The organism is Stenotrophomonas sp. Ste96, from assembly GCF_024519495.1.
Taxonomy (GTDB): Bacteria; Pseudomonadota; Gammaproteobacteria; order Xanthomonadales; family Xanthomonadaceae; genus Stenotrophomonas; species Stenotrophomonas bentonitica_A.
The window spans coordinates 283,904-341,574 of record NZ_JALJRX010000002.1 but is presented as its reverse complement, the minus strand read 5'-3'; the positions used below and the strand labels follow the sequence as shown (position 1 = coordinate 341,574).

The window sequence follows — 57,671 nt, the reverse complement described above, 5'->3', positions numbered from 1 at the left end:
AGCTGCTGACCGGCCACAGCGTGCTCGGCCTGGCCGACAACGGCCAGCTGCGCGTGCGTGACAAGGACGGTAACGAAATCGCGCTGGACGCCGACCAGATCCTGGTCGCGGTCGGCCGTCGCCCGAAGACCGACGGCTTCAATCTCGAATCACTGCAGCTGGATCTGACCGGCAAGGCGATCAAGATCGACGACCAGTGCAAGACCTCGATGCGCAACGTGTGGGCCATCGGCGATGTCGCCGGTGAGCCGATGCTCGCGCACCGTGCGATGGCACAGGGCGAACTGGTGGCCGAGATCGTGAGCGGCAAGAAGCGCCACTTCGTGCCGGCCGCGATTCCGGCGGTGTGCTTCACTGACCCGGAAATCGTGGTGGTCGGGCTGTCACCGGACGAAGCCAAGGCACAGGGCATCGAGACCAATGTCGCGCTGTTCCCGTTCGCCGCCAATGGCCGCGCGATGTCGCTGGAATCCACCGATGGCTTCGTGCGCGTCGTCGCGCGCAGCAGCGACCACCGCATCCTCGGCTGGCAGGCCGTGGGCGTGCAGGTCTCGGAGCTGTCCATCGCCTTCGTGCAGTCGATTGAGATGGGCGCCACGCTGGAAGACATCGCCGGGACGATCCATCCGCACCCGACGCTGGGTGAGGCGGTGCAGGAAGCGGCGCTGCGTGCGTTGGGGCATGCGTTGCATATCTGAGGTGGTCTGCAGGTCCGAGCCATGCTCGGACGCTTTACAGGCACCAAAACAAACGGCCCGCATTGCGGGCCGTTTGTTTGTTGGCGTAAAACGATGCGGCACGCGCATGTGCCGATCTATGCCACATGGCGCGATGACCGGCCGCCAGACCCCCTACTTCTGGATGCTGCTGGAATCCAGCGCCGAGTCCTTTTCGATCCTCAGCCGCTCAACCAACCGCTGTCCCACCTCCAACGCCGAAGCCGGGTTCTGCCCGGTGATCAGCTCACGATCCACCACCACGTGGACGGTCCACGGCGTGGTGTTGCTGCTGAAGCGCGCACCCGCCCGCTCCAACCCCGTCTGCGGGTAGAACCTCATCTCACCGCCGCCAAGCATCGGCTTGGCCTGCTCTTCTTCCTGGTTGCTGATCACCGTCATCTGATAGCCACTGTAGATCCACTTCGGTGTGGTGGGCTTGGCTCCCGCTTCCAGCTTCGCTACGAAACCGTCGGCATCCGGCAGCGTGGACAGCAACGCGATCGGCCCGTGGCAAACCAGCGCGGTGGTCTTGTTGCGCTGGTGGAAGTCGGCCAGCAGCCGGCCCAGCGCCGAGCTCTTCAGCAGATCCTGCATCGGCGCGTGGCCACCGGGAATGTAGACCGCGTCGAAGTGTGCGTAGCCCTGCTGCTCGACGCGCGCCAGGCTGACCACCGGCGAGGCCGTCGGCGAGGTCAGCGCCAGCTTCTCCAGCAGGTCCTTGTGCAGCTTCAGCTGCGCGGCATCGTTGCCGAAGTACGCCGCCGTCACCGAGGACGCATCCACCGTCGGCGCCCGCCCCTGCGGCGTGGCGAAGGTTACCTCGTGACCCGCGTCCAGCAGCAGCTTGACCGGCTGCATCAACTCGTTGAGATAAAAGCCGGTGGACAGCACCTTGCCGTCCTTCAGGTCCAGGTGGCTTTCGTCGGACAGCACCACCAGCACGTTGGCGGCATGCGCGCCGCTGGTGCCCAGGGTCAGGGCCAGCGCTGCGGCCAGCCGGGTCATCAGGTTCATGGAAAGCTCCTATCGGGGAATGGCCGCCACTTTATTCATCGCCCCAGCGGCGATAAATTGGCCACATCGCAAAACATCTGTTCCCTGGAGAGCCAAATGAGCCGCAAGTTCGACTACCTGGGCGATGTGGAAGTGTTCATGGCGGTAGTCGAGCACGGCTCGTTCACCGCCGGCGCGGTGGCGCTGTCTACCACGCCCTCGGTGCTGAGCCGCGCGGTTACCCGGCTGGAAGCGCGGCTGGGCCGGCAGCTGCTGCAGCGGACCACCCGCCGCGTGGGCCTCACCGACGCCGGGCGGCTCTACCGGGAACAGGTGCGCACCGCCTTCGGCCTGCTGGACGACGCCGCGCGCGACGTGCAGGGCCAGGACGGCGCGCTGGCCGGCCGCGTGCGCCTGAGCGTGCCCACCACCTATGGCCACTGCCGGCTGCCGCCCGTGCTGGCGCGCTTTGCGCAGCAGTATCCGCAGGTGCAGGTGGAACTGAACATCACCAACCGCAACGTGGACCTGGTGGCTGAAGGCTTCGACCTGGCCATCCGCTTGGGCCAGCTGCCGGACAGTGGGCTGGTGGCGCGCAAGTTGGAAGACGCCCCACTGCTGCTGGTGGCCGCGCCGGACTACCTGCAACGCCGTGGCACGCCGCAGACGCTGGACGATCTGCAGCAGCACCTGTGCCTGCCCTTCGTGATGCCGCGCACCGGGCGGCTGGCGCCTTGGATCTTCCGCGATGGCGGGCGCGACGTGGACTGGCTGCCGCGTTCGTCCATCGAGACCTCCGACGATGTGCTGGGCGTGGTGTCACTGGCCGAACAGGGGATCGGCATCTGCCAGAGCTATGCGTTCATCGTGCGCGAGCGGTTGCAGCGCGGGCAGCTGGTGGAAGTGCTGCCGCAGCTGCGGGGGAGATCGCGGCCGTTCTCGGTGATCTATGCGCCGCACCGGCGGCAGTCGGCGGCGGCGCGGGCGATGATTGAGCTGTTGGTAGGGTATGCGTCGGCGGTTGAGGAAGGCGTCGGCTAAGAATGCGATGCCTAATTGCGGTGTCGGGTTTGAACCGATTTTCGGACCACGCGGCAGATCAGGCGGCGTGGCCACCCGATGCAGACTAAGAACTGTTGCAAAGAAGGCCATCGCACTATTCGCTTGCGGCATCGGCGATTGCGCCACTTTGATTCGCAATCAACATAGCGGCTGCGCGAATGCGTCTCGTGGCGTCGCGTGCTGCACGAATGGCGCGTGCAACAATAGGTCTTCGCTCTCGAATCGCGCGATTTCTTCGCGAATTTCAATTTGCATTCGAAGCGGCAGCGTAAACACCATGGCGCGCCACCGACAACGGGTGGCATCGGGTCTGCAAACCCGTGATGAGCAACGACTGTTGTTTACGCTTGCCCGTCGGCACCGTCCTTAACCGGTGCCGGCGGGCAATCCGTCGGCCTCTATGGCGGGCGGTGCGTGGGAGTCTTCGGACTCACCGGATTATTCGTTGCTTCATCCCGGTTTGCAGCCACGCATCGTCCGCCACCCCGCTCACGCGGTGGCGCTGTTAAGCACAGCCAAGGAAACCGACGCCATGAGCGAATCCGACACCTTCTCTTCGTACGCCGCAGTTGAGCCCATCAACGACGACACTCCACTGCCGGACCTGAGCACCTTCTTGGGCATTCTCAAGCGCATGCGCGCATGCGCGGATGCGAGGGGGCTGACGGGCTGCCCTGGCCGGAGAATGACGTGTCACCCGGCCGCCGCGTGAGCCTGGCAAGAACCGAGCGCGCGTTGGTGGGGTTGCTGACGGTGCTGGAAGTGCTGCACTCGGCAGATCGCTGCCGGGTGGCAGCGGAGCCGGAGCGGCATTTGGATGAGGGTGTTGTTGATGGGCTGTTTCTGGCTTGTCGTGGGCTGGCTGAGTGGGCTTGTCGGGAAATCAGGCCAGAGTGACGCCCAATTGTCCGGACACAAATGCCATAACGCAACCGAGGTGCCGCCGCGTGTCGACGGGCCCTGCGCTGCGACGCTCGCTCAGGGTCCGTCAACGAGAGAACCAGAGGTCAGGAAGTAACCCTCTGGGCGTAGCGCAGATCCCAACCATTTTCACGGCCCAAAGCCTCTAGCTGCCCCAGCCTGCGTAAGCCTTCACGATGAGGAGCTAGGACTATCAAGGACATCAAAGCCAGAGATATCAGCTTCCAGATCTCCTTATCCCCAGCGACCGAATACCCTCGCATAACGCATATTGGTTGCAAGTCGCTTTGGCTAATCCAGGTCCACATGCAACATGCGTCACCCGTTCAACCAAATGGCTACTCACCTAAACCAGTAGAGCATTCTTACAGCCAGCCCGATTATGCTAGCAAGGCCTCATTCGAAGACACCTGTAAACATTAGTAGTACTGCTTTATATAGCTATAGGCCTTGTCGAAGAGCTCTTCATCCGCGTGCAACTTATACTTGAAGAGAGCCTTTCGTAGCGCTTTCTTGACCTCACGCTCGCCTGCTTGCGTGCTTTGCCAGCCCGGAAAGCGAACAAGCCGCACGATCTCGTCAATATCCGAGACAACGCGTTCGACGATGATGGGCGTCTCAGGAGTCTTGATCTCGTTAAAAAGCTCGGTAAGCGCGGCCTTACCACGAACTTCGTCCTCTTCGGGCCCGATATCCTTCTCGGCTTGCAACGTCTCCTTGGCGATTTCCAGCAACTGCTTCAGAAACTCGACGCTGCTGATCTGACCGGACTCGAAGCGGTCTTTCAGCGCATCAAGCCGCTCCGATAGTTGCTTGAACTTGGGATTGCCGCCATGCCCGCGCAGCCGACGCTTGAGCTTGATCTCGAGTTCCTCGGCTTTCTTCGGGTCGGGATTCGACAGCACGGCCTCCAGCAGATCAGCGTCCAGCACCAGGGTGTCGAGATCATCCCGCACGGCGTCCACATGCACGTTCTGGTGGATCAGCTCGATGGTCTTGGCACCCAGCGAATGCCAGATCAGCTTGCCGTGACCACTGGACGGTTGTACCGACTGGTACACCTGCGACAACCACTTATAGTCCTTTTCGAAGCGGCCCAGTACGGCGTCCGGTGACAGCGCCTCCCAGATCTTGCTGAGCACGCTGTACTCGGCGGCAAAGCTGTCTCGCGCCTCATTGCTGGGCAGGCACTGCTGCGCGGCAATCAGGCCCTCATAACCCTGCAGGGTGCGGTCGCAGCCGGCGAAGAACGCCAGGCATTTCTGCATCGCCCCAGGCAGCTCGTTCCTCAACTCCTGGATGTTGCTGACCACCTGCTTGACGCTCTGGTCGTCGAACTCCAACGCTGCTGCCACATCATCGAAGATGCCGAGGTAGTCCACGATCAGGCCGTGGGTCTTCTGCTGGGAGTAAGTGCGGTTCACCCGGCAGATGGCCTGCAACAGTGTGTGGTCGCGCAGCGGCTTGTCCAGGTACATCGCCTGCAGAATGGGCGCATCGAAGCCCGTCAGCAGTTTGGCCGTGACGATGATCAGCTTCAGCGGATCTGCCGGATCGCGGAAGCGATCAAGCAGCCGCTCTTCCTCATCGCGTGAACGGTCATAGGCCGCGTACTCTGGATGCTCCTTCTTGTCTGATGCCTGCACCGACATCACGATGTCCGTGGCCTCGGGCGGCAGCAGCTTGTTCAGCTCAGTCTTAAATAGCAGGCAGGACTCGCGGTCGAACGTGACGATCTGGCCCTTGAAGCCGTTGGGCTCCACCTTGGTCTGGAAATGCTCGACGATGTCCTCGCACACCTTGCGGATACGTTCGGGCGTCTTTACCAGCACGGCCATCTTGGCGGCGGTCTTCGCGAGGTTGTCCTTGTCGAGATCCGACAGGCCGCCGGTCAGGTCTTTGTAGGCAGCGTCCAGCGCGGCCTTGTCGATGCGCAGATCGATTAAGCGGGGCTCGAAGTGCAGTTTCAGCGTGGCACCGTCGCGGATCGACTCCTCGAAGCCATACCGGCTCATGTAGCCTTTCTCGTCCTCGTCGGCGCCAAAGGCGTAGAAGGTGTTGCGATCGGCACGATTGATCGGCGTACCGGTCAGGCCGAACAGGAAAGCGTTGGGCAGCGCCTCGCGCATCTTTCGGCCCAAGTCACCTTCCTGAGTGCGATGCGCCTCGTCCACCAGGGCGATGATGTTGCTGCGGTCGTTCAGGCTGCCTGTGGCCTCGCCGAACTTGAAGATCGTCGTAATGATGATCTTGCGCACATCCTGCGCCAGCAGTTGCTGCAGCTTCTCGCGGCTGTCCGCCTTTTCCAGGTTGGGAATGTCCGCTCCGGTGAATGTGCCGGTGATCTGGCTATCGAGATCGATCCGATCCACCACGATCAATACGGTCGGGTTCTTCAGGCCGGCATGCATGCGTAACTTCTGCGCGGCGAACACCATCAGCAGTGACTTGCCCGAGCCTTGGAAGTGCCAGATCAGTCCTTTCTTGGGGTAACCTGCCAACACGCGCTCGACGAGCTTATTTGCCGCTTCAAACTGCTGGTAGCGGCAAATGATCTTAATGCGTTGCTTCTTCTTGTTATTGGCGAACAAGGTAAAGCTGCCGAGGATGTCCAGCACCACATGTGGGCGCAACATGCTCTCAGCGGCCAGCTTGAGCGACTTCATCGGGTGGTACTGACCATCCTCCCCATTGCGATCCAGATGCCACGGCCCCCAATCCTTGACTGGCAGGCCGATTGAGCCGTAGTGGTAGGCCTTGCCCTCAGTGGCCACCGAGAACACATTGCAAACGAAAAGCTCAGGCACGACCTTCTCGTAGTCGTCGTGCACCTGCACCGCGCCATCGACCCAGCTGATGCACTTCTTGACTGGCGTCTTGGCCTCTATCAGCACCAGCGGCAGACCGTTTACCAACAACACCAGATCGGCACGACGCTCAGTTGGGCCTGCGCGGTAGATGAACTGCTGGGTGACGATGTACTGGTTCTGCGCCAGATCATCCAAGTCAATCAACCGTACCGGCACATGCTCGTTGTTGGCGCCGAAGGGCATCGATCGCTCGCCACGCATCCAGGCGGTCATTTCCTCGTTGGCGCGGATCAAGCCATCCGAGCGCACCGACAACACGATGGCGCGCAGCTTGTAGAGCACTTCATCGGCTCGGTCGGGCTGAGCGGCAATCTCCGGGTTCAGACGGATCAGCGCCTCGCGCAACCAGGTCTCGACCAGCACTTCCTGAATCTGGCGCGGTACCTCAGCCAAGGCGGCGTAGCGCCAGCCGATACCTTTGGGACTGGGGCCGTAGCTGGCTTGAGGTTCCTGGACGGAGTTGGCTGGGACTGCCTTGACCTGGCCGGCGAGCAGATCACGGACGTAGGCTTCGACGGTGTTGGCCTCGTTAAACATTTCTTTGCCATCCAGCCAACGCTGCCGCAGAAATTTGTGTAACGAGCGAGCGGGTTGCAACCAGTCGTCCGCGCTGCAGGAGCACGGTTGCCCTTAGGCGATGTAGCTGCTCAAGTGCAGCACGCTGAGCATCAAGACTCGGAAGCCTAATGGGCATTTTCAGCAAATTGGCACGATTGATCTTCTTCATGCTCGCACTTGTTCCTGCCGCAATTCGCATCAGAAACTCGCGGGCGGAAGTCGTCTGAAGAACGGCCTCTAAGTAAATCGGATCAATCACGGCCGGCCTCGGTCTCAACCGCATCATCGTGTCTGGAAACGATACATCATCTCGTTCGTCATCGAAAATTCCGACATAGCCAACCCTGTCCGGTGTGTTGGAACGCGAAATGAGCAAATCACCTTTTGACAGTTTTGCTGAAAGCATTTTTCTGGTCGGCTCCACAGGTTTGAAGTCGCCCGTCACGTAACCATGCCGCGATAGCGCAGCAAGTCCCAGGACGAAATAACCTGTGTCTGCGTCTCTCGGCGGAGCACTGCAACCGCTATCAGGGGACCCCAGTAGTATATCTCCAAGAAGGACATCTTCGGCTACGCCCACAGCATTATTTCCAATCGCTTCGTTCTTGAACGACTGGAGTAACCCCTCCGCTGCTTTTATACTGCTTTCTTGAGTTTGAGCGGCATCCGTCGCAGTGCGCAGTAGCCTTACAAGTGACTCTTGCTCATCCTGCGGCGGTAGGGCGAACTCGAAATCAGCCAAACTTGCCCAGTTAGTCCGGGGGCTCAAGGAGCCTGCCGACGTACCCACGGCGTGATCGAAGAAGGCGTCGGTCTGGCAGATGAACGGCACCAGCGCAGGCAGCAAGACCTGCGCATCCTTGGTTTCCAATACATAGATATCACCGGAGCACACACCGGAGAAATCCGCCACAGCCACCTTCCGCTGGTAAGCACGTCGCTTACCGAACAGCACCTGCCCCGGTTGAAACACGCTGGTGAAGGTCACGCCGTCAGCGACGTTGCCCCAACTGCGGATGCGCAAGTCCCCTGGTTCGAGATGTTCCAGACCGACATAGCATTCAATGCCATCCGCCAACGGATCTTGACTGCGGGCTTTCGAGAGGCGCACCACGTCGCCGAATTTCACCCGACGCCAGCCGGGTTTCAAGAATTCATTCTTCATTTTCTGCACTCACAAACGGCGTGACGTAATCGAAGAACTCCTTGTGCGCATTTCGTTTTTCCTGCCAGCGATGTGGTTTGGAGGGCGGGGCTTCCCGTAGCTTGCTCATGGTGACAACCAGCCGCCGCTTCGCTCGCGAAACTCCTACGAAGAAACCACAGCGTTCTTCGTCAGGCTTGCCCCAAAACGTCTGATTCTCAACACCGAGGATGATGACCGAATCGAACTCCAGGCCTTTGCTCTTGTGGATTGTCAGAATGCGCACCGCCTTTTCATCCACAAAACGCTCAAGCGCCCTGGGCAATTCCGGCACAATTTCAAGCAGTTCTTCGATACGCACCTTGGTATCGCGTACGACCGCTTTGAGCCGATCTTGCGACTCGTAGTCGGGCGAGAGTGCTACCAATGTTTCATGCGGAATACTATTCAAAAACCCTCTCGCCGACTCCCACCAACCTGAGTAGGGCTCATCAATCAATTCCAGAAGTGATGCGCTCTTGCGCTGCGCCTTGATTAGACGATCAAAGTCCCGGCGGATACTGGTCTGGATTTCGTCATCGGCAAAAGGCACCAGCAAGTTCATCAGCCGCACCCATGCCTTGGGCTCACGCTTGCCGTAGATGCACGACAGGTAATCGACGACCAAGCGCGCTGCGGGTTCGGTGGCGATATCTTGCAGCTGTTGTTCGTTGCGGTAGGGAATACCTTTGGCGTCTAGCGCCGCAATCAGATGGTTGGCGTAGAGATCCGGTTGCTTTGAGATCAGCACAGCGATCTCCGAGTGTGGGACGAGTTCGTGATCAATCCACTCGCCGATCCGATCTGCTAGGTATTCAGCCTCTTGTCGGCTGTCTTCGAAGCCCCAAGCGAGGACCACTCCTCCATCCCCGGAAATTTTCTCTTCCGGCATGACCGATGTGGGGTCAAGCACGCGAATGATTTCGTTCTGCAAGCGCAACAGTCGCGGTTTCGAGCGAAAGTTGCGGTACATATTGAGCGGAGTCGCCGAAAAATCGGTTGCAAAGGTCTGGAAGATGCCATCGAGTGCACCGGCCCAGCCCATGATCTTCTGCTTAGTATCGCCGACAGCTGTCAGCCGTATGTTCGTACCCTGAAAGGCAAGCTTCACGAGTTCGTATTGCTGGCCAGTGCAGTCTTGGAATTCATCAAGGAAAACGTCGCTGTAGGTCTGACGAATAGCATTCCGCGGAAGCTTCGATGTTTTGAGTATCTGAATGGCGAGAGGCACCAGATCATCAAAGTCGATTTTCTTATGAGCCTCCTTGGGTTTCCCTAGCGTGTAGCCAGGCTCGAGAGCATTCTCGCCAGTCAGCACGGGGCGAAAACGATCAATGATGCGTTTGGCGAAAGCATGAAAGGTGTGACTGTCAAAGCGGGAAGCGAGCTCAGAGCCACAACGGCGCTGCACACGTTCCTTCAGATTTTTACTGGCATCCACCTTGAACGAAATCGCCAAAATTCGCTTGGGATATCTGCACGTGCCTGTGCGCAGGAGAAAATCCGCTCGCTGCGCCAGCATCTCGGTTTTCCCTGCGCCTGGCCCAGCCGTGAGTGCCAAGCAACGCTCCTGCTCTATAGCGGCAAGCAGTGCATTCGGCTCGAGCGTCAGCCCATCTGCAGGCTGCCAAGCGTCAATAGAAATCACTCGGGCAGCTCTGCCAGCTTGGCGCTAACGGCATCAGCCAGCCTGCTCAGTGATGCGGGCATGTCCTCCAGCAGCCCTGCATTCGTCAGTTGGGCCAGTGCCTCGATGTGGGCTGCCGGTTTGCTGCCGAGTTTGAACCGCTGGTGATAGGTACTGAACATTTTTAGTTCGTCTTCACTGTACTGGCTCGCGTCATTATAGCTTTTCCCAAGCACAGCCTTGATCGTTGATTCATCCGGCTCATCCGCTTCGACGCCGTAGGCATCGGGGAATGAAAGCAGCATAGCGAAGTCGAGGTCCATGGGATACGAGAAGTACACACCTCTTTCCTCAAGCTCCTCAAGATAGCCATCGTAATCCCGGACCATGTATTTTTTTGAATCCCACTTCGGGATCCCGTGGTTTTTGGGCAGCTTCTGTTCCGGCCGAAACTTTCCAAGTTGATCATTAACGTACTTGATCCGCCCCCAGCCAGCGGCGTAACGAGCCACATCCAGATCAAGCAGTGTCAGATATGGGATTTGCAAAGCCGAGAGCAGGCGCCAGAAGTGATTGACGTGCCTGCCCCCCAGAGGCGCAATCGTGACTGCTGATTCATCAACTGGCGCACCTTTGACCTGCAGCAGGCGTGGCAACACGATCTCTTCGCTATCGCCTTCGCCCAATACGACTAAACGCGAGAAATAGATCTCCGGAAATGCTTGGACGGCTTCCCGCACGAATTTGTGCGCTTCGTCAGTGCATTCGGGCAACTGAATGTCTGTGACGCGTGATTGCCGTGCTTCGGTCAGCCGCAGATAGCGGATGTACTCTGGCGCGACTCGTCGCAGCATTGACGGTGCATGCGTGGCGATGAGTGCTTGCGCGTCCGGGTGTTGAACCATGGTGTTCAAGGAACTAACGATGCGTCCCAGGTAGTGCGGGGAGAGGCTGTTCTCAGGCTCTTCAACAGCTACTAGCGTGAAGATAGGAGGGCGCAATTTATCTGGGTCAAACGATGTGTCTTGCCCGGCGAGCACGGCACGCCCAATGGCTTGAGACGATAGTGCGAGAGAGAGGTAAAGCATCGACTTCTGACCATCGCTCAGCCTGGAAAAATCGACCAGACTCTCATCGTGTCCAGGGGAAAATGAGACTGACATGTGGCGAAGCAAGGCTTCGATCTCAGAGGCCACAAAGGTGATCTTCGGATCGGCAAAGAACTTGCCTTTGTGCAGCGCGGCCCAAGTCGTTTTCAGGCTCTCGCTCAGTGTATTGACCGACGGATTTGCCGCCAAGCTGTCACTGATCTGATCGGTCAGCGCTTTAATCGCGTCGCGCTCGGCATCCCATTTCACTGCGCGAAGCATCCTTCCTAGAAGGGCGTTGGCGCCGTATGCGATGTGGCTGGCAGGATCACGCTGTGCCGGAAGATAGTGAACGTGGATATGGTTACGCTCGGCGCGCGGGACTTGCGCAGTACTGAGTGGCTCACCGTCAGCATCCAGGTCCAGTACATACGCCATGGATTCTTCGATATCGCCATCTGCTCCCAGGGTTGCACTGAGACGGTAACGAACGCGCGGAATACCGTCGGGCTCGTCCAGTCGCATGTGCGCAAAGTTTGGGGCAACGGTCGTGTTGTCTGCATCTTCTGCCAGCTCAGGAAAAAGGAAGTCGGCCTCGATCCAGAGGTGTCGTTCGTCTGGCGCTTCTTCTTCACTGCTGGGCACATGGAAATCTGAACGCAGAATCCTGCGCAGCGACGGGTCGAAGGCGAAGAGTCGGCACAAGGCCTGCAGTGCAGCCGTTTTACCTGAGCCATTCGGGCCAATCAGGTAGGTGATGTCTTCGAGCGTGATTTCAGTGGGATCTTCACCGAATGACCGGAAGTTCGACAGCCGAATTGTTTGGAGCTTCATTGGGTGTCCTCAGCCTTGGAAAGGCTATCCAGCGTTTCCACCAGCGCGTCCATCTGTTGCCAGAAGATGCGACCATCGGTTTGCCATTGATCCCAGGCTGAACGCGGCGAAACCGCGTCGCCATTGCTGTCGGTGGCAACGATGGCGGCAGCGCGCTTCACGTACAGTGGAATCGAGAGATTGCCCGCATTGGCGCCGATTTCGGTCAGGGTGGCGACCTTGGCGAATCCAGGCGCATCTTCAAAGGTCTTGTAGGCGGTCAGGATGCGCTGTTGATGCTCGGGCTTCAGAAAGCTCTGCGCCCGCTCCCGGCTGACCTCGCTCACCGCGTCGATGAAGATCACCTTGCCCTTGCAATCGGCGGCCTTCTTGCGGTTGCAGATGACGATGCACGACTCCATCGGGGAGTTGTAGAACAGGTTGGGACCCAGGCCGATGACCGCTTCCACCCAGTCTTGCTCGACCATCTTGGCGCGCATGGCCTGTTCTTCGTTACGGAACAGCACGCCGTGCGGCCAGAGCACAGCACTACGCCCCTTGGCGGTGAGGCTGGTCAGGATGTGCTGCTGGAAGGCGTAATCGGCGCGACCTTGCGGCGGCGTGCCAAGCGAGTTGCGGCCCCACCTGTCACTGCTCCAGGCCTCGCGATTCCACTGCTTGATGGAGTATGGCGGGTTGGCCAGGATCACATCGAACTGACGCAAGCGGTCGCCTTCGATGTGCTTGGGTTCGGCCAGGGTGTCGCCCCGGATGATTTCGAAGTCCTCCACGCCGTGCAGGAACAGGTTCATGCGGGCGATGGATGAGGTGATGAGATTGCGCTCTTGCCCGTAAAGCTTGAGCGTGCGGTATTCGCCACCCGAGCGCTTCACTTCGTCCAGCGCCGAGATCAGCATGCCGCCGGTACCGCAAGTGGGGTCGTAGATCGACTCGCCCGCCTGAGGCGCCAGGAGTTGCGTCATCAGGTGCACGACGGTGCGATTCGTGTAGAACTCGGCAGCCGTATGGCCGGAATCGTCCGCGAACTTCTTGATCAGGTACTCGTAGGCGTTGCCCAACTCGTCCTCGGGGACGTTGGCCACGGATAGTGTCTGGGTCGAAAAGTGCTCGATCAGATTTTTCAGCGTTTCATCAGGCAGGCGCTCGCGATTGGTCCAGGCCGCATCGCCGAAGATGCCGTCGAGCAGGTCCGGGTTGGCCGTTTCGATGACGCGCATGGCTTTCTGGATGGCTGCGCCCACGTTCTTCGGCGTCTGACGCACATCGGTCCAGTGAGCGCCTTGGGGGATCTGGAAGCGGTGGTTCTCGGCGAACTGTGCATACGAGAGGTCGCCCTTCGAGCTGGCTAGAGCCGCCTGGTATTCCTCCTCCCACACATCCGACACGCGCTTGTAGAACAGCAACGGGAAGATGAACTGCTTGTAGTCGCCGGCGTCGATGAGGCCGCGAAGCAGCACGGCTGCGCCCCAGAGATAGCTTTCGAGTTCTTGATGGCTGATGCGTTTGGTGCTGCAAGCTTTCTCTTGTTCCATCTGGGCAAACTTTTCCTTCAATCGAGAGCGCGCAGCATTAGCTAATTCTTCAGTAAATATCCTGTTGTCTTTGAATGGGCGGTCCGAACTCACTTCAGCCATCCCCCTTCAGTCATGACCTGCGCGAGCCGCTCTTCGGCTTCACGGCAGCGGGTGAGCGCGTCCTTGAATGTCGCGATAGCATCAGGCAGCGGTGGGATGTTTTCGTGCAATGGCGGCAAGACATAGCGCGGGATGTTCAGCGTCCAGTCTTCGGCCTTGATCTCGTCGAGACTGACTAAGCGGACTGCGTCCTGCACGTCAACAAAGCCGCGATACCAGCCGAGGATCTCGGCGGCGTGCTCAGGTTCCAGATAGTTCTGCGCCCGCCCACGACGGAACAGGCGCGACGCATCAGCGATCAGCACCTTCTTCTTGTGTTTGGTCGGCTTGCGCTTGCGCAAGACCAGGATGCACGCAGCTAGGCCGGTGCCGTAGAACAGGTTGGGCGCCAACCCGATCACCGCCTCAACCAGATCCATTTCCAGCAGCTTCTGGCGAATGCTGCCTTCCACACCTTTGCGAAACAGGGCGCCTTGGGGCAGTACCACGGCCATCCGGCCGCTGACGTCAGCCATTGACTTGACCATGTGCTGCACCCACGCGAAGTCACCGCTGGATGCCGGCGGCAGGCCAGCGAAGTTGCGCCCGTAGGGATCGTTGATCCAGAGTTCCTCGCCCCACTTCTCAAGCGAGAACGGCGGATTGGCAATCACACAGTCAAAGGTGGCCAGACGGTCACCTTCGAAGAAGGCCGGGCTGCGCAGAGTGTCACCACGCATCACATGGAAATCCTCGATGCCGTGCAGGAACAGGTTCATGCGAGCGATAGAGGAGGTAGTCAGGTTCTTTTCCTGGCCATAGAGCTTGCCCCATAGCCGCTTGACGTCACCATGCTGCTCCTTCACGTGCTGCACGGCAGCCAGCAGCATGCCCCCGGTACCACAAGCAGGGTCGTAGATGGTCTCGGCCTCCTTGGGATCTAGCATGTCGATCATCAGCCGCACGACGCTGCGTGGGGTATAGAACTCGCCAGCCTTCTTGTTGGTGGCGTCGGCGAATTTCTTGATCAAATATTCGTACGCATCGCCTAGCAGGTCCGAATTGACGTTAGTGTTGCCGAACGGCAGCTTGGAGAAATGCTCGATCAAGTCCTTGAGCAAGGCATCGGACAGCCGCTCCTTGTTTGACCACTGGGCATCGCCGAATACGCCGTACAGGGTTTCGGGATTGGCCTTCTCAATTTCGCGCATCGCACGCTGTAGGGCCGTCCCGACATTGCTGGCCTTAGTGCGAACGTCGTTCCAGTGGCTGTCTTCCGGGATCTGGAAGCGATGCGACTCCGGGAACCAGGCCAGTTGCTCGTCGCCAGTCTCGTCCACGATGTCTTGGTACTCCTCGTCCCAGACATCACAGATGCGCTTGAAGAACAGCAGCGGGAAGATGTAGGTCTTGAAGTCAGCCGCATCCACCGGGCCGCGCAGGATGTTGGCGGACTCCCAGAGGTGGCCCTCGAGCTGATTGAGGGTGAATTTCTGTTCGCTCACAATGCGCCTTTCTTATGACGTTCATATCAGCTTGATTGCTGATTTAAAACAGTGATGCGCTTGAAGCTCTCCTCGGGAGTACGCAGTCAGACAGGAGGCCAAGGAACTCCTCCAATCACACCCCAGCTACTGGAGCAACTGGATTCCAGCGCGCTGAATACTCACTTCCCAAAGAGAAGCGGAGCAAATTAATGTGGCCAGACGAACCATCTATGCCCTTACGATGGGCCCAATTCAGTCGGCCACTTCCCCTCCTGCTTCAATCGCCGCGAATACCAAGCCGCCCGTGCGCTGGAACACGCGAATCTCGAGTTCAGGGAGGTTTACCCCTTATTCTAGGCCAGTGAGACAGGCCCTGGGACACCTTAGGATGGCAAATGCCATCCTACAAATGAAAACGGCCTCAGCTCACCCTCTCCAACAAGGGCGCCTTTCGGCGCCCTCGTTCTTTCAACTCATTCCCACTCAATAGTAGCCGGCGGCTTCCCCGAGATGTCATAAACCACCCTCGACACCCCCCGCAACTCATTGATGATCCGGTTGCTCACCGTACCCAGGAAGTCATACGGCAGGTGCGCCCAATGCGCGGTCATGAAATCGATGGTCTCCACCGCACGCAGCGCAATCACCCACTCATACGCGCGCGCATCGCCCACCACGCCCACCGACTTCACTGGCAGGAACACGGCAAACGCCTGGCTGGTCTTGTCGTACAGGTCGGCCTTGCGCAGCTCATCGATGAAGATGGCATCGGCCTTGGCCAGCAGTTCGGCGTATTCGCGCTTCACTTCGCCCAGGATACGCACACCCAGGCCCGGGCCCGGGAACGGGTGGCGGTAGACCATGCTGCGTGGCAGGCCGAGTTCGACGCCGAGACGACGCACTTCGTCCTTGAACAACTCGCGCAGCGGCTCCACGAGACCCAGCTTCATGTGCTCCGGCAGGCCGCCCACGTTGTGGTGGCTCTTGATCACATGCGCCTTGCCGGTCTTGCTGCCGGCCGACTCGATCACGTCCGGGTAGATGGTGCCCTGTGCCAGCCACTTGGCGTTCTTCAGCTTGGTGGATTCTTCATCGAAGATGTCCACGAACAGGTTGCCGATGATCTTGCGCTTGGCTTCCGGATCGCTCACGCCTTCCAGCTTGGCGAAGTAGCGGTCGGCGGCGTTGACGCGGATCACCTTGACGCCCATGTGCTCGGCGAACATCGCCATCACCTGGTCGCCTTCCTGCCAGCGCAGCAGGCCGGTGTCGACGAACACGCAGGTCAGCTTGTCGCCGATCGCCTTGTGCAGCAGCGCGGCCACGACGGACGAATCGACGCCGCCGGACAGGCCCAGGATCACTTCGTCATCGCCCACCTGTTCGCGCACGCGGGCGATCTGGTCGTCGATGATGTTGGCGGCGGTCCACAGGGTTTCGCAGCCGCACACGTCCACCACGAAGCGGCGCAGCAGCGCCTGGCCCTGCAGGGTGTGGGTCACTTCCGGGTGGAACTGCACGCCGTACCAGCGCTTCTCTTCGTTGGCCATCGCGGCTACCGGGATGCGATCGGTAACGGCCGTCACGGTGAAGCCCGGGGGCGCGACGGAGACGTGGTCGCCGTGGCTCATCCAGACGTTCAACTTCGGCTCGCCGCCGTGGTCGCTCAGGCCCTTGAACAGCGCATCCGGGGCGACGACGTTGACTTCGGCATGGCCGAACTCACGCTGGTCGGCCGCTTCGGTGGCGCCACCGAGCTGGGCGGCCAGGGTCTGCATGCCGTAGCAGATGCCGAAGATCGGCAGGCCGCTGTCGAACACTTCCTGCGGCGCGGCAGGCGCGCCCGGCAGCGTGGTCGATTCCGGGCCACCGGACAGGATGATGCCCTTGGCGCCGAACGCGGCGATGTCGGCCGGGTTGTGGTCCCATGCCCAGATCTCGCAGTACACGCCGAGCTCGCGGATGCGGCGCGCGATCAGCTGGGTGTACTGGGCGCCGAAATCGAGGATGAGGATCTTGTCGTTATGGATGTTGGTCATGGTGCCCGGGCAATGCAGGAGTAAATACGGGAAACACAGCGTCGTTACCGGCGGCCGATAGAGAAAGAGGAACGGGAATCAGCTTCCTCGTTCCTCTTTGCTCACGCCGCATCAGGCGCGGTAGTTCGGCGGCTCTTTGGTGATCTGCACGTCGTGGACGTGGCTCTCACGTTGGCCGGCGCCGCTGATCTTGACGAACTTCGGCTTGGTGCGCATGTCATCGACAGTGCCGCAGCCCACGTAGCCCATGGTGGCGCGCAGGCCGCCCATCAGCTGGTGGATGATGCCGCCGACCGGGCCGCGATACGGCACGCGGCCTTCGATGCCTTCGGGCACCAGCTTGTCGGCGCTGGAGGCGTCCTGGAAGTAGCGGTCCTTGGACCCCTTCTCCATCGCGGCCAGCGAGCCCATGCCGCGGTAGCTCTTGTAGGAGCGGCCCTGGAACAGCTCGGTCTCGCCGGGCGATTCCTCGGTACCGGCCAGCAGGCCACCGATCATGATGGTGGAGGCACCGGCGGCGAGCGCCTTGCCGATGTCGCCCGAGTAACGGATGCCACCGTCGGCGATCAGCGGGATGCGATCCTGCAGCGCCTCGGCGACCAGGTCGATCGCGGTGATCTGCGGCACGCCGACACCGGCGACGACGCGCGTGGTGCAGATCGAGCCCGGGCCGATGCCGACCTTGACCGCGTCCGCACCGCTGTCCAGCAGCGCCAGTGCGGCTTCACCGGTGCAGATGTTGCCACCGACGACCTGCACCTGCGGGAAGTGCTTCTTGACCCAGCTGACGCGGTCCAGCACGCCCTGCGAGTGGCCGTGCGCGGTGTCCACCACCAGCACGTCCACCCCGGCGGCGACCAGCGCCTCGACCCGGCGGTCGGTATCGCCACCGACGCCGACGGCCGCGCCGACCAGCAGGCGGGTGGCGGTGTCCTTGGCGGCGTTCGGGTAATCGGTGTTCTTCTGGATGTCCTTGACGGTGATCAGGCCGCGCAGGGCGAAATCATCGTTGACGACCAGGATCTTCTCGATGCGGTTGCGGTGCAGCAGCTGCAGCACTTCATCGGAGGCCGCGCCTTCCTTGACCGTGATCAGGCGATCCTTCTTGGTCATGATGTGGCGGACCGGATCGTCCAGCTCGGTCTCGAAGCGCATGTCACGGTGGGTGACGATGCCGACCAGCTGGCCGCCGCCGTCCACCACCGGCACACCGGAGATGTTGCGCGCCTGGGTCAGGGCCAGCACGTCGCGGATGGTGGTTTCCGGGCCGACGGTGATCGGGTCGCGGATGACGCCGGCCTCGAACTTCTTGACCTTGGCGACTTCGGCAGCCTGCTGCTCGACGCTCAGATTCTTGTGGATGATGCCCATGCCGCCGAGCTGGGCCATGGCGATGGCCAGGCGGGCTTCGGTGACGGTATCCATGGCAGCCGAGAGGATCGGAAGCTTCAGCCGCAGGTCGCGCGTCAGGCGCGTTTCCAGACTGACATCCTTGGGCAGGATGATGGAATGAGCGGGGACGAGGGAGACGTCGTCGTAGGTGAGAGCTTCAGCCTGGATGCGCAGCATCGGCATACCCGAGATGTGGGGAAGCGCGACATTTTACCCTGATTCGGGCGTCTTTGGCAGGGGTCAGATGCGACGCTGTGTCGCGCCGACGGGCGGGGGGTAGAGCCGACCGTTGGTCGGCTGCCTCCGCCGGCACCGCCTGAACACGGTAGAGCCGACCGTTGGTCGGCTGCCTCTCGATCGACCTGCCACCGCGCCAAGAGCAGCCGACCAACGGTCGGCTCTACCAGGGGCAGCAGGCCAGGACCGCAGGGGCGGCAGGTGTCGGTGGGCCCGGGATCGCGGCCACAGCCTGCGCCGGCCAGCGGCCGGCACTACCCGGGTCAGAACGCCTCGGCCGCCTCGATCGTGTTCTGCATCAGGGTCGCCACGGTCATCGGCCCTACCCCGCCCGGGACCGGGGTGATCCAGCTGGCGCGCTGGGCGGCAGCCTCGAAGCCGACGTCGCCGACCAGGCGGCCATCATCCAGGCGGTTGATGCCCACGTCGATCACCACGGCGCCCGGCTTGACCCATTCACCCGGGACGATGCCCGGGCGGCCCACCGCAACCACCAGGATGTCGGCGTTGCGCACCGACTGCTCCAGCACGTCCTTGGGGGTGAATTTGTGGCAACTGGTGACGGTGCAGCCGGCAATCAGCAGCTCCAGCCCCATCGGGCGGCCGACATGGTTGCTGACACCGACGATGGTTGCGTTGCGGCCGCGCACCGGCTGGTCGGTGTGGCCCAGCAGGGTCACGATGCCGCGCGGGGTGCACGGGCGCAGGCCGAACTCACGCAGGGCCAGATGGCCGACGTTTTCCGGGTGGAAGCCGTCCACGTCCTTGCGCGGGTCGATCCGGTGGATCAGGCGGTTGGCGTCCGGGATGCCCGGCAGCGGCAGCTGGACCAGGATGCCGTGGATCTTGGGATCGGCGTTGAGCTGGTCGATCAGGGTCAGCAGTTCGGCCTCGGTGGTGCCGGCCGGCAGGTCGTAATCGAAGGCTTCGATGCCCACTTTCTCGGCCGCGCGGCGCTTGTTGCGCACGTACACGGTCGAAGCCGGATCGCCACCGACCAGCACCACGGCCAGGCCCGGACGGCTGCCACCGGCAGACAGGCGGGCATCGACCCGGACCTTGAGGCTGTCCAGCAGGTCTTCGGCGATGCGGCGGCCGTCGAGAATGCGGGCGGAAGAAGCGGTGTCGGAAGTCGGTGAGCTCATCGAGGGCAGCAGGCGTGGGGGCGACGGTCGTCTATTGTCCCCGATTCGGCCCGCCCCGCCCACCGGTAGTGCCGGCCGCTGGCCGGCAGCCACGCTCGCCCGGACAGCGCCACCTGGGTACCGGCCAGCGGCCGGCACTACCATCCTCATTCTTCTTCGGGTACCTGGTCCGCATTGAGCGTGCGCGCCTTGCGCTTGGGTGCAGTGAACGGCGTGGGCGTCGGCACGCCCGGCAACGCGCTGCCGAACACCATGTGCGCGCCTGCGCGCAGGCTGCCACCGGCCATTTCCAGCTCGAAACGCTCGGCATCCCGCTCGCGGATCTGCTCGGCGATCTCGCGCGCATCATCCGGATCCGCGCCCAGCTCCATCAGCGCGGCCTGGCCGAACTGCAGGGCCGATTCGAAGGTCTCGCGGATCTGGAAGTCCACGCCGGCATGGATCAGGCGCAGCGAATGTTCGCGATCGAACGAGCGCACCAGCAGCTTGGCCTGGGGGAACTCGTGGGTGACCAGTTCGACGATGCGATCGGCATCCTGGTCGTTGTTGACGCACACCGCGATCGCACGCGCGGACCCCGCGCCAGACGCATGCAGCACATCCAGGCGGGTGCCGTCGCCGTAGTAGATCTTGAACCCGAAACGCTCGGCGTTATGGATCATGTCCACGTCGTTGTCGATGATGGTCACATCCACATCGCGCGCCAGCAGCGACTGGCTCGCCACCTGGCCGAAGCGACCGAAGCCGATCAGCAGCACGCTGCCGGACAGGCCGTCGGCTTCTTCAACGCCATCGAGCGAGACTTCACGATCCGGCATGAGCTTGTCGTGCAGCAAAACGAACAGTGGCGTCAGCGCCATCGAAAGCACAACGATCGCGGTGAGGTTGGCGTTGACCTGCACGTCGATCACGCCGGCCACTGCCGCGGCGGAGAACAGCACGAACGCGAACTCACCACCCTGCGCCATCACCACGCCGCGGTCCAGCGCCTGGCGATGATCGCTGCCGAGAATCCGCGCGACCACGTAGATGCAGACCGCCTTGGCCAGCATCAGCGCGAACACACCGGAGACGATCAGCGGCCAGTTGTTGGCGACCACGGTGAGGTCCAGCGCCATGCCGACGCTGAGGAAGAACAGGCCGAGCAGGATGCCGCGGAACGGCTCGATATCCGCTTCGATCTGATGGCGGAAGGTGGATTCGCTGAGCAGCACGCCCGCAAGGAACGCGCCCATCGCCATCGACAAGCCACCCAGCTGCATCAGCAGCGCGGCGCCGAGCACGACCAGCAGCGCGGCCGCCGTCATCACTTCGCGAGCCTTGGCGGCAGCAAGGATGCGGAACAGCGGATTGAGCAGGAAGCGGCCGACCAGCACCAGGCCGACGATCGCACCGGCGGCGATACCCACGGTGACCCAGCGCGAGCTCTCGCCCGCATCGCTGTGCACCGGCGCCATGAAGGCGACCACGGCCAGCAACGGCACGATCAGCAGGTCTTCGAACAGCAGGATCGAGACGATCTTCTGGCCGGTGGGCAGCGCGATGTCGCCGCGCTCGGCGAGCAACTGCATCACCACCGCGGTGGAGGTCAACACGAAACCGGCCGCGCCGATGAAGGCCACCGGCAACGGGAAACCGAGCAGCATGCACACGCCGGTCAGCACCGTGCCGCAGACCACGATCTGCAGTGTGCCCAGACCGAAGATCTCGTTGCGCAGGCTCCACAGATGCGAGGGCCGCATCTCCAGGCCGATCACGAACAGGAACATCACCACGCCGAGCTCGGCGGTATGCAGGATGGCCTGCGGATCGGAGAACCACCCGAACCCGAACGGGCCGATGGCCAGCCCGGCGGCGAAATAACCCAGCACCGAGCCCAGCCCAAGCCGGCGGAACAGCGGCACCATGACCACGGCCGCACCCAGCAGCGCCACTACTTTCACCAGTTCACTGGCACCTGCTTCCACCGCCATGCGGTTGCTTCCCCGGACTACACAAGATGGGTCAACGATAGGGCAAAGCGCGGAAGGGCAATAGCGCGGATGATGCGTTTAATCGTACTGAATTCAGAACGATATCGAACCTGGATGCCAGATCGTCCCGAAATCGCGACCGAACCCAGGGGTAGAGCCACGCCATGCGTGGCTGCGCTGACCTGGCGGCCCCTCGCCAACGCATCCACGCAGGGCGTGGATCTACGTGGACCCTGGCGAACCGCATCCACGCAGGGCGTGGATCTACGCGGCCCCTCAGGCGCTGCAGAACGCCGCGTAATCGATGTACCCGGGGAAGTCGCGCCCAGGCGCGCACAACGGGCAACCCGGGTCGGGCCGCAGCCGCGTCTCGCGGAAGCGCATGCCCAGCGCGTCAAAGGTGAGCAGGCGGCCGATCAGCGGCTCGCCGATGCCGAGCAGCAGCTTGAGCACTTCGGTGGCCTGCAGCAGGCCGACCATGCCCGGCAACACGCCGAGCACGCCCGCCTCCGAGCAGTTGGGCGCAAACTCCGGCGGCGGCGGCTCGGGGAACAGGCAGCGGTAGCACGGCGCGGTGCCGCGCTGGCGGCCGGCATCGAACACGCTGACCTGGCCGGTGAAGCGCTCCACCGCGCCATACACCAGCGGGATGCGGTGCTGGAGGCAGGCATCATTGAGCAGGTAGCGCAGCGGGAAATTGTCCGAACCATCCAGGACCACGTCGACACCCTCCAGCAGCGCATCGATGTTGTCCGAGGTGACCCGCGCCTGCACGGCCTCCACGTCCAGCGAGGGATTGAGCGCGAGCAGGCGTGCGCGCGCCGAGCGCACCTTGGGCTCGCCGACGCTGGCATCGGTGTGGATGATCTGCCGATGCAGGTTGCTGCGGTCCACCACGTCGTCATCGGCGATGCGCAGGTGCCCTACCCCGGCCGCGGCCAGGTAGAAGCTCGCCGGTGCACCCAGGCCGCCCGCGCCGAGCACCAGCACGCGCGAAGCGAGCAGCGTCTTCTGGCCTTCGATACCGACCTGCGGCAACAGCAGATGACGCGAGTAACGCTCGTTGAAGTCGCGCTCGGCATCGCTCTGCATCGGCTGCACCAGGGGCAGGCCGTCACCGCGCCAGGCGGTGGTGCCGCCGTGGACGGAGGCGACATTCGTGTAGCCCAGGTCCGACAGGAAAACCGCGGCCTCCATCGAACGCCTGCCGCTCTGACAGATCAGGACGACCTCGCGGTCGGCTGCCGGCAGGTGGGCGTCTGGCTCGGCCTGGAGATCGCCCTTGGCGATGCCGAGCGCGCCTTCGGCCATGCCGGTGGCGCGTTCGTGCGCCTCGCGGATGTCGATCAGCAGCGCGCCATGGGCGAGGCGTTCGCGGGCCTGCGCCGGAGTGAGTTCGGGGATCGTGCTCATGCGGGGATTATCGCGCACGGGCGCTCCGGCAGCCCAAATGAGAAGAGCCGGCTTGCGCCGGCTCTTTTCTGCATCACTTGCCCTTGACGTGCTTGATCAAGCGCCGCTTGCGCTTGAGCTGACGTTCGGTGAGCACGTTCTTCTTGCCTTCGTACGGGTTCACACCCTCGCGGAAGATGAACTGCACGGGCGTGCCGACCAGCTTGAAGCGCTTGCGGAAGAAGTTCTCCAGATAGCGCTTGTACGACTCCGGCAGGTCTTTCAGACGGGTGCCGTGGACGATGAAGGTCGGCGGGTTGGAACCGCCCGGATGCACGTAGCGCAGCTTGGACACGTGACCCCGGATCGCCGGCGGCGGGTTGGTCTCGTAAGCCGTTTCCAGCGCCTTGTTGACTTCGCTGGTGCTGAATTCGTGCGTCGCCGAGGCGTGCGCAGCATGGATGCAGCGGAACAGCTCACGCAGCCCCGAGCCGTGCTTGGCCGAGATGCGCACCACTTCCGCCCACGGCACGAAGCCGAGCTTGCGCGACACCAGGGCTTCAGCTTGCTCGCGCTGGTAATCGGTCAGGCCATCCCACTTGTTGATCGCCACCACCAGCGCACGGCCGGCATCAAGCACCGCGCCGAGCACGCTGGCGTCCTGATCGGTCACGCCTTCGGAGGCATCCAGCATCAGCACCGCGACCTGGCACTGCTCGATGGCCTGCAGCGTCTTGATGACGCTGAACTTCTCGACCACTTCCTCGACACGCGCCTTGCGACGCAGTCCGGCGGTATCGATCAAGCGGTACTCACGCCCGTCGCGCTCCATGTCCACCGCGATCGAATCACGGGTGGTACCGGGCACTTCGGAGGCGATCATGCGCTCCTCGCCGAGCAGACGATTGACCAGCGTCGACTTGCCCACGTTGGGGCGCCCGACGAAGGCGATGCGAATGCGGTTCGGATCGGTGTCCAGGGTCTCGGTGGTGCCCTCTTCCGGCAACCGCTCCACGACCTCGTCTAGCAGATCATCCAGGCCCTGACGGTGCGCGGCCGAAACGGTCAGCATTTCGCCGAAGCCGTAACGGGCAAATTCCGAACGCACGGTGTCTTCGTTCATGCCGTCGATCTTGTTGATCAGCAGCAGGGTCGGACGGGCCAGCTTGCGCAGCCAGGACAGGATCTCGTCGTCCATCGGGCCCTCACGGGCATCGACCACGAACAGGATCAGGTCCGCCTCGGCGGCGGCGGCGCGGGCCTGGCGGGCGGTAGCGCCGGCCAGACCTTCTTCTTCACCGGCGATACCGCCGGTATCGACCACCAGGAACGGGTGGTCTTCATCAAGACGACAAACACCGTAATTACGGTCCCGGGTCACGCCGGGCTGGTCATGGACCAGCGCGTCGCGCGTACGGGTAAACGCATTGAACAGCGTGGACTTGCCGACATTCGGCCGTCCAACCAGGGCGACCAAGGGCAGCATCGCGGTAACTCCTTATTGTGCCAACCGGAACGCGGTCAGCTTTCCATCAACGTTCTGCACCAGCAGAATCCCATCGGCGGCTACCGGCTGGGCCAGGAGGGCGTCGCCGCCACTCTTGGCGCGCGCCGCGAACTCACCGTTATCGGTCCGCAACCAGTGCAGATACCCCTTGTAATCACCGACCACAACGTAATCGCCGTGGATGACCGGACCGGTCAGCGAACGACGGGCCAGGCCCGTCTGCGACCACATGGCCGAACCGCTGGCCTTGTCCAGGCCGAACACGCCGCCCTTGTTGTCGGTGACGAACACATTGCCCGAGGTCAGGGCCACGCCACCGGCGCCGCCATGATCACGTGCCCACAGCGGACGGCCGGTCGGGCCTTCGATCGCCATGGTCTGGTTCTTGAAACTGCTGACGAACAGCGTATTGCCTTCCAGCACCGGGGCGCCGTCGATATCGGCCATGCGCTCCAGCTCGGTACGGCCTTCGCCGGTGCCGACCATCTGGTCCCACAGCGTGCGGCCGTCCTGCATGGCCAGCGCGGCGATGGAGCCGTCGTCGTTGCCGATGAACAGCACGCCCGGGCCGGTGACGACCGGCGCGTTGCCACGCACGGTCAGCGCCGGCAGCTCGCGCGGGTTGAACCAGCGCTGGGTGCCGTTCTCGGCATCCAGACCGGTCACGCGACCGTCGTTGCTGCGCACGAAGACCAAGCCCTGGCCCACGGCCGGGGCGGAGATGACTTCACCCGGCACCTTGGCACGCCACTTCTCAGTGCCGTCGGCCGCGTTCAACGCGATGACTTCACCATCCAGGGTGCCGATGACGACCAGGCCGTCACCCACGCCCGGGCCACCGGACAGACGCAGCTTGGGCTGCTTCTTGACCTTGGCCGGTTCGTAGGTCCAGATCTTCTTGCCGGTCTGCAGGTCGATGGCATGCACGCCACCGTAGATGGCGGCCGCGTAGACGCGACCATCGGCGACCACCGGGCCCTGACGGACGCCGATGCGCTTCTCACCCTTGCCGACGTTGGCCGTCCAGATCCTGTCGACCTTCGCGGTGGCATCGAACTTCACCAGCTCGGCCGGTTCCAGTGCCTTCTTGGCCGCGGCATCTTTGCCGGCGAACCAGCCCTTCATCGTGCTGCAGCCGGTCAGGGCCATGCCCAACAGGGCAACCGTGGCAACGCGCTTGATCATGACCATCTGATTCATTACACCGACTCCGCAGGATCGGTGACGGTGCCACCGGCATCCGTCAACTTGGTTTCCAGCAGGCGCCGCTGGGGCGCTGCCACGTCCAGCGTCTTGAGCGCCTTCTCATACTGCTCGCGGGCGGCATCACGCTTGCCCTGCGCCATCAGTGCATCGCCATGGATTTCCAGGCTGGCGCTGTCGGTCGCGGTACCGAGCTGCTTGATCGCATCTTCGGTCTTGCCGGTGGCCACCAGCAGGCGCGCAACGCGCTGCTCGATCACCGGCTTGAATTCGGGGTCGGCCTTGATCGCGCGCAGGGTCGCCAGCGCGTCTTCGTTCTTGCCGGCATCAACCTGGGCCTTGGCCAGCTGCAGGGCAGCCAGATCGGCGTAGATGTTGGCCTTGCCGCTTTCCAGGTCCTTCACACCCTTGGCGGCCTGCTCCAGATCCTTTTCCTCCAGGCGCTTGAGGACGATCTGGTACTGGACGTTGGCGCCGGCCAGGCTGTTGCTGTGCCGGGTCTGCCACTCTTTCCAGCCCCAGATGCCACCGATCGCGATGGCTACGCCAGCGAGGATGCTGACACCGTTCTTCCGCAGCCAGCCGCGGACGCGTTCACTTTGTTCGTGCTCGTCGAGCAGGTCGTCGATCGCCATGCGTACTCTCGCCCCGCCCATGAGGAGGAGCTATTTGAATTGGATTGGGGAAACGCGGCTCAGTGCGAAACTGGGACCACGGAGCCGTCAGAGGATACCGTAAAGCGTGCCACGTTGGCTCGCTGGTACGGCGAAAGGTCGACGATAGTGCCGGCCTGCTGAACCTCGACCGCCGATGCATTGCCCAGCACCATGCGGGCTACCTGGCCTGGCGCGAAGCTGCGGGTCTCGCCCGACTTGATCAGGGCCTTTTCGACGGTGGTGCCGTCGGGCCCGGAAATATCCACCCAGCTGTCGCCTTTGAACTGCAGGCTCAGGGCGCCAGCCGGCGCTGCCGGCGCGGCGGCCGGACGCGGGACCGGGGTCAGCGACGCCAGGTACGGCGACGCCGGGGCCGATGGCTTGGCCGTCTCGGCCGTGGCCGGTGCAGCCGCCTGCGGGGCGTCACCGCCGGCCACCGGGACCGCCGCCGGAATCACATCCAGCGACGCGGTGTTCGGGGTGGTGGCGGTGCCATCGAAATGACCCCGGGTGGCGAACCAGACCGGCACAGCCAGCACCGCGGTGATGCCGACATACAGGACGCGACGGCCCAGGCTCTCGGCAATGCGGCGGGCGCGCGGGGTATGGGTATGGCTGACCAGCTGTGGCGGCACGATCGGCCCGATATGGGCCTGCTCGAGGATGTCGTCGATGTCCACCTTCAGCAGGCGGGCATAACTGCGCAGCTGGCCACGGACGAAGACCGGCGCGCCAAGGCGCTGCCACTGCTCTTCTTCAAGGGACTTCACTACCTGGACCGGCATGCGCAGCTGCTGCCCCACGGCCTCCAGGGTCAGTCCGGCCGCTTCCCGGGCCTGGCGAAGACGAGCTCCGCAACCGGCCGCAGTATCAAAAGCGTTCACAGTCTGGTCATCAATCACAATGCTTCAACCCCGGGGATTAGGTGCCGCATCCTGCGGAAATTCGTCATGAATTCGCTGCAGATAGCGACCGGATGCCACGCTGTCGCCAAGCCGCGCCTCGATTTGAGAGGCAAGTTGTAACACGGAACGTGTGGCCGGTGCAGCCGTCAAACGCCGTTGCGAAAAGGCGCGGGCCTCGAAATAACGCCCTTCGGCGTACTCATTGCGGGCCATCGACTCCAGCGCGTAGGCATTGACGGGATCTATCTCAAGCGCCCGCCGGAGGTCCCGGACCGCCCGCGCGGGCTGGCCTGCGTCCAGTGCACAGCCGCCGGCATTGGCCAGGGCGGAGGCCGGGGTGGTATAGCCCGGGGCCTGCAGCGCCCGGTCGAACCAGGCCAGCGACTCGGCCGGCTGGCCATGAGCACATAGCCAGGCACCATAATTGTTGAGGACGTCGCCGCGTTCGGGTCCCAGCTCGGCCGCCTTGCCGTACAGGCGCCCGGCCTCGACCTCGTTGCCGCGCTGGGTGGCGATGGCCGCCAGCAGCATGTAGGCCTCGGGGCGGCGTGCATCGATCTTCATCGCGGCCCGCACCCGCTTCTCGGCGGCATCCGGGGCGCCCGCACGCAGCGATTCGCCAGCCAGGACCATCTGGTCCTGGTAGTTCACCCGCTTGCGGATCTCGGGGTTGTCGCGGGCCTCGTAGGTCGGCGCGACCTCGAGTGGACCGGACGGCGGCTTGATCCCCTGCTGTTTGCCACAGCCGGCCAATGCCAGCGCGAAGAAAACAACGGCTGGCAATCGGCGATCAGGCAGCGGCATCCCGGTTTTTCCCGTCCTGCAGCGTTTTGTTGAACTCGGCCTGGCGGCGCGTACGGTCCATCACCTGGCCCTTGAGCTGGCCACAGGCGGCATCGATATCGTCGCCACGGGTACGCCGCACCATGGTCAACACCTGCGAATCGAGCAGGATCTTCTGGAAGGCACGGATTTCGGTTTCGCCGGAACGCTCGTAACGCGTGCCCGGGAACGGATTGAAGGGGATCAGGTTGACCTTGCCCGAGTTCGAGGCCTGCACGGCGTTGTCGAACTGGCGCATCAACCGCGCCAGCTGGCGGGCGTGCTCGGGCTGGTCATTGATGCCCTTCATCAGGGTGTATTCGAAGGTGACCGATTCGCGGCGCTTGTTGGCGCGCAGGTAACGTGCGCACGAGGCCATCAGCTCGACGATCGGGTACTTCTTGTTGAGCGGGACCAGGGTCTCGCGCAGTGCGTCGTTGGGCGCATGCAGCGACACCGCCAGCGACACGTCGCTCTCGGTGGACAGGCGGTCGATCTGCGGCACCAGGCCGGAGGTGGACAGCGTCACCCGCTTGTTGGCCAGGCCGTAGCCCAGATCGTCGCGCATCACGCTCATGGCGCGCACGACGTTGTCGAAATTCATCAACGGCTCGCCCATGCCCATCATCACCACGTTGGTGAGACGACGCTGCTTGTGCGGGATGTTGCCCAGATGGCGCGCCGCGACCCATACCTGGCCGATGATCTCGGCGGTGGAGAGGTTGCGGTTGAAGCCCTGGGTAGCGGTCGAACAGAACGTGCAGTTCAGCGCGCAGCCGACCTGCGAAGACACGCACAGCGTGCCGCGGTTCTTGTCCGGGATGTAGACGGCCTCGATGGCGTTCTTGCCATCGGTGCCCATCGCCAGCAGCCACTTGTGGGTGCCGTCGGCGGAGGGCTTGTCGAACACGATGTTCGGAACCAGCACCTCGGCATGCTGCTTGAGCTTGGCACGCAGCGCCTTGCCGAGGTCGGTCATTTCATCGAAATCGGTGACGTAGTGATGGTGGATCCACTTCATCACCTGATGGGCACGGTAGCGCGCTTCGCCGAGTGTCTCGGCGAAGAAGCGCTCCAGACCCTCGCGATCGAGGTCGAGCAGGTTCTGCTTGGCCACAGCCGGGCCCGGAACGAGCACGGATGGGATGGCGGTTGGCTGTACGACCTCGTTCACGGCATCACTCTCAGCGCGAGACGACTTCAGTCGCGGCGAAGAAATAAGCGATTTCGATCGCGGCATTCTCAACCGAGTCCGAGCCGTGGGCGGCATTGGCATCGATGGATTCAGCGAAGTCGGCGCGGATGGTGCCTGCGGCGGCTTCCTTCGGGTTGGTGGCGCCCAGCAGGTCGCGGTGGGCCAGCACGGCGTTCTCGCCTTCCAGCGCCTGGATCATCACCGGGCCGGAGATCATGAACTCGACCAGCGCGTTGAAGAACGGACGCTCGCGGTGCACGGCGTAGAAGCCTTCGGCTTCACGGCGCGACAGCTGCTTGTACTTGGCGGCGACGACCTTCAGGCCGGCCTTTTCGAAGCGGGCGTAGATTTCACCGATGACGTTCTTGGCGACGGCGTCCGGCTTGATGATGGAAAGGGTGCGCTCCAGCGCCATGGGAATACTCCGTTGGGCGGGCCACTTGATCGGCCCGAGGTTAACATGAAAAAAACCCGCGTCAAAACGCGGGCTTAGCCTGATATACGTGCGCCAATTCTAACGTGTCCTCCCCATCTCCGGTAGTGCCACGCCATGCGTGGCAAGACTGCACCCACTGGGGTAGCTCCCCCCCCCGTTCAGGCAATGACGACGTTGCCAGCCATGGACAGGCACGGCAACGCGCAGATGAACGAATGCCCCTTCCTGCTGCGCCGCACAATGCAGCTGCGCAGCCACGGGTCTAATATCAAACAATCGTTTGATTGAACTGCCCTGCCCCATGGCCAAACCTGCCCACTTCTCCACCAAGGACCGCATTCTCGGCGCCGCCGAGGAACTGTTCGCCCTGCACGGGTTCGCGGGCACCTCGCTGCGCCAGGTCACCAGCCAGGCCGATGTGAACATCGCCGCGGTCAACTATCACTTCGGGTCCAAGGAGAACTTGGTCAACGAGGTGTTCCGCCGCCGCATGGATGAAATGACCTCGGCCCGGCTGAGCCAGCTGGAGAGCGCCCGCCGCGAGCACCCCGGTGAACTGCGCCCGGTGCTGGCCGCCTTCGTGGAGCCGGCCTTGGCCATGGCCCAGGACCGCCAGACCGGCGGCGCCTTCGTGCGCGTCATCGCCCGCGCTTACGCGGAGAAGAACGACAACCTGCGCAAGTTCCTTTCCGACCACTACGGCCACGTCCTGCGCGACTTCGGCAGGGCGATCTCCGCCTGCGTGCCGGAGCTCAGCAAGGAGGAGCTGTACTGGCGCCTGGATTTCCTCGCCGGCTCGCTGACCTATGCCATGGCCGACTTCGGCCTGATCAAGCGACCCGCCGGTGTCACCGAAGCGGCGCATCGTGCCCATGCCGCCCAGGAACTGATTCATTTCGCCGAAGCCGGATTCCGCGCCAGCGCGGCCTCGAGCGCTTCGACGTCCTCCCTTTCCACCCCGTAGAGCCGGGCGCTGACCGGCTTCCAGACAACAAAGGCTTATCGACATGTCCAATTCCCTGCTAGTCCGCCGTGCCGCCGTGCTGGGTGCCGGTGTCATGGGCGCCCAGATCGCCGCCCACCTGACCAACGCCGGCGTCGACACGGTGCTGTTCGACCTGCCCGCCAAGGAAGGTCCGGCCGATGGCATCGTGCTCAAGGCGATTGCCAACCTGGGCAAGCTCAGCCCTGCCCCGCTTGCCAGCAAGTCCTACGCCGAGGCGATCACGCCGGCCAACTATGAGACCGGCCTGGAGCAGTTGAAGGACTGCGACCTGATCATCGAAGCCATCGCCGAACGGATGGACTGGAAGCAGGACCTGTACAAGAAGATCGCCCCGTTCGTGGCCGATCACGCGGTGCTGGCCTCCAACACCTCCGGCCTGGGTATCAACAAGCTGGCCGACGTGCTGCCCGAGCAGCTGCGCCACCGCTTCTGCGGCGTGCATTTCTTCAACCCGCCGCGCTACATGCACCTGGCCGAGCTGATCCCGGCCACCACCACCGACGCGGCCGTGCTGGCAGGCCTGGAAGCGTTCCTGGTCACCACCCTGGGCAAGGGCGTGGTGTATGCCAAGGACACCCCGAACTTCATCGGCAACCGCATCGGCGTGTTCTCGATCCTGTCCACCATCCACCACACGCAGGAATTCGGCCTGGGCTTCGATGAAGTGGACGGCCTGACCGGCCCGCTGGTCGGCCGCCCGAAGTCGGCAACCTACCGCACCTCCGACGTGGTCGGCCTGGACACCATGGCGCACGTGATCAAGACCATGGGCGACACCCTGCCCAACGATCCGTGGCATGAATTCTTCAAGTCGCCGAAGTGGCTGGACGCGCTGATCGCCAAGGGCGCGCTCGGCCAGAAGACTGGTGCCGGCATCTTCCGCAAGGTCGGCAAGGACATCGTGGTGCTGGATCTGGAGAAGCAGGACTACCGTCCGGCCGACCGCACCGCCGCACCGGAAGTGGTCGAGATCCTGAAGATCAAGAACCCGGCCGAGAAGTTCGCCAAGCTGCGCGAGAGCCAGCACCCGCAGGCGCAGTTCCTGTGGGCGACCTTCCGCGACCTGTTCCACTACAGCGCCTACCACCTGGCCGACATCGCCGAGACCGCGCGCGACGTCGACCTGGCCATCCGCTGGGGCTACGGCTGGTCGCTGGGCCCGTTCGAAACCTGGCAGGCCGCCGGCTGGAAGCAGGTCGCAAAGTGGATCGCCGATGACATCGTCGCCGGCAAGAGCATGAGCAATGCGCCGCTGCCGGATTGGGTGTTCGATGGCCGCGATGGCGTGCACGCCGCCGAGGGCAGCTACAGCCCGTCGCGCAATGCCAAGCTGCCGCGCTCGGCGCTGCCGGTGTACCAGCGCCAGCGCTTCCCGGATCCGCTGCTGGGCGAGAACTTCAGCCCGGGCGAAACCGTGTTTGAAAACGACGGCGTGCGCATGTGGCACGACGGTGACGGCATCGCGGTGGTCAGCTTCAAGACCAAGATGAACACCGTGTCCGACCACGTGCTCAACGGCCTGCAGGAAGCGATCAAGCGCGCCGAGCAGGACTACAAGGGCCTGGTGATCTGGCAGCAGAAGGAACCCTTCTCCGCCGGTGCCGATCTGGCCGGCGCGCTCGGCCTGCTGCAGGCCGGCAAGGTCGACCAGTTCGAAGAGATGGTGCACAACTTCCAGCGCACCAGCCAGGCGATCAAGTATTCGCTGGTGCCGGTGGTGACCGCGGTGCGCGGCCTGGCCCTGGGCGGTGGCTGCGAGTTCCAGATGCACAGCGCCAAGAGCGTGGCCGCGCTGGAAAGCTATATCGGCCTGGTCGAGGCTGGCGTCGGCCTGCTGCCGGCCGGCGGTGGCCTGAAGGAGCTGGCCGTGCGCGCCTCGCAGGCGGCCGGTCCGGGCGGTGACGTGTTCGCGGAGCTGAAGAAGACCTTCGAAACCGTCGCGATGGCCAAGGTCTCCAACTCCGCGGTCAACGCCAAGGAACTGGGCCTGATGCGCGCGACCGACAAGGTGGTGTTCAACAGCTTCGAGACGTTGCACATCGCCAAGGCCGAAGTGCTGGCGCTGGCCGAAGGTGGCTACCGCCCGCCGATGCCGGCCCGCCGCATCCAGGTCGCCGGCGACGTGGGCATCGCTACGTTCAAGATGATGCTGGTCAACATGCTGGAAGGCCGCTTCATCAGCCCGTACGACTACGAGATCGCCGTGCGCATCGCCACCGTGCTGTGCGGTGGCGAAGTGGATCGCGGCACGCTGGTGGACGAAGAGTGGCTGCTGACGCTGGAGCGCAAGCACTTCGTCGAACTGGCCCAGCAGGAAAAGACCCAGGCCCGCATCGCGCACATGCTCAAGACCGGCAAGCCGCTGCGTAATTGATGGCGCGCCGGGCGCGACGGCCCCCGTCCGCTCCCGGTCGGTGCCGACCGTTGGTCGGCACACCTGTCCCCACATTCAAGAGATCACTGCAATGACCAAGCAAATCCAGGACGCCTACATCGTCGCCGCCACCCGCACCCCGGTGGGCAAGGCGCCCAAGGGCGTGTTCCGCAATACCCGCCCCGACGACATGCTCGCCCACGTGCTCCGCTCCGTGGTCGCGCAGGCGCCGGGCGTGGACGTCAACCGCATCGATGACGCGATCATTGGCTGCGCGATGCCCGAAGCCGAGCAGGGCATGAACGTGGCACGCATCGGCGTGCTGCTGGCCGGCCTGCCGGACACCATCGCCGCACAGACCGTCAACCGCTTCTGCTCCTCGGGCCTGCAGGCCGTGGCCATGGCTGCCGACCAGATCCGCCTGGGCAATGCCGACCTGATGCTGGCCGGTGGTACCGAGTCGATGTCGATGGTGCCGATGATGGGCAACAAGATCGCGATGGCCCCGAGCGTGTTCGACAATGACCACGTCGCCATCGCCTACGGCATGGGCATCACCGCCGAGAAGGTCGCCGAAGAATGGAAGGTCTCGCGTGAGGACCAGGACGCCTTTGCGCTGGCCTCGCACCAGAAGGCCATCGCCGCGATCCAGAACGGCGAGTTCAAGGACGAGATCAGCCCTTACGACGTGCGCACCCGCCAGCCGGACCTGGCCGACGGCCGCCGCATCATCACCCGCGACAAGATCGTGGATACCGACGAAGGCCCGCGCCTGGATTCGTCCGCCGAAGGCCTGGCCAAGCTGCGCCCGGTGTTCCGCAACGGCCAGTTCGGCGGCACGGTCACCGCCGGCAACTCCTCGCAGATGAGCGACGGCGCCGGCGCGGTGCTGCTGGCCTCCGAGCAGGCGATCAAGGACTACGGCCTGACCCCGCTGGCCCGCTTCGTCAGTTTCTCGGTGGCCGGCGTGCGGCCGGAAGTGATGGGCATCGGCCCGATCGCCGCGATCCCCAAGGCGCTCAAGCAGGCAGGCCTGACCCAGGACCAGCTGGACTGGATCGAGCTCAACGAAGCCTTTGCGGCGCAGTCGCTGGCGGTCATCCGCGATTGTGGCCTGGACCCGTCCAAGGTCAACCCGCTGGGCGGCGCGATCGCCCTGGGCCATCCGCTGGGCGCGACCGGCGCGATCCGTACCGCCACCCTGCTGCACGGCCTGCGCCGTCGCCAGCAGAAGTACGGCATGGTGACCATGTGCATCGGCACCGGCATGGGTGCGGCGGGCATCTTCGAATCGCTGTAAGGATTGATCGGTGCCGGCCTGCGGGTCGGCACCGATGCAACGGGTATGACCGGCGTGAGCGGTGGCAACTGCAACGGGCGGAAAACGAAAAGGGCAGCCTCGCGGCTGCCCTTTTCTGTTGCGTCGGGAGCCGGCCAGCGGCCGGCACTACCGTTGCAGCTTGAGAGTCGGCCAACGGCCGGCACTACCGTTGCTGCTTGAGAGCCGGCCAGCGGCCGGCACTACCACCGCTGCATCGCGCGGGGCAGCTCGTTCTCAGCCCTCAGCCAGCATCTTCTGCAGCACTTCGCGTGCCGGGCCGGCCAGCTTCTCGTTGTCGAGGGCGAAGCGGATCGTGGCCTCGACCAGACCCAGGTGGGTACCGCAGTCGAAGCGGCGGCCCTCGAAGCGGTATGCGTCGACGCGCTCGCTCTTGAGCAGTTCGGCAATGGCGTCGGTCAGCTGGATCTCGCCACCTGCACCGGTCCCGGTCGCTTCGAGCAGCTCGAAGATCTTCGGGCTCAGCACGTAACGGCCGACCACGGCCAGGTCGCTCGGGGCGTCCTCGGGCTTGGGCTTTTCAACGATGGCGCTGATCTTGCCCTGGCGGCCGTCGAAGGCCTCGGTGGCCACGATGCCGTAGCTGCCGGTCTTGTCATGCGGCACGTCTTCAACGGCAATGATGCTGGCGCCGCTGGCTTCGTTGGCGTCGGCCATCTGCTTGAGCGCACCGTTGCCACGGTTCCAGATCAGATCGTCGGGCAGCAGCACCGCGAACGGCTCGTCGCCCACGATCGCCTTGGCACACAGCACCGCATGGCCCAGGCCCAGCGCTTCGGCCTGGGTCACGAACACGGCGCGCACGCCATTGGGCAGCACATGGCGAACCAGTTCGAGCTGTTCCTGCTTGCCGGCGCGCTCGAGTTTCTGCTCCAGCTCGTAGGCCTTGTCGAAATAATCCGCGACCGCGTGCTTGTAACGGTTGGTGATGAAGATCAGCGTGTCACAGCCCGCCTCGATCGCCTCATCCACGGCATATTGGATCAACGGCCGATCAATGATCGGCAGCATTTCCTTCGGAACGGTTTTGGTGGCCGGCAGGAATCGCGTTCCCAACCCTGCGACAGGAAATACCGCCTTACGAATACGCTTGCTCATCAGAACCTAGTGGCCTCACGCGCCGGAAAGGCGAGCACTTTAGCAGAGCTGACGTGATCGTCCTGTTGCAAAGGAGAAAATTCGGGCATGGTCGCAAACAGAATGCTGTTGATCGCATCAGTATCGTAGCTGGCAATCGCCTCGCGCAGTTTCGGCACATTGGCCAATACCTGCTCACGCGCGAACGTGCGCACGCCTGCCTCGAGAATCTTCGGATGCGCAGTCGGACGATAATCTTCGTCGGAATAGAACAGCGTTTCGTGCAGTTTCTCGCCCGGCCGCAGGCCCGTATAGACGATGGCGATGTCCTTGTAGGGCTGCTTGCCGGCCAGGCGGATCATCTGCTCGGCCAGCACGCGGATCGGCACCGGCTCGCCCATGTCCAGCGTATAGATCGCCCCGTGCGAGGCCGACGCGGCCGCCTGCAGGATCAGCTGGCAGGCCTCGGGAATGGTCATGAAGTAACGGGTGACTTCCGGGTCGGTCACGGTGACCGGACCGACCTTGAGGATCTGCTCGCGGAACACCGGCACCACGCTGCCGGCCGAGGCCAGCACGTTGCCGAAGCGCACGGTCACGAAACGGGTGTGGCTGGTCTTCTGGTCCAGGCTCTGGCAGATCATCTCCGCGTAGCGCTTGCTGGCACCCAGCGCGTTGACCGGATCGACCGCCTTGTCGGTGGAGATGAAGACGAAATGCTCGATGCGCGCTTCGACGCAGGCGCGCGCCACCGTTTCGGTGGAGAGGATGTTGTTGCGCACCGCTTCGCGCAGCTGGCGCTCCAGCACCGGCACCTGCTTGTAGGCGGCGGCATGGAAGACCGAGTCCACCCGCGACAGCGACAGCGCATGGCGGATCACCGCGGGGTCACCGCAGTCGCCCAGCACCGCTTCCACCACCAGATCCGGGAAGCTGCGCTGCAGCTCGGCTTCGATGGTCAGCAGAAGCAGTTCACTCATCTCCACCAGGACGATGCGCCCTGCCCCGTGGCGCGCGCACTGGCGGCACAGCTCTGAACCGATCGAGCCGCCCGCGCCGGTGACCAGCACAGTGCGCCCACCCAGCCAGCCGCGGATCAGCGCCCAGTCCGGCAGGATCGGCTTGCGGCCGAGCAGGTCCTCGATCGCCACTTCCTTGAGCTCACCCGGCAAGGAATGGCCCAGCAGGATGTCGTTGAGCTTGGGCACCATCCGGAACGGCACGCCGGTGCTTTCGCAGATGGCCACCACCCGCTGCATGCCCACGGCATCCAGCGACGGGATGGCGATCACCAGCAGCTTGGCGGCGGTCTCGCGGACCACGGCCGGGGCATCTTCCAGGGTGCCCAGGATCGGCAGGCCCTGCAGCTTGGCGCCCTGCAGATGCGGGGCGTCGTCGAGCAGGCCGACCGGCTCGAAATCACCGGAGCGGCGCAGGTCGCGGACCAGGGCCTCGGCCGCCTGGCCGGCACCCAGGATCAGCACACGGCGCGCGGTGACGTCGGACTGCAGCGCCTGATAGTCCTTCCATGCGCGGTACAGCAGGCGGGGCGCGCCCAGCAGCGCCGACAGCGCGAACGGGTAGATGACCAGCACGGACATCGGCACGCCTTCAAAGCGCTTGTACGCCAGGGCGACCACGATGGCGAGCAGGCCGATGAAGCTGGCTTTGAAAATGTTGAGCAGATCGGCAACGCTGGCAAAGCGCCACAGGCCGCGGTACAGACCCACCCGCCAGAACACCACTGCCTGGATGACCAGCACCAGCGAGGTGTCGATGTTCCAGAGCGGCAACGCCGGCGCGTCGGCCAGCATCGAGTAGCGTCCGGCATGCAGCAGCTGCCAGCACGCCCAGACCATGAACAGGTCGTGGGCCACGATGGCCGCGCGCGGCATCAAGCCGGTAAGTCGGTCCTGCCAAGGCGTCATAAACAACGTATTCCTTCTAGTTGCGCATTCCCTTGCGCAGGAGCAGCCAAAGGCCGTACGCGAAGATCAACCACGCGATGGCCACGGCAGCCTCCCACCTCGGCTGCAAATTCGTGCATGCATTAAACACTGCCGCACTGAATATTCCAAAAACAAGATACACCCCGGTGACGAAAGTGTGGCTTGCACCACTTTTCACCGCGCGCTGATAGAGATGCTGCGTGTGGGGTTCCATCCAGCGCTGTCCGGACAGGATGCGCGAAAGCAATGTGAAGCCTGCGTCCACAAGAAAGGCCGAAAGCGGCACCAGCAACAGCAACCAATGGATATCGGTGTGCACACTGGCCAGGCAGACCAGCGCCGCGATGGCATAGCCCAGCGCCCCGCTGCCGACATCCCCCATGAAGATGCGTGCCCGTGGGTAGTTGAACGGCAGGAACCCCAGGCAGGCCAGCCCCAGCACCACACCGGCCAGGCCGTAGGGCGGCGGCAGCACCAGCGCAAAGGCAAGACCGGCCAGGATCGCCTGGGTGGTGGCGATGCCGTTGATCCCATCCATGAAGTTCCAGATGTTGATCAGCGAGGTCGCGAACAACAGGGCCAGCAGCGCCTGCCAGGGATTGCCACTGGCATGCCAGACCAGCCCAGCCAGCAGCGCGGAGGCCAGCACATGGACCAGCAGGCGGCGGACCGCCGGCAGCGGCCGATGGTCGTCCCACCAGCCGATCCCGGCCACCAGTACCAGGCCGAGCGCGAACACCGCCAGCGAGATTCCGGCCTTGGGCCAGATCACGGCGGCGACCGCGCAGGCCAGCAGCAGGGTCAGGACGATCGCGATACCACCGCCGCGAGGCGTCGCCACCCCATGGCTGCGGCGCTCGCCCGGCTGATCCAACAGGTTGCGACGGAGCGCGTACGCACGTGCGGCCCAGGTCAGGCCCGCCGAGACCGCCAGCACCGCCAGCAGCCCTGCCATCCAGCCCACCATCATGGTTCAGAGCACCGCGTAGTTGAGCAGCGGCTTGACGGTGCCCCATTCCTTGCAGCTCGGGCACTGCCAGTGATGCGTGCGCGCGCCGAAGCCACAGCGGGTGCAGCGGTAGGCCGGGTTGCGGACCAGCAACTGGTCGGTGATGTGCTTGAGATCGTGCAGGGTGGCGGTGGAATCCGCGCCCTCGGCCAGGGTCAGGTCGATCAGCGCCGACTCGCCACGCACCGAGGGGCGGTCCTTGAGCTGGCGGCCGAGATAGGCGCGCGCGGGGGCGACACCCTCCTGCTCTTCCATCAGCTGGGTCAGCGCCAGCACCGGGGCGATGCCGCGATAGTGCTCGGTCATCTCCGACAGGAACGCACGGGCACCACCGAGGTCACCGACCTTGCGGTAGTTCTGCATCAGCGCCTGCAGCACTTCGGGCAGATACTCCGGATCATTGCGGGCGGCACGCTCGAAGGCGCGCACGGCGGCTTCGGCATTGCCCGCATCGTTCTCCAGGCGCCCTTCGATGATGCCGGCACGGACCGACATCGCATCGGCCTGGTAGGCGCGTGCGATCGCAGCGCGCGCTTCGTCGATCTTGCCGGCACCACGGTAGCGCTCGGCCAGTTCGCATTCGAACTGCCCGATCAGCTTGCCCATCGGCTCGCCGGTGACTTCTTCGAAACGGCTGGCGTTGTCGATCGCCTTTTCCCAGTCGCGTTCGGCCTGGTAGATGCCGATCAGGTGCTTGAGTGCCTGTGGGGCGCGCTGGTCGATCTGGGCCAGTTCGGTGAACACCGTTTCAGCACGATCGAGCAGGCCGGACTTCATGTAGTCCTCGCCCAGGGCCAGCAAGGCTTGCACGCGCTGCTGATCGCTGAGATCGGCGCGGTTCACCAGGCCCTGGTGCAGGCGGATCGCACGATCGACCTCGCCACGGCGGCGGAACAGATGGCCCAGCGCGACCTGGGTCTCGAAGGTTTCCTTGTCCAGCTCGGCGATGTGCAGGAACAGCTCGATCGCCTTGTCCGGCTGCTCGTTGAGCAGATAGTTCAGGCCGCGGAAGTACGTGCTGGACAGATGGCTGACCTGATTGTCGCCATGGCGCTGACCGCCACGACGCCCGATCACCCAGCCCGACAACGCGGCCAGGGGCAGGAACAGGAAAAACCAGAACCACTCGGAGACAAATTCCATCGGCGCTCAGCGTCCGTCGAATGTAGAAGAAGAAGGGGGTGCCACGACCACGGCAGGCGCGGCCTTCTGCGCACGGCGCAGTTTGGCGTACAGCGGGATCACCATGCTGGCGAGCACGAGGCCGCCGCCGATGAGGGCACCGGACAGCAGGGCGATGATGATCGCCACGCCGGTGGTGGAATTGATCTGGGTAAAGCCCAGGCTGATGATGATCGGCTGCGAGTTGAGCGCACCGATGATGAGACCCACCACCAGAACCGCCAGCAGGATCAGCAGACGTACGACGTTCATGCAGCAGCTCCAGTTCCGTAGGGCTCAAGAGTAGCGGACTAACACTCCGCTCTACCAGCCGACTCCATGGAAATCATGCATCCGCCCCGTGGCGGATGACCCGTCAGGCAGGATCGCTTTCCAGCGGCACCACGGCGCTGACGCGCTCACGCAGTTCCTTGCCCGGCTTGAAGTGCGGGACATGCTTGCCCGGCAATGCGACCGATTCCCCGGTCTTGGGATTGCGCCCCAGCCGTGCCGGCCGGTAGTGCAACGAAAAACTGCCGAACCCGCGGATCTCGATGCGATCCCCGCCGGCCAGCGCCCCACCCATCATTTCCAGCAACGACTTCACCGCCAGATCGACATCGTCCGACTTCAAATGCGCCTGTCGGCGCGCCAGGATTTCGATCAGCTCGGATTTGGTCATTACGGGCTCTTGGGGAGGAACTCAGACCCTGAAACGGCCCGGACTGATGTCCGGGCCGTCCAGGAAACTACGACAGCGACAGACCGATTACTCGGACTTGTTGCCGTTCAGCTGTGCACGCAGCAGCGCGCCGAGCTGGGTGGTGCCGCTGGAAGCCGAAGAGGACTGGTATTCCTCCAGCACTTCGCGCATTTCCGCGTCGTCCTTGGCCTTGATCGACAGCTGCAGGGTACGACCCTTGCGATCCATGCCCACGAACTTGGCTTCCACCTTGTCGCCGACCTTCAGGAACTGGGTCGCGTCGTCCACGCGCTCGTTCGCAACATCGCGAGCGGCCACGTAGCCTTCGATGCCGTCAGCCAGTTCGATGGTAGCGCCCTTGGCGTCCACTTCCTTGACCACGCCTTCGACCTTGGAACCCTTCGGGTTGGCAGCCATGTACTGGCCGAACGGATCCTGCTCCAGCTGCTTGACGCCCAGGCTGATGCGCTCGCGCTCCGGATCGACGGCCAGGACGACGGCGTCCAGGTTGTCGCCCTTCTTGAAGTTGCGGACCACGTCTTCGCCGGTGGTGTTCCAGCTGATGTCGGACAGGTGCACCAGGCCATCGATACCGCCGTCCAGGCCGATGAAGATGCCGAAGTCGGTGATCGACTTGATCTGGCCCGACACCTTGTCGCCCTTCTTGTGGATGGCAGCGAAGGTTTCCCACGGATTGGCGGCAACCTGCTTCATGCCCAGCGAGATGCGGCGACGCTCCTCGTCGACGTCCAGGACCATGACTTCAACTTCGTCACCGACCTGCACAACCTTGGACGGGTTGACGTTCTTGTTGGTCCAATCCATTTCGGACACGTGCACCAGACCTTCGACGCCCGGCTCGATCTCGACGAATGCGCCGTAATCGGTGACGTTGGAGACCTTGCCGAAGACGCGGCTGTTGGCCGGGTAACGACGGGCGATGTTGTCCCACGGATCCTCGCCCAGCTGCTTCAGACCCAGCGAAACGCGGTTGCGCTCGCGGTCGAACTTCAGCACGCGCACGTCCAGCTCGTCGCCGACGTTCACGACTTCGGACGGATGGCGCACGCGCTTCCAGGCCATGTCGGTGATGTGCAGCAGGCCGTCGATACCGCCCAGGTCCACGAACGCGCCGTAATCGGTCAGGTTCTTGACGACACCCTTCAGGATCGCGCCTTCCTGCAGCTTGTCCATCAGCTGCTCGCGCTCTTCCGAATGCTCGCTTTCGACGACTGCACGACGGGACACAACGACGTTGTTACGCTTGCGGTCCAGCTTGATGAGCTTGAATTCCAGCTCCTTGCCTTCCAGGTAGGCCGGGTCGCGCACGGGGCGCACATCCACCAGCGAACCGGGCAGGAACGCGCGGACATCCTTGATGTCCACGGTGAAACCACCCTTGACCTTGCCGCTGATGCGGCCGGTGATGGTTTCGTTCTTTTCCAACGCTTCTTCCAGCTCGTCCCACACCATCGCGCGCTTGGCTTTCTCACGCGACAGAACGGTTTCACCGAAGCCGTTCTCGATGGAATCGAGGGCAACCTTGACGACGTCGCCTTCAGCGACATCGATCTCGCCAGCGTCGTTACGGAACTGTTCGATCGGCACGATGCCTTCGGACTTCAGGCCGGCGTTGATCACCACGACATCGCCGCGGACTTCAACAACGACACCGCTGACGATCGAGCCCGGCTTCAGCTTGGCCAGATTGGCCTGACTGGCTTCGAACAGCTCTGCAAATGATTCGGTCATTAGATTTACTCTGTTGGACACATGGGCATTGGCCCCCGAAGGGAACCGCTTGATGCCCGCCTGTTGGTCGACCCCGGTAACGCAGGTCGTGTGTTAAGTAGGAAAACCGCCACGCATCATTGCGGGACGGAGCTTTTGTTGCCTTGCGATGGTGCGACACCGTCGATGGACTGACGGCCCTCCTTTACAACGGATCAGGCACCCGAAACCGGAAGCAGATCCAATACCTTGGCAACGACGGCGTCGATGCCAATACCACTGGTGTCGATGACGACGGCATCGTCTGCCGGCTTCAGGGGCGCCACTGTGCGCTGTGCATCACGGGCGTCGCGGGCCATGATCTCGCGCAGGAGGTCGTCAAAGTTAACCGAAACACCCTTGTCTTTCAACTGCTTATGCCGCCGCTCGGCCCGTTCTTCGGCGCTGGCGGTCAAAAACACCTTGAATGGGGCGTCCGGGAAGATGACCGTGCCCATGTCCCGACCGTCGGCCACCAGCCCCGGCTCCATCCTGAATGCGCGCTGGCGCTCTTTCAGCGCCGCCCGGACCTCCGGGATGGCCGCGATGGCCGAGGCCAGGGCGCCGGTGGTCTCCAGGCGCAGCTCGTCGGTGGCGTCGGTCTCGTTGACCAGCACCCGCAGCCCGCCGTCGGCCGATTCCACGAAGCGCACGTGGGTGTCGAAGGTGCAGCGGACCAGCGCCGAGGCGTCGGAGGTGTCGATATCAGCCCAGCTGGCGGCCACGCCCACCGCCCGGTACAGGGCGCCCGAATCCAGGTAATGCCAGCCCAACCGGCGTGCGACAATGCGGCTGACAGTCCCTTTGCCGGCCCCCGAGGGACCGTCGATGGTGAGCACGGAAGGAAGCTGATTCATGGGTTTCCCTGTAAAATTGACCGCCCATTCTAGCCCCTGCCCGGGGCCTCCCGAGACCTTTTTGGTGCAACCACTTGAAAGGATGGAAAAAAGCCCGGTAGAATGGCGGGCTTGAACGGGCGTCACCTGCCGATTGTCATCTGCATATCGCGGCCGCGCTCCAACCGAATCCAACGTTTACGCCGAGGTATGCAATGAAAGTCCTTTCTTCCCTGAAGTCGGCCAAGTCCCGTCACCGCGACTGCAAGGTCGTCCGTCGCCGTGGCAAGATCTTCGTGATCTGCAAGTCGAACCCGCGTTTCAAGGCTCGCCAGCGCTGAGCCGGCTGGCCTCACGGCCGCCACCGGTCCCTCACCGGGCCGGGTGATGAACAAAAAGCCGCCTCCGGGCGGCTTTTTGCTGCCATTTTTGTTGTAATCGCCGGGTAGCCACGGCCGCCGGTGTCAGACCTGTCGCCGCGGGACCTTCCACCTTCTTGACCACTGGGGAGTAGATCGAGATGAAGCGTTACCTGACCACCCTGCCGTTGCTGGCCCTGCTGGCCATCTCCAGCGCCCACGCCGACACCCTGCTGATCGACCGCAGCCGTGAAAAGCCCGCCATCGCCCTGCCCGTCCGCGGCCAGAGCATGCAGCAGGTCCAGGCGCAATTCGGCGACCCGGGCGAGCGCCTGGAACCGCGCGGCGGACAGAAGCGCCAGTGGCCGACGATCAACCGTTGGGTCTACCCGCAGTTCACCGTCTATTTCGAGAAGCAGAAGGTGATCGACGTGGTCGCCAACCGCGCCGACGCCAACGAGATCGGGCCGAAACCGCCGATCCGCTGACCCCTTTCCCTTTGCCCGCCAGCCGGCGGGCCATCGCATCGAGATCATGAACGACACGCTCCGCTTTCCGGCCGAATGGGAATCCCAGTCCGCCATCCTGATCGCCTGGCCCCACGCCGACACCGACTGGGCCGACCGCCTGGGTGACGTCGAGGACACCTACATCGCGCTCGTCGCGGCCATCACCCGCTTCCAGCCGGTGGTGATCATCGTTGCCGACGACGACCTGGAGGCGTACGCCGATGCGCGCCTGCGCTCGAACCGGATCGATACCGACCGCGTGCGGTTCGTCACCGCCCAGTACGACGACACCTGGCTGCGCGATTCCGGCCCGATCACGCTCAAGCGCGCCGATGGCGGCTTCCGCCTGCTGGACTTCCGCTTCACCGGCTGGGGCGGCAAGTTCGACGCCAGCCTGGATGACCAGCTGGTCGGCGTGCTGCATGCCGCGGGCCTGTTCAACAATGCCGAGCTGCAGAGCATTCCGTTCGCCCTGGAAGGCGGCGGCATCGAGACCGACGGCGCCGGCACCCTGCTGACCACCTGGCAGTGCCTGCACGAGCGTCATCCCGAGCGCAGCCGCGAATCGCTCAGCGCCGACCTGGCCACCTGGCTGGCCCAGGAGCGTGTGCTGTGGCTGGACCATGGCTATCTGGAAGGCGACGACACCGACGCCCACATCGATACCCTGGCGCGCTTCGCCTCGACCGACAGCATCGTCTACCAGGCCTGCGATGACGCCAGCGATTCGCACTACGTCGAACTGCAGGCGATGGGCGCTGAACTGGCGGCGCTGCGTACCGCCGACGGCCAGCCGTATCGCCTGTTCCCGCTGCCGTGGGCGCAGCCGGTGATCGATGAAGGTCGCCGCCTGGCGGCGTCCTACGCGAACTATCTGATCCTCAATGGCGCGGTGTTGATGCCGGCCTACGGGGATGTTGCCGACGAGGCCGCGCGTGCGGTGCTGGCCCAGGCCTATCCGGACCGCGAGATCGTGCCGGTGCCGTGCCGCTCGCTGATCTGGCAGAACGGCAGCCTGCACTGCATCACGATGCAGCTGCCGGCGGGGTTGCTGGCTTAAGCGCCACGACCAACGGTCGTGGGCTACCGCTGTTTGCCAGACCACCGACGCACGGTCGAAGGGATGGCGGGTGTGGAGGTGCGGGACCGTCAGGGCGCCATGGATGGCGCCCACGAGCCCCCAGGGAAGGGTTTGCGGCGCGGTCCCGCACCTCCGCACCCGCCAGCCCAGCCGCCGCAGCCACGCGCTTGGGCTTGTCTCGATACTGCTGCGGAGCCGGCCAGCGGCCGGCACTACCCGACGCGTGGGTGTCAGCCATTTAGCAGCCAGCACGCTGCGTGCACCCATCCGCGATAAACTGCGTTTTTCCCCTTGCAGGACCGTCTCCGGATGAGCTCACGCCACACCCTTTCCGTCGCCCTGATCCAGGAGCGCAACCACGGCGATGCCGAGGCCAATCTGGCCGTCATCGAAGCGCGCGTGGCTGAAGCGGCCGCGCAGGGTGCCAAGCTGATCCTGCTGCAGGAACTGCACAACGGTGCCTATTTCTGCCAGCACGAGTCGGTCGATGAATTCGATCTGGCCGAGCCGATTCCGGGCCCGAGCACCGAGCGCCTGGGCGCGCTGGCCAGGAAGCACGGCGTGGTGATCGTCGGCTCGCTGTTCGAGCGCCGCGCGGCCGGGCTGTATCACAACACCGCCGTGGTCTTTGAAAAAGACGGCACGCTGCTGGGCAAGTACCGCAAGATGCACATCCCGGATGATCCGGGCTTCTACGAGAAGTTCTACTTCACCCCGGGCGATCTGGGCTTCACCCCGATCGACACGTCGGTGGGTCGCCTGGGCGTGCTCGTGTGCTGGGACCAGTGGTATCCGGAAGCGGCGCGCCTGATGGCGCTGGCCGGTGCCGAGCTGCTGCTCTACCCCACCGCGATCGGCTGGGACCCGGATGATCAGCTCGACGAACAGGGCCGCCAGCGCGATGCGTGGGTGCTCAGTCACCGCGGCCATGCCGTGGCCAACGGCGTGCCGGTGCTGAGCTGCAACCGCGTCGGCCATGAAGCGTCGCCGCTGGGCGCGTCGGGCATCCAGTTCTGGGGCAACAGCCATGTGCTCGGCCCGCAGGGTGAGTTCATCGCCGAAGCCGGTGGCGAGCCGACCGTACTGGTCTGCGATGTGGACCTGCAGCGCAGCGAACACGTCCGCCGCATCTGGCCGTTCCTGCGTGATCGCCGCATCGATGCCTACGGCGATCTGCTCAAGCGCTACATCGACTGACCGACCAGGACACCCCACCGTGACCGTGCAGCTGCGCGACGCCACCGATGCCGATATCGCGGCCATCACCGCGATCTATGCGGTGGAAGTGACCGATTTCGTCAACACCTACGAGTACGAGATTCCGGAGGCGGCGGAAATGCGCCGCCGGATGCAGGACATCGTCGGCCGCGGTTTTCCCTACATCGTGGCCGAGGTCGATGGCCAGGTGGCCGGTTATGCCTACGCCAATACCTACCGCGGCCGGATCGCCTACCAGTGGACCGTGGAGAACTCGGTCTACGTGGATGCGGCCTTCCAGGGCCGCGGTGTCGGCACCGCGCTGATGCAGGGCCTGATCGATGCCTGCGTCGCACGCGGTTACCGGCAGATGGTGGCCGTGATCGGCGAGCCGACCAACACCGCCTCCATCAAACTGCACGAGCGTTTCGGTTTCCATACCGTCGGCGTTTTCCGCGGCCTCGGCCGCAAGCATGGCCGCTGGCTGGATACCGTCCAGATGCAGCGCGCGCTCGGCGATGGTGCCGACAGCGCCCCTTCGAATGAATGATGCAATGACAGATACCCTGATCGAGGCCGGCGACACCCTGTTCGCCGGTCAACCCGTGCGCGTGGTCGAGCGCGATGGCGTGCGCTACACCCTGCTGGGCACCGCGCACGTCTCGCAGGCCAGCGTGGAAGCGGTGGAACGTGCGATCGAAAGTGGCCGCTTCGATGCGGTCGCGGTCGAACTGGACGCGCAGCGCCTGCAGGCCCTGACCAACCCGGACGCCCTGGCCAAGCTGGACCTGGTCGAGGTGATCCGCAAGGGGCGCGTCGCCCTGTTCGCGGCCAACCTCGCCCTGGCCGCCTACCAGCGCCGCCTGGCCGAGCAGCTGGAGATCGAGCCCGGTGCCGAACTCAAGCGCGCGGTAGTGATGGCCAACGAACGCAACCTGCCGGTGCACCTGATCGACCGCGAGGTCGGCCTGACCTTCAAGCGCGCCTCGCAGCGGCTGGGCTTCTTCGGCAAGATCAAGCTGGTGATGGGCCTGGGCGCCGGCCTGTTCGCCTCCGAGGAAGTCGGCGAAGACGAGATCGAGAAGCTCAAGCAGGGCGACATGCTCGAAGCAAGCTTCGGTGAGTTCGCCAGCGAGAGCCCGGCCCTGTACGAAACCATCATCGGCGAGCGCGACCGCTACATGGCCACGCGCCTGCGCGAAGTGCATGACCCGGCCCAGCGCGAAGTGCTGGCGGTGGTCGGCGCCGGTCATCTGGCCGGTCTGGCCAAGTACCTGGAAACCGACACCGATGCGCCGGGCCCGCTGCGCGAGTCGCTGGAAGACGTGCCGAAGAAGCGAAACATTCCGTGGATCACGCTGGCGATCCTGGCCATCGTGCTGACCGGCATCGGCGTGGGCTTCTACCGTGGTGGCCTGGGGGTCGGCAGTGAACTGCTGGCGGTCTGGGCGATGTATACCGGCGGCCTGGCCGGCCTGGGCTGCCTGTTGGCCGGCAGCCACCCGTTGAGCATCCTGACCGCGATCGTGGTGGCACCGTTCAAGCCGTTCCGCCTGAGCATCCCGACCGGCGCGTTCTCGGCCCTGGTGGAAGCGCGCCTGCGCAAGCCGGCCTACGAGGATTTCCTGAAGCTGCGCGACGACGCGCAGAGCGTCAAGGGCTGGTACCGCAACCGCGTGACCCGCGTGGTGCTGACCTTCATGCTGACCAACCTGGGCAGCATGCTCGGGTTGTGGCTGACCGGGTTCCAGGTGTGGGGCAAAGTCGCGGGGTGATTCCCGCGCTGGCTGTGAATCGAAAGGCCACGCACTGCGTGGCCTTTTTTGTGCACGAATGGGGAACCGCAGGTAGTGCCGGGCTCCGTACCAGGGCGATGACCGCCGTTTCCATTCGTAGATGGACGCCATACGTGGGTGCGTTCCGAAAAAAAGGAGGCCCGCCCAACGGGCCTCCATGCACCCTCAAACCGATTCTGCGCCGGGCTCGACCACCGGGGCCTCGACGCCGCGGCCACGCGCGCGCCGGATGATCCGCGACACCGCCGTGCTCATGTCATCAAGCATCGCGTAGATGGTCGGCAGGAACAGCAGGCTGACCACCGTGGAGAACGCCAGGCCGCCGGCGATGGCGCGGGCCATCGGGTAGTACGGCGGGCCGTTGCCGAGCAGCTGGGTGTCGGTCATGGAGATCGGAATCATCGCCAGGATCGCGGTTCCCATCGTCATCATGATCGGGCGCAGGCGCTCGCGCGAGCCTTCCACCAGCGCCTGGGTCCGGCCCATCCCGCGGCGGCGCAGGTTGTTGATGTGCTCGATCATCACGATCCCGTTGTTCACCACCACGCCCATCAACACCAGGATGCCGATGAAGGACATGATCCCGAACGAGGTGCCGGTGATCCAGAACAGCCAGAACACCCCGAAGATCGAGAACAGCACGCCGCTCATGATCGCCGCCGGGAACAGCAACGACTCGAACACGGCTGCCATCACCACGTAGATCATCACCAGCGCGATCACCAGATTGAACATCATCTGCGCCATCGCTTCGTTGTCATCGCCGTAGTCGCCGCCGTCGAAGCTGAAGGTGTAGCCGGCCGGGAAGCTCATCGGCTTGAGCGTTTCCTCCATCGCCTTGCGCCCATCCGGCACGGTGACCTTCTCAGCCAGGTTGGCCTTGATGGTCAACGTGGTCTGCCGGTTGGTGCGGCCGATCTGCGTGGCCGACGGCTTGATCGCCACATCCACCAGGCTCAGCAGCGGCACGGAGCGACCGTCGCCGGTACGCACCGTATAGCTGGCCAGGTCTTCCGGGCTGCTCTGCTCGGCACCGGCAAAGCGCACCCAGACCGGCACTTCACTGTCACCGCGGCGGAACTCGCGCAGCGGCGCGCCCCGCAGGGCCAGGCCGACGAAGCTGGCCACCTGCTCGGCATTGAAGCCGAACGCGGCCGCGCGCTCGCGGTCAACGTGGATGGACAACTCACTGCCCTTCTCGCCGTTGTCGATGCGCACGTCACGCAGCTCCTTGCGCTGGGCCAGCAACGGCACCACTTCCTCGCCGATCTCCTGCAGCATCTTGGTCGAGTCACCCACCAGCTGCACCTGCACCTGGTTGTTGCCGCCGCCACCGCCGTCGCCGGAGTTGCCGACCACGTAATCGGCACGCGCCGAACGCGGCAGGCCCTTGCGCAGGGCTTCCTGCACGGCCGGCATGTTCTTGGCGTGCTCGGTATCGAAGGTCACGATCGTGCTGCTGCCTTCCTGCTCGCTGTACCAAGAGTACACCTGGGTGATGTGCAGCTGCTCGCGGTGATCGTCCAGATAGCGTTCGACGCGGGCCACTTCCTCGGACATCTGGCCGAACGTGTAGGCGCCCTTCCAGTTGTAGCCGATGAACACCTCGTGGCCACCCTCGCCACCGAACATGTCGATCTTGGTCAGCTTCATCGGCACCAGGCTGATCAGGATCACCATCACGATGCCGAACACACTCCAGCCACGGTGTTCCAGCGTCCACTGCAGCAAGGTGGCGTAGCGGCGCTGCAGGCGGGCGATCACGCCACTGTCCGAATGCACCAGCTTGGGGGTCTGCATGCGCGCGGACAGCATCGGGATCAGGCTCACCGCGACCAGCCAGGAGGCCAGCAGCGAGACCGAGATCGTGATCGCGATCTGCGACATGAAGATGCTGATGTTGTTGGTCTCACCGAACAGGTTCGGCACGAACACGATGCAGTGGCACAGGGTGCCGGCGCTCAGCGCGATGGCCACGTTGCGGGTACCGATGATCGAGGCCAGCCGCGGCTGGTCCGGCATCCGTTCGCGTTCCTGGTAGATGCTCTCCACCACCACCACGGCGTTGTCCACCAGCATGCCGACCGCCAGCAGCAGACCCATCATGGTCAGGATGTTGAGGGTGACACCGGCGAAGTACATGAAGCCCAGGGTGATCACGAAACAGATCGGGATCGCCAGGGTCACCATCAGCGTGGAGGGCCAGTGGCGCAGGAAGAAGAACAGCACCGTGATCGACAGCAGCAGCCCCACCGCGCCGGCTTCGGCCAGCTCCAGCAGCGAGGACGTCACCATCTTGCCCTGGTTGTCGATGACCTTGATCTGCACATCGCGCATGGAGGGCTGCTTGCGGATCGCCTCGACCTCGGCCAGGGCCGCGCGCGAAACCTCCACCAGGTTGGCGCTGCGCTCCTTGAAGATATCCAGGCCCACGGCCGGGTTGCCATCCAGGCGACGGCCATAGTTCATGCGGGTGGGCTTGAGCCGGATCTCGGCGATGTCACCCAGGCGCAGGCCCTTGTTGTCGATGACCAGGTCGCGCAGTTCCTGCAGGTCGGTGATTTCACCCACCGGCTGGATGCGCACGCGCTGGCCGTTGTCGTCGATCTGTCCGGCCGAGATCGAGAAGTTCAGCGTGCGCAGGCGGTCACTGAGCTCGTTGATGCTCAGGTTATGCGCGGTCAGCCGGTCCGGGCTGATCGCGATCTCGACCTCGTTCGGCGGAGCGCCGGAGATGTTGACCCGCGCCACGCCGGGGATGCGTTCGATCCGCCGCTTGAACTCGCGGTCGAGCATGTCGTAGGCGCCGGTCAGGTCGGTGGCACTGGCCAGGCGCACCTTCAACACCGGATCATCGCTGCTGGACCACTTGAACACGTTGTAACGCTGCAGGTCGTCCGGCAGATCGCTGCGGATCGCATCGATGCGCTCACGGGCATCAGAGGCCGCGATGGCGATGTCGCGGTCCCAGTCGGTGAACTCGATGAAGATGCTGGCACCTTCGGACGTGGCCGAGGAGCGCATGCGCTTGATCCCGGTCATCGTCGCCAGCGCTTCTTCGGTGGGCCGGATGATGTTGCGCTCCACCTCCTCCGGGGTGGAGCCGGTATACGGCACCTGCACGAACAGGAACGGCGCGGAGATGTCCGGCAGCGCTTCCAGCGGCAGCCGGAACGAGGCGATCAGGCCCACCACCGCCAACGACACGAAACACATGATCGTGGTGATGGGCCGTCGGATAGAGAACTCGGCAATGCTCATGCCGGCTCCTGTGCAGTGCCATGGCCGGCGTCGGCCAGCGGCGACTTGAGGTGGCGGCCGCGCTCGCGGTAGTAGGCATCGCCGCGACGGTCGAGCAGGTCGTACACCACCGGGATCACCACCAGCGTCAGCAGGGTGGAGACCAGCAGCCCGCCGATCACGGTGATCGCCATCGGCGCGCGCACTTCGGCGCCCTCGCCCATCGCCACCGCCAGCGGCAGGAAGCCGAACAGCGTGCACAGCGTGGTCATGATGATCGGCCGCAGGCGCGAACGCGCCCCTTCCACCAGTGCCTCACGCTTGGGCACGCCCGCCTCGCGCAGCTGGTTGACCTTGTCGATCAGGATGATCGCGTTCTTGGTCACCAGGCCCACCAGCAGGATCAGGCCGATGAACACCACCACCGAGATCGGCTTGCCGGTCAGCATCAGGGCCAGGATCGCGCCGACCAGCGCCAGCGGAATGGTGAACAGGATGACGAACGGATGCAGCAGAGACTCGAACTGCGAGGCCATCACCAGGTACACCAGGAAGATGGCCAGGCCGAAGGCGAAGATCAGCGAGCGTGCCGAGTCGGCCAGCTCCTCACCCTGCCCGCCGATGTGCATGCCGACACCGGCCCCCAACGGCTGCTTGGCCACCATGTCCTGCACTTCGCGCACGGCGCCGCCCAGGTCGATATCGCGCAGGTTGGCCGACACCACCGCCACGCGGGTCTGGTCGGCGCGATGGATCTCGCTCGGGCCGTTGGTGGCGACCACCTCGGCCACCGAATCCAGCGTCACCGGCCGGTTGCTGCCCGGATTGACGATCAGGCGGCGGATGCTGTCCACGCTGGCCCGGTCACCTTCCTGGGCCCGCACCAGGACGTCGATCTTGCGGTCACGGAAGCTGTAGCGCGTGGCCACGTCGCCGCGCACCTTCTTGACCACCACATCGGCGATCTGCCGCGTGGTCAGGCCCAAGGCACCGGCGCGCTCCTGGTCGAAGCGGATCTGGATCTCCGGGAAGCCCTCTTCCACCGTGGATTTGACGTCGGCGTAGTGCGGGTTGTTGCGCAGCATCGCGGCCAGCGCCTTGCCGGCCGTTTCCAGCGTGGCCATGTCCTGACCACGCAGTTCCACTTCCAGCGGGGTGGAGAAGCTGAACAGCGCCGGGCGGGCGAAATCGACCTGCACGCCAGGGTGCTGCTGCATCGATTCGCGCAGCCGCTCGGTGATCGCCGCCTCGGTGCGCGCGCTGCCGCCCCCGGCCATCACCACGGTCAGCTTGCCGATGTTCTCGCCGCTTTCGGTCGGGCTGGCATCCAGGCGGGTGCCGCTGCCACTGACGCCGTACAACGAGGCGATGCTGTCGTCCTTGGCGTGGGCCAGCTGCATCTCACGGACCAGCGCATCGGTCTGCTTCAGCGGCGTGCCGGCGGGCAGCTTGGCGGTCATTTCGAAGCGGTCCTGGGCCAACTGCGGGATGAGATCCGCACCCAGCATCGGCACCAGCGCCATCGTGCCGACGAAGGCCAGCGCGGCCAGGCCCAGCACCTTGCCCGGGTGGTGCAGCGCGCCCGGCAGCAGCTTGAGGTAACCGCGCTCGGCACCGGCGTAGGGCTTCATCGCCACATCGCTCGCCTTGCGCATCACCGGCCCGACCACGGCCACCAGGCCGCGCCAGACGCGGATCACCGACCAGGCCATCCCGAAGCAGATCCAGCGCACCAGGGTGCCCACGCCGCGACGGCTGCCGGCGACCGGCTTCAGCCAGCGGCTGTCCGGCTGCCACGGCTGGTGCGCCGGTTCTTCGGGGAAGGCCAGCGGCGGGCGGCCCTTGAGCGAGCTCAGCATCGGGATCAGGGTCATCGACACCAGCAGCGAGATCGCGATCGCGATCGCCACCGTCAGCGCCTGGTCGCGGAACAGCTGGCCGGCGATGCCATCGACGAACACCAGCGGCAGGAACACTGCGATGGTGGTCAGGGTCGAGGCGACCACGGCCATGCTCACTTCACGGGTGCCGGCGATGGCCGCCTGCAGGATGCTCAGGCCACGTTCGCGCGCCTTGGCGATGCTCTCCAGCACCACGATGGAGTCATCCACCACCAGGCCGGTGGCCAGGGCCAGACCGCCCAGCGACATCACGTTCAAGCTCAGGCCGAGCTGGCCCATGAAGAAGAACGTGGTGATGATCGAGACCGGCAGCGACAGGCTGATCACGAACGTGCTCCAGCCGTCGCGCAGGAACAGGAAGATGATCAGGATGGCGAGGATGCCGCCGATCACCGCGTCTTTCTTGACGTCGCTGATGGCGTGTTCGATGAAGCGTGACTGGTCTTCAATCGTGGTCAGTTCGGCATCGCCGGGTACCTGGCCCTTGATCTGCTCCAGGCGCGCGCGCAGCGCTTCGGCGGTCGAGACCGTGTTGGCATCGCCCTCTTTGTAGATCGCCAGCTCGACCGCTTCCTTGCCGCCCAGGCGGATGATCGCTTCGCGTTCCTTGTAGCCCTGGCGCACGGTGGCGACATCCTTCAGCCGCACCGGCACGCCGTTGGCGATGTTGGTGGAACTGCTGCTGGAGGCACTCTGCGCGGCAGAGGCAGCGGCCACGGCGGCATCCGAGCCGGTCGAGGCGGCGATCGCGAACATCTGCTGCATCGCTGCATCGGCAGCGCTGCCGTTGCTGCTCTGCGTGGTCACCAGCAGGTTGCGGATGTCCTCCAGATCGGCGAACTGGTTGACCGTGCGCACCAGGTAGCGCTGCGAGCCTTCCTCCAGGCGGCCGCCGGAGATGTTGATGTTCTCTTCCTTGAGCCGCTTGATGACGTTGTCGATCGGCAGATTGAGCTGGGCCAGCTTCTGCTGGTCGATGTCGACCTGGATTTCATCCTCCAGACCGCCGCCCACCTTCACCGCAGCCACGCCGGTGACCGGCTCCAGCTTCTTCTTCAGGTCTTCATCGGCATAGCGGCGCAGCTCGGTGAGCTGGCGCACGGCCTCGGCATCGCTGGAAGGATCGGTTCTGGCCGAGATCACCAGGCGCATGATCGGCTCGGTGGACGGATTGAAGCGCAGCAGCACCGGAGATTTCGCCTCCAGCGGCAGGTTCAGCGCTTCCATCTTGTCGCGCACCTCCAGGCTGGCCTGGTCCATGTTGGTGCCCCAGGCGAACTCGAGCACGACATCGCTCTGCCCGGTACGCGAGATCGATTTGAGCTTGCGCAGGTTCTTGACCACGCCCACGGCCTCTTCGACCGGCTCGGTGATCAGCGTTTCGATTTCCGCCGGGGCCGCACCGGTGTACTCGGTGCGCACGGTCAGGGTCGGGTAGCTCAGGTCGGGCAGCAGGTTGACCTTGAGATTGCCCAGCGCGATGAAGCCGAACAGCATCAGGGTGACGGTGAACATCGCGATGGTGACGCGGCGGCGGGTGGCGAATTCCACCAGGCCGCCGCCGTGGGCACCGGGGCGATCGCCTTGGTGCGGATCATTGCCGTGGTCGTTGCCGGCCGCTGTCATTGACGGCTCTCCGCCTTGGCCGGTGCCGGCTTGGCAGCAGCGGTGGCGGCCGGCTTGGCGCCGATCACCTGCACCGCGGTGCCGTCGCGCAGGGCAACCTTGCCTGCAGTAACCACCTGATCGCCTGCGGCCAGACCCTCGCGGATCTCCACCCACGGGCCTTCGGCATAGCCGAGCTTGACCGGCACGCGCGCGGCCTTGCCATCGCGAACGCGGAACACCGCCGGCTCACCATCGTCTAGCAGCGCCAGGCGCGGCACGACCAGCGCGTCGGCACGCTGGTCATAGTCGATCCGGATGCGGCCGAACATGCCCGGCTGCAGGCCTTCAGCATCTTCGCCAAAGCCGCTGACCACCCGGAACGTGCCGCTGCCGGCATCGACCACCGGCGAGATGCGGTCCACCGTGCCCGGGAAGGTCTTGCCCGGCAGCGCATCGGCGATCAGCGTCACCGGTTGGCCCGGACGCAGCGTGGCCAGCTCGCGCTCGGGCACGTTGAGCGTGGCTTCCAGGCGCGAGTTGTCGACGATGCGGAAGATCGGCGTGTTGATCTGCACGAAGTTGCCGGTCTTGATCGAGCGCGAGGCGATCACGCCCGAGATCGGCGCGATCACCGTGGTGTAGGACAGTTCCAGCGTGGCCAGCCGGTACTGCGCGCGGACGTTCTCCAGGTCGTACTTGATCTGGTCCACATCCGCGGCGCTGACCATCTGCTGGCCCACCAGTTTCTGGGCGCGCTGGTAGTTGTTCTCCAGCTTGCGCATCTGCGCTTCGCTCTGCGCCACGGCCAGGCGCGCACGGTCCGGATCCAGCCGCACCAGCGGCTGCCCGGCACGCACCTGCTGCCCTTCTTCGACCAGCACCGCCAGCGCGACGCCGGAGGTCTTGGCGACCACCTGCGACTCACCACGCGGCTCCAGTGCGGCCGTACCGGTGTAGCTGGCAGCGACGGCGCGACGGCTGGCCGCGACGGCTTCGACGGGGACCGCATCGACCTTCTTCTCGGCCTTGCCGTCCTTCTCGGCCGCGTTGGCTTCGGCCGGGCCGGCGCCACCGCAGCCGCTCAGCAGCAGGGTGGAGGTGATCAGCAGTGCAGCGGCACAGCGTCCGGTGCGGCCGAGCAGGAATGATTGTCGCGACATCGTCGTGTCCCTAAGGATGCGTGGGCAGGTGTGGTAGCAAAGTAATGCACCACGTCACGACCACACCATATCCCAAAGGTCATGGTGACCTGCGGCGATGGCCTCCCCCGGCCCGGTTTCAGCTAGATGAAATGGCAGGCTATACTCGGCCCAGTTCCGTACCCCACGCCGGAACGACCAGACCCGTTTATCGGAAAAGGACATCATGCGCCCGCAGCCGCTCGCCGCTTGTCTCGTTCTGGCCGTCCTCCTGCCCCTCGGGGCCGCCGCACAGGCCGCAACACCCGCTCCTGCAGTCCCTGCCACCCCCGCTCCGGCTGCCACCGCGCCGGCGCCTGCCGCCGTCACCGGCCGCTTCGACAACGGCCGGGTCCTGGCCTATACGTGCCAGGGGTGCCACGGCATCACCGGGTACAAGAACGCCTACCCCAGCTACAAAGTGCCCAAGATCGGCGGGCAGACCCGTGAGTACCTCAGCCAGGCGCTGACCGAGTACCGCCACGGCAAGCGCAAGCATCCGACGATGCAGGCGCAGTCGATGAGTTTCAGCGAACAGGAGATCGCCGATCTCGCTGTTTACCTGTCCACCGTCAAATAAGCGCGCTCATGTCGAAAGCCACGCCACTCCAGCGTTACGCCATCGCCCTGTCCGTTGCCCTGCTGATGACTGCGTGTTCGCAGTCTCAGGTGGAGAACAGCGCAGATTCCGCCGCCGATCCGGGCCACGCCAGTGGTGAACACGGGTCCGGCTCCTCCGCCGGCCTGCCGGCCGGCCGCATCGCCGCCGGTGAGGCGCGTGCCCAGGTCAAGGGCAAAGCCACCGGCCAGAGCTGCATCGACTGCCACGGCGCCGACGGCAACAAGCCGATCGACCCGACCTACCCGAAGCTGGGTGGGCAGTACGGGGATTACCTGGCGCACAGCCTGCAGGCCTACCGCGCGGGGGATCGCCAGCACGCGCTGATGACCCCGCAGGCGACCGACCTGAGCGACCAGGACATCGCCGACCTGGCCGCGTATTTCGGCTCACGCCCAACCCAGTTGCGGGATCTGCACGGCCTGAAATGACGACGGTAGCGCCGACCGTTGGTCGGCTGCTCTTCCGCCTGGCCCCACGAAGCCCTGCCCGGTAGAGCCGACCGTTGGTCGGCTGCGCTTCGTTCGGGCGCCATGAACCTCTGACGCCAGCCGACCAACGGTCGGCTCTACAGGTGAGGCGACCAACGGTCGGCTCTACAGGTGAGGCGACCAACGGTCGGCGTTACGCGTGCGGCGGACCAGCGGTCGGTGCCATACGTCGCGTACCGTCAAGCCGACCAACGGTCGGCTCTACGTCGATCGCCGGGTCAGGCGTCCAGTTCTTCCCAGCGCGCGTACGCGGCGTCCAGCTCAGCCTGGACCTTGGCAAGCTTCGCGTTGTGCGCGGCCATGTCGGCGGCGCTGCGCTGATAGAACGCCGGGTCGTTCATCGCGGCGGTGAGGCCTTCGACGTCCTTCTCCAGCGTTTCGATCTTCAGCGGCAGCTGTTCCAGCTCGCGCGCGTCCTTGTAGCTCAGCTTGCGCTTGGCCTCGGCCGGCGCGGCAGCGGCAGCCGCCGCAGCAACCGGCTTGGCCGCCACCACGGGCGCAGCGGCGGCCGCGGCGGCCACGCGTGCAGCGTGGCGCTGCCAATCGGTATAGCCGCCCACGTACTCGCCGACCACGCCGTCCCCTTCCATCACCATCGTGGAAGTGACCAC

General features: G+C 64.2%; 45 protein-coding genes (2 of these 45 running past the window's edge). 14 read left to right on the top strand and 31 right to left on the bottom strand.

Annotated elements, in window-relative coordinates; genetic code table 11:
• Positions 1-698, top strand: partial view of a dihydrolipoyl dehydrogenase gene (gene lpdA, locus OC373_RS08325; protein WP_261997460.1) — the 3' portion only. The gene continues 709 nt to the left of window position 1, outside the view; 698 of the gene's 1,407 nt are visible here — the last part of the coding sequence; its start codon lies beyond the left edge, outside the window; its stop codon occupies positions 696-698.
• Positions 699-851: 153 nt separating this feature from the next.
• Here lpdA and OC373_RS08320 read toward each other — a convergent pair whose 3' ends face one another.
• Positions 852-1,733 (bottom strand): type 1 glutamine amidotransferase domain-containing protein, encoded by an 882-nt coding sequence (locus tag OC373_RS08320; protein WP_261997459.1) that lies wholly within the window; start codon positions 1,731-1,733, stop codon positions 852-854.
• Between the two features lie 96 nt (positions 1,734-1,829).
• On the opposite strand from OC373_RS08320, the gene OC373_RS08315 reads away from it, so the two are divergent.
• Positions 1,830-2,753, top strand: a complete 924-nt coding sequence (locus tag OC373_RS08315; protein WP_261997458.1) for a LysR family transcriptional regulator — start codon at positions 1,830-1,832, stop codon at positions 2,751-2,753.
• A 553-nt stretch (positions 2,754-3,306) separates the two neighbouring features.
• Positions 3,307-3,486 (top strand): hypothetical protein, encoded by a 180-nt coding sequence (locus tag OC373_RS08310; protein ID WP_261997457.1) that lies wholly within the window; start codon positions 3,307-3,309, stop codon positions 3,484-3,486.
• A 628-nt stretch (positions 3,487-4,114) separates the two neighbouring features.
• On the opposite strand, the gene OC373_RS08305 is transcribed toward OC373_RS08310, so the two are convergent.
• From OC373_RS08305 to ndk, 18 genes are all read right to left on the bottom strand, one after another.
• Positions 4,115-7,102 (bottom strand): HsdR family type I site-specific deoxyribonuclease, encoded by a 2,988-nt coding sequence (locus OC373_RS08305; RefSeq protein WP_261997456.1) that lies wholly within the window; start codon positions 7,100-7,102, stop codon positions 4,115-4,117.
• Positions 7,095-8,288: a restriction endonuclease subunit S gene (locus OC373_RS08300; protein WP_261997455.1), complete on the bottom strand. Its 1,194-nt coding sequence runs from the start codon at positions 8,286-8,288 to the stop codon at positions 7,095-7,097. Before OC373_RS08300 ends, OC373_RS08305 begins: the two co-directional genes overlap by 8 nt.
• Positions 8,278-9,954: an ATP-dependent helicase gene (locus OC373_RS08295; protein WP_261997454.1), complete on the bottom strand. Its 1,677-nt coding sequence runs from the start codon at positions 9,952-9,954 to the stop codon at positions 8,278-8,280. The genes OC373_RS08300 and OC373_RS08295 overlap by 11 nt, the downstream gene beginning before the upstream one ends.
• Positions 9,951-11,855, bottom strand: a complete 1,905-nt coding sequence (locus OC373_RS08290) for an AAA family ATPase (RefSeq protein ID WP_261997453.1) — start codon at positions 11,853-11,855, stop codon at positions 9,951-9,953. The genes OC373_RS08295 and OC373_RS08290 overlap by 4 nt, the downstream gene beginning before the upstream one ends.
• Positions 11,852-13,489 carry a class I SAM-dependent DNA methyltransferase gene (locus tag OC373_RS08285; protein WP_261997452.1) on the bottom strand — a complete coding sequence of 546 codons (1,638 nt, stop codon included), beginning with the start codon at positions 13,487-13,489 and terminating at the stop codon, positions 11,852-11,854. The genes OC373_RS08290 and OC373_RS08285 overlap by 4 nt, the downstream gene beginning before the upstream one ends.
• Complete coding sequence (locus OC373_RS08280; protein WP_180864529.1) at positions 13,477-14,973, bottom strand: class I SAM-dependent DNA methyltransferase; 1,497 nt, start codon at positions 14,971-14,973, stop codon at positions 13,477-13,479. The genes OC373_RS08285 and OC373_RS08280 overlap by 13 nt, the downstream gene beginning before the upstream one ends.
• 455 nt (positions 14,974-15,428) lie before the next feature.
• Positions 15,429-16,994 (bottom strand): glutamine-hydrolyzing GMP synthase, encoded by a 1,566-nt coding sequence (gene guaA, locus OC373_RS08275; protein ID WP_261997451.1) that lies wholly within the window; start codon positions 16,992-16,994, stop codon positions 15,429-15,431.
• A 111-nt stretch (positions 16,995-17,105) separates the two neighbouring features.
• Positions 17,106-18,563, bottom strand: coding sequence for an IMP dehydrogenase (gene guaB / locus OC373_RS08270; RefSeq protein ID WP_046273777.1), 1,458 nt, complete (start codon positions 18,561-18,563; stop codon positions 17,106-17,108).
• Positions 18,564-18,886: 323 nt separating this feature from the next.
• On the bottom strand, positions 18,887-19,768 hold the full coding sequence (gene folD, locus OC373_RS08265) for a bifunctional methylenetetrahydrofolate dehydrogenase/methenyltetrahydrofolate cyclohydrolase FolD (protein ID WP_261997450.1): 882 nt from the start codon (positions 19,766-19,768) through the stop codon (positions 18,887-18,889).
• 146 nt (positions 19,769-19,914) lie between these two features.
• Positions 19,915-21,741 carry a monovalent cation:proton antiporter-2 (CPA2) family protein gene (locus OC373_RS08260; RefSeq protein WP_261997449.1) on the bottom strand — a complete coding sequence of 609 codons (1,827 nt, stop codon included), beginning with the start codon at positions 21,739-21,741 and terminating at the stop codon, positions 19,915-19,917.
• A 276-nt stretch (positions 21,742-22,017) separates the two neighbouring features.
• On the bottom strand, positions 22,018-23,154 hold the full coding sequence (gene moeB / locus OC373_RS08255) for a molybdopterin-synthase adenylyltransferase MoeB (RefSeq protein ID WP_261997448.1): 1,137 nt from the start codon (positions 23,152-23,154) through the stop codon (positions 22,018-22,020).
• 73 nt (positions 23,155-23,227) lie between these two features.
• Entirely contained in the window at positions 23,228-24,619 is a 1,392-nt protein-coding gene (gene der / locus OC373_RS08250; RefSeq protein WP_019183084.1) for a ribosome biogenesis GTPase Der, read from the bottom strand.
• Between the two features lie 12 nt (positions 24,620-24,631).
• Positions 24,632-25,840 carry an outer membrane protein assembly factor BamB gene (bamB, locus tag OC373_RS08245; RefSeq protein WP_070427202.1) on the bottom strand — a complete coding sequence of 403 codons (1,209 nt, stop codon included), beginning with the start codon at positions 25,838-25,840 and terminating at the stop codon, positions 24,632-24,634.
• On the bottom strand, positions 25,840-26,478 hold the full coding sequence (locus tag OC373_RS08240) for a tetratricopeptide repeat protein (RefSeq protein ID WP_261997447.1): 639 nt from the start codon (positions 26,476-26,478) through the stop codon (positions 25,840-25,842). Before OC373_RS08240 ends, bamB begins: the two co-directional genes overlap by 1 nt.
• 59 nt (positions 26,479-26,537) lie before the next feature.
• Positions 26,538-27,401, bottom strand: coding sequence for a RodZ domain-containing protein (locus OC373_RS08235; protein ID WP_070427201.1), 864 nt, complete (start codon positions 27,399-27,401; stop codon positions 26,538-26,540).
• Positions 27,402-27,407: 6 nt separating this feature from the next.
• On the bottom strand, positions 27,408-28,208 hold the full coding sequence (gene pilW / locus OC373_RS08230; protein WP_261997446.1) for a type IV pilus biogenesis/stability protein PilW: 801 nt from the start codon (positions 28,206-28,208) through the stop codon (positions 27,408-27,410).
• Entirely contained in the window at positions 28,195-29,343 is a 1,149-nt protein-coding gene (rlmN, locus tag OC373_RS08225; RefSeq protein ID WP_172838060.1) for a 23S rRNA (adenine(2503)-C(2))-methyltransferase RlmN, read from the bottom strand. Before rlmN ends, pilW begins: the two co-directional genes overlap by 14 nt.
• Positions 29,344-29,410: 67 nt before the next feature.
• A complete protein-coding gene (ndk, locus tag OC373_RS08220) occupies positions 29,411-29,836 on the bottom strand; it encodes a nucleoside-diphosphate kinase (RefSeq protein WP_008265389.1) in 426 nt (141 codons plus the stop codon).
• Positions 29,837-30,158: 322 nt separating this feature from the next.
• Here ndk and OC373_RS08215 point away from each other — a divergent pair, with 322 nt between their 5' ends.
• The 3 genes from OC373_RS08215 (at position 30,159) to OC373_RS08205 (ending at position 34,537) form a co-directional block, all read left to right on the top strand.
• A complete protein-coding gene (locus OC373_RS08215; RefSeq protein ID WP_261997445.1) occupies positions 30,159-30,821 on the top strand; it encodes a TetR/AcrR family transcriptional regulator in 663 nt (220 codons plus the stop codon).
• 43 nt (positions 30,822-30,864) lie between these two features.
• Positions 30,865-33,237 carry a 3-hydroxyacyl-CoA dehydrogenase/enoyl-CoA hydratase family protein gene (locus OC373_RS08210; RefSeq protein WP_261997444.1) on the top strand — a complete coding sequence of 791 codons (2,373 nt, stop codon included), beginning with the start codon at positions 30,865-30,867 and terminating at the stop codon, positions 33,235-33,237.
• A gap of 91 nt (positions 33,238-33,328) precedes the next feature.
• Complete coding sequence (locus OC373_RS08205; RefSeq protein ID WP_261997443.1) at positions 33,329-34,537, top strand: acetyl-CoA C-acyltransferase; 1,209 nt, start codon at positions 33,329-33,331, stop codon at positions 34,535-34,537.
• 255 nt (positions 34,538-34,792) lie between these two features.
• Here the strand turns inward: OC373_RS08205 and galU are convergent, their stop codons facing one another.
• From galU to cmk, 8 genes are all read right to left on the bottom strand, one after another.
• A complete protein-coding gene (galU, locus tag OC373_RS08200) occupies positions 34,793-35,674 on the bottom strand; it encodes a UTP--glucose-1-phosphate uridylyltransferase GalU (protein WP_019183093.1) in 882 nt (293 codons plus the stop codon).
• The gene (locus OC373_RS08195) at positions 35,674-37,581 is read right to left on the bottom strand and encodes a nucleoside-diphosphate sugar epimerase/dehydratase (protein WP_261997442.1); all 1,908 of its coding nucleotides are present in this window, start codon (positions 37,579-37,581) and stop codon (positions 35,674-35,676) included. Before OC373_RS08195 ends, galU begins: the two co-directional genes overlap by 1 nt.
• 16 nt (positions 37,582-37,597) lie before the next feature.
• Positions 37,598-38,557 (bottom strand): glycosyltransferase family 4 protein, encoded by a 960-nt coding sequence (locus tag OC373_RS08190; protein WP_070427198.1) that lies wholly within the window; start codon positions 38,555-38,557, stop codon positions 37,598-37,600.
• A gap of 18 nt (positions 38,558-38,575) precedes the next feature.
• On the bottom strand, positions 38,576-39,754 hold the full coding sequence (gene lapB / locus OC373_RS08185; RefSeq protein ID WP_019183096.1) for a lipopolysaccharide assembly protein LapB: 1,179 nt from the start codon (positions 39,752-39,754) through the stop codon (positions 38,576-38,578).
• A gap of 6 nt (positions 39,755-39,760) precedes the next feature.
• Positions 39,761-40,045 (bottom strand): LapA family protein, encoded by a 285-nt coding sequence (locus tag OC373_RS08180; RefSeq protein ID WP_019183097.1) that lies wholly within the window; start codon positions 40,043-40,045, stop codon positions 39,761-39,763.
• 103 nt (positions 40,046-40,148) lie between these two features.
• Entirely contained in the window at positions 40,149-40,454 is a 306-nt protein-coding gene (locus tag OC373_RS08175) for an integration host factor subunit beta (RefSeq protein ID WP_019183098.1), read from the bottom strand.
• Between the two features lie 87 nt (positions 40,455-40,541).
• Positions 40,542-42,227 carry a 30S ribosomal protein S1 gene (gene rpsA / locus OC373_RS08170; protein ID WP_019183099.1) on the bottom strand — a complete coding sequence of 562 codons (1,686 nt, stop codon included), beginning with the start codon at positions 42,225-42,227 and terminating at the stop codon, positions 40,542-40,544.
• Between the two features lie 194 nt (positions 42,228-42,421).
• Positions 42,422-43,102, bottom strand: coding sequence for a (d)CMP kinase (gene cmk, locus OC373_RS08165; protein WP_046273768.1), 681 nt, complete (start codon positions 43,100-43,102; stop codon positions 42,422-42,424).
• A gap of 194 nt (positions 43,103-43,296) precedes the next feature.
• Here cmk and ykgO point away from each other — a divergent pair, with 194 nt between their 5' ends.
• The 6 genes from ykgO (at position 43,297) to OC373_RS08135 (ending at position 48,002) form a co-directional block, all read left to right on the top strand.
• Positions 43,297-43,422 (top strand): type B 50S ribosomal protein L36, encoded by a 126-nt coding sequence (gene ykgO / locus OC373_RS08160; protein WP_017355593.1) that lies wholly within the window; start codon positions 43,297-43,299, stop codon positions 43,420-43,422.
• Positions 43,423-43,601: 179 nt separating this feature from the next.
• The gene (locus OC373_RS08155; protein ID WP_261997441.1) at positions 43,602-43,928 is read left to right on the top strand and encodes a hypothetical protein; all 327 of its coding nucleotides are present in this window, start codon (positions 43,602-43,604) and stop codon (positions 43,926-43,928) included.
• 46 nt (positions 43,929-43,974) lie between these two features.
• Positions 43,975-45,009, top strand: coding sequence for an agmatine deiminase family protein (locus OC373_RS08150; RefSeq protein WP_261997440.1), 1,035 nt, complete (start codon positions 43,975-43,977; stop codon positions 45,007-45,009).
• Positions 45,010-45,339: 330 nt separating this feature from the next.
• Entirely contained in the window at positions 45,340-46,227 is an 888-nt protein-coding gene (locus OC373_RS08145) for a carbon-nitrogen hydrolase (protein WP_261997439.1), read from the top strand.
• Positions 46,228-46,246: 19 nt separating this feature from the next.
• Entirely contained in the window at positions 46,247-46,777 is a 531-nt protein-coding gene (locus tag OC373_RS08140) for a GNAT family N-acetyltransferase (RefSeq protein WP_019183104.1), read from the top strand.
• A 4-nt stretch (positions 46,778-46,781) separates the two neighbouring features.
• Positions 46,782-48,002: a TraB/GumN family protein gene (locus tag OC373_RS08135; protein ID WP_152663773.1), complete on the top strand. Its 1,221-nt coding sequence runs from the start codon at positions 46,782-46,784 to the stop codon at positions 48,000-48,002.
• A 186-nt stretch (positions 48,003-48,188) separates the two neighbouring features.
• Here OC373_RS08135 and OC373_RS08130 read toward each other — a convergent pair whose 3' ends face one another.
• Genes OC373_RS08130 through OC373_RS08120 form a run of 3 tightly spaced genes read right to left on the bottom strand, consistent with a single transcriptional unit; the run spans position 48,189 to position 55,932 of the window.
• Positions 48,189-51,284: an efflux RND transporter permease subunit gene (locus tag OC373_RS08130; RefSeq protein ID WP_261997438.1), complete on the bottom strand. Its 3,096-nt coding sequence runs from the start codon at positions 51,282-51,284 to the stop codon at positions 48,189-48,191.
• Positions 51,281-54,790, bottom strand: a complete 3,510-nt coding sequence (locus OC373_RS08125; RefSeq protein ID WP_261997437.1) for an efflux RND transporter permease subunit — start codon at positions 54,788-54,790, stop codon at positions 51,281-51,283. Before OC373_RS08125 ends, OC373_RS08130 begins: the two co-directional genes overlap by 4 nt.
• Positions 54,787-55,932, bottom strand: a complete 1,146-nt coding sequence (locus OC373_RS08120) for an efflux RND transporter periplasmic adaptor subunit (RefSeq protein ID WP_261997436.1) — start codon at positions 55,930-55,932, stop codon at positions 54,787-54,789. Before OC373_RS08120 ends, OC373_RS08125 begins: the two co-directional genes overlap by 4 nt.
• Before the next feature lie 205 nt (positions 55,933-56,137).
• On the opposite strand from OC373_RS08120, the gene OC373_RS08115 reads away from it, so the two are divergent.
• Both OC373_RS08115 and OC373_RS08110 read left to right on the top strand, forming a co-directional pair.
• Positions 56,138-56,530, top strand: coding sequence for a c-type cytochrome (locus OC373_RS08115; protein WP_019183109.1), 393 nt, complete (start codon positions 56,138-56,140; stop codon positions 56,528-56,530).
• Positions 56,531-56,538: 8 nt separating this feature from the next.
• Positions 56,539-57,000 (top strand): cytochrome c, encoded by a 462-nt coding sequence (locus OC373_RS08110; RefSeq protein ID WP_019183110.1) that lies wholly within the window; start codon positions 56,539-56,541, stop codon positions 56,998-57,000.
• A 278-nt stretch (positions 57,001-57,278) separates the two neighbouring features.
• Here the strand turns inward: OC373_RS08110 and OC373_RS08105 are convergent, their stop codons facing one another.
• Positions 57,279-57,671: the final stretch of an ATP-binding cassette domain-containing protein gene (locus tag OC373_RS08105; RefSeq protein WP_070473161.1), read on the bottom strand. 1,491 nt of this gene lie beyond the right edge of the window; the window shows 393 of its 1,884 coding nt (coding positions 1,492-1,884); the start codon falls outside the window, past its right edge; it ends in the stop codon at positions 57,279-57,281.

What these genes read in the sequence shown, in the direction of transcription:
- OC373_RS08320 (WP_261997459.1), bottom strand. Translation starts at nt 1,733, where the DNA reads ATGAACCTGATGACCCGGCTGGCCGCAGCGCTGGCCCTGACCCTGGGC.
- OC373_RS08315 (WP_261997458.1), top strand. Translation starts at nt 1,830, where the DNA reads ATGAGCCGCAAGTTCGACTACCTGGGCGATGTGGAAGTGTTCATGGCG.
- OC373_RS08310 (WP_261997457.1), top strand. Translation starts at nt 3,307, where the DNA reads ATGAGCGAATCCGACACCTTCTCTTCGTACGCCGCAGTTGAGCCCATC.
- OC373_RS08305 (WP_261997456.1), bottom strand. Translation starts at nt 7,102, where the DNA reads ATGTTTAACGAGGCCAACACCGTCGAAGCCTACGTCCGTGATCTGCTC.
- OC373_RS08300 (WP_261997455.1), bottom strand. Translation starts at nt 8,288, where the DNA reads ATGAAGAATGAATTCTTGAAACCCGGCTGGCGTCGGGTGAAATTCGGC.
- OC373_RS08290 (WP_261997453.1), bottom strand. Translation starts at nt 11,855, where the DNA reads ATGAAGCTCCAAACAATTCGGCTGTCGAACTTCCGGTCATTCGGTGAA.
- OC373_RS08285 (WP_261997452.1), bottom strand. Translation starts at nt 13,489, where the DNA reads ATGGCTGAAGTGAGTTCGGACCGCCCATTCAAAGACAACAGGATATTT.
- guaA (WP_261997451.1), bottom strand. Translation starts at nt 16,994, where the DNA reads ATGACCAACATCCATAACGACAAGATCCTCATCCTCGATTTCGGCGCC.
- guaB (WP_046273777.1), bottom strand. Translation starts at nt 18,563, where the DNA reads ATGCTGCGCATCCAGGCTGAAGCTCTCACCTACGACGACGTCTCCCTC.
- folD (WP_261997450.1), bottom strand. Translation starts at nt 19,768, where the DNA reads ATGAGCTCACCGACTTCCGACACCGCTTCTTCCGCCCGCATTCTCGAC.
- OC373_RS08260 (WP_261997449.1), bottom strand. Translation starts at nt 21,741, where the DNA reads ATGGCGGTGGAAGCAGGTGCCAGTGAACTGGTGAAAGTAGTGGCGCTG.
- moeB (WP_261997448.1), bottom strand. Translation starts at nt 23,154, where the DNA reads ATGAGCACGATCCCCGAACTCACTCCGGCGCAGGCCCGCGAACGCCTC.
- der (WP_019183084.1), bottom strand. Translation starts at nt 24,619, where the DNA reads ATGCTGCCCTTGGTCGCCCTGGTTGGACGGCCGAATGTCGGCAAGTCC.
- bamB (WP_070427202.1), bottom strand. Translation starts at nt 25,840, where the DNA reads ATGAATCAGATGGTCATGATCAAGCGCGTTGCCACGGTTGCCCTGTTG.
- OC373_RS08240 (WP_261997447.1), bottom strand. Translation starts at nt 26,478, where the DNA reads ATGGCGATCGACGACCTGCTCGACGAGCACGAACAAAGTGAACGCGTC.
- pilW (WP_261997446.1), bottom strand. Translation starts at nt 28,208, where the DNA reads ATGCCGCTGCCTGATCGCCGATTGCCAGCCGTTGTTTTCTTCGCGCTG.
- ndk (WP_008265389.1), bottom strand. Translation starts at nt 29,836, where the DNA reads ATGGCGCTGGAGCGCACCCTTTCCATCATCAAGCCGGACGCCGTCGCC.
- OC373_RS08215 (WP_261997445.1), top strand. Translation starts at nt 30,159, where the DNA reads ATGGCCAAACCTGCCCACTTCTCCACCAAGGACCGCATTCTCGGCGCC.
- OC373_RS08210 (WP_261997444.1), top strand. Translation starts at nt 30,865, where the DNA reads ATGTCCAATTCCCTGCTAGTCCGCCGTGCCGCCGTGCTGGGTGCCGGT.
- OC373_RS08205 (WP_261997443.1), top strand. Translation starts at nt 33,329, where the DNA reads ATGACCAAGCAAATCCAGGACGCCTACATCGTCGCCGCCACCCGCACC.
- galU (WP_019183093.1), bottom strand. Translation starts at nt 35,674, where the DNA reads ATGAGCAAGCGTATTCGTAAGGCGGTATTTCCTGTCGCAGGGTTGGGA.
- OC373_RS08195 (WP_261997442.1), bottom strand. Translation starts at nt 37,581, where the DNA reads ATGACGCCTTGGCAGGACCGACTTACCGGCTTGATGCCGCGCGCGGCC.
- OC373_RS08190 (WP_070427198.1), bottom strand. Translation starts at nt 38,557, where the DNA reads ATGGCAGGGCTGCTGGCGGTGCTGGCGGTCTCGGCGGGCCTGACCTGG.
- lapB (WP_019183096.1), bottom strand. Translation starts at nt 39,754, where the DNA reads ATGGAATTTGTCTCCGAGTGGTTCTGGTTTTTCCTGTTCCTGCCCCTG.
- OC373_RS08180 (WP_019183097.1), bottom strand. Translation starts at nt 40,045, where the DNA reads ATGAACGTCGTACGTCTGCTGATCCTGCTGGCGGTTCTGGTGGTGGGT.
- OC373_RS08175 (WP_019183098.1), bottom strand. Translation starts at nt 40,454, where the DNA reads ATGACCAAATCCGAGCTGATCGAAATCCTGGCGCGCCGACAGGCGCAT.
- rpsA (WP_019183099.1), bottom strand. Translation starts at nt 42,227, where the DNA reads ATGACCGAATCATTTGCAGAGCTGTTCGAAGCCAGTCAGGCCAATCTG.
- cmk (WP_046273768.1), bottom strand. Translation starts at nt 43,102, where the DNA reads ATGAATCAGCTTCCTTCCGTGCTCACCATCGACGGTCCCTCGGGGGCC.
- ykgO (WP_017355593.1), top strand. Translation starts at nt 43,297, where the DNA reads ATGAAAGTCCTTTCTTCCCTGAAGTCGGCCAAGTCCCGTCACCGCGAC.
- OC373_RS08155 (WP_261997441.1), top strand. Translation starts at nt 43,602, where the DNA reads ATGAAGCGTTACCTGACCACCCTGCCGTTGCTGGCCCTGCTGGCCATC.
- OC373_RS08150 (WP_261997440.1), top strand. Translation starts at nt 43,975, where the DNA reads ATGAACGACACGCTCCGCTTTCCGGCCGAATGGGAATCCCAGTCCGCC.
- OC373_RS08145 (WP_261997439.1), top strand. Translation starts at nt 45,340, where the DNA reads ATGAGCTCACGCCACACCCTTTCCGTCGCCCTGATCCAGGAGCGCAAC.
- OC373_RS08135 (WP_152663773.1), top strand. Translation starts at nt 46,782, where the DNA reads ATGACAGATACCCTGATCGAGGCCGGCGACACCCTGTTCGCCGGTCAA.
- OC373_RS08130 (WP_261997438.1), bottom strand. Translation starts at nt 51,284, where the DNA reads ATGAGCATTGCCGAGTTCTCTATCCGACGGCCCATCACCACGATCATG.
- OC373_RS08125 (WP_261997437.1), bottom strand. Translation starts at nt 54,790, where the DNA reads ATGACAGCGGCCGGCAACGACCACGGCAATGATCCGCACCAAGGCGAT.
- OC373_RS08120 (WP_261997436.1), bottom strand. Translation starts at nt 55,932, where the DNA reads ATGTCGCGACAATCATTCCTGCTCGGCCGCACCGGACGCTGTGCCGCT.
- OC373_RS08115 (WP_019183109.1), top strand. Translation starts at nt 56,138, where the DNA reads ATGCGCCCGCAGCCGCTCGCCGCTTGTCTCGTTCTGGCCGTCCTCCTG.
- OC373_RS08110 (WP_019183110.1), top strand. Translation starts at nt 56,539, where the DNA reads ATGTCGAAAGCCACGCCACTCCAGCGTTACGCCATCGCCCTGTCCGTT.